Source organism: Stutzerimonas stutzeri (assembly GCF_024448895.1).
Lineage (GTDB): Bacteria > Pseudomonadota > Gammaproteobacteria > Pseudomonadales > Pseudomonadaceae > Stutzerimonas > Stutzerimonas stutzeri_Q.
This window is the reverse complement of the sequence record NZ_JAMOIC010000022.1, coordinates 1-57,671: the sequence shown is the minus strand read 5'-3', so window position 1 is coordinate 57,671 and position 57,671 is coordinate 1. Positions and strand designations below refer to the sequence as shown.

Here is a 57,671-nt window from a genome sequence, read left to right as displayed (position 1 = left end):
TTCTACGAAGCTGCGCGACTTGAGTAAACGGGCCACATTATCGGCGGACGAATCAGTCATGGCCGACCTCCTCCAGTCCCTGCTCCAGACGCAAACGCACAACGCCGGGAGTGGCCCCAAAATCGTGAATGTCGATGTTCAAGGCGGGCGGCGTCTGCTCGCGGAACATCCGCTCGAACAGGTGCCGCCAGCGTTGCTCAGCGCCGTTGACCGAGGTGACCACCTGGATCGCCAGCTTGCCGGCCTGGCCGGGTTCGAGCAGCACTTCCAGATCGCCCGAGCCGACCACGCCGACCAAGGCCTTGCCTCGGGCGGGTTGCCCGGCAGCGAATTCGAATGACAGGGTTTCCATGTTCAGTTGCTCCCAGTCGGCGCCGACGCGGCGGGCGCCAGACGGTCGAGGAATAAGGTGGCGGCGAGCAGGTCGGCAGCGCCGCCCGGCGAAGCGTTGAGGATGAGCATGTCGCGATCCAGATCGCGCAACTGGCGGCGGCCGTCAAGGCTGGCGGCGCCACCTGCGGCGAGCACAGCGCGGGCGCCGGCCTGCATGCGGGTCAGCCCTTCCAGTCCGGCGCGGTGCAGCACGCAGGTATCGGTCAGGGTGCTCATGATCGCCAGCAGTGCATCGAGCCGGGCGTTCTGCTCACCCGCCCCGCTGCGGCGGCTCACCAGCAGCTGTGGCAGGCCTTGTTCGATGACGGCGGGAAAGCCGTGCTGCGCCTGTTCCCGCGCACCGAGCACGCCATAGGTACGGCAAACCCGCGCACCGTGGCTGTCCAGGTTGTGCGGTGCGGCCGGGTCGTTCAGCCGAGCCAGGGCGGCGGCGGTCACGGCGATTTCCCCAGGCGTCGCATCTGGTCTCAGCATGGCAGCGGCACTCAGCAGCCCCAGCGCCCAGATCGCGCCACGATGGGTATTCACCCCAGCGGTGACGCGGAGCATCTCGGCCTCGCCGTCGCGGCCCAGTTGGCCAAGGGTTTCGCGCAAAGGCTGGCCGACTTCACCAATCTGCTGCGCCGCTTCGGCCATCGCCTTGAACGCCGGCCACAGCGCATGGGCCGAGGCGTGCATCAAGCCCAGATGCAGATCGTCGTGCGCGCCGTTGCCGCGCCGATCCACCAACCCCGGCTTGGGCGACAGGTCGGCCTCGTCGATCAGCGCCTGCACGGCCAGATCCGCCAGGCGCTCGGCCTGCGACGGCTGCGCCTGTCTTGCAATGAGTGCGCTCATCACCAGCTCCTGAACTTGGCAGGCGGGTTGTAGAGGCCGCCGGACCAGTCGACCAGCTCAGCGATGCTTTTGGCCGCGAGCAGCTCGCGGGTCGCGTCGTTGCGACGGATGCCGAGGTCTTCCGGCAGCGCGATCAGCCCTTCGCGGCGCATGCGCTCGGTGTCCTTCGGGTTGTGGCGCAAGCCGATGCTGGTGACGCCGGCCACCGCGGCGATCATCGCCTGACGCTCTTCCAATGAGCGCGCCTTGTACAGATAGGCGATGCCTTCTTCGGTGAGCAGGTGGGTGACGTCGTCGCCGTAGATCATGATCGGCGCCAGCGGCATGCCGCTCTTCTTCGCCACCTCCACCGCGTCGAGCTGCTCGACAAAGGTGGGTTTGCCGCCTTCCTGGAAGGTCTCGACCATCTGCACCACGAGCTTTTTCCCGCGCTCGAGCAGGGTCACTGGGGCTTCGCCGCCGGGCATGGCCATGTCCAGCCAGGCCGGAGTGGGGTGGCGACGGCCGCGCGGGTCGTGGCCCATGTTCGGCGCGCCGCCGAAGCCCGCCAGGCGACCACGGGTAACAGTAGACGAATGCCCGTCGCCATCGACTTGCAGCGTGGCGCCGATAAACAGATCCACGGCGTACTGGCCGGCCAACTGGCACATCATGCGGTTGGAGCGCATCGAGCCGTCGCGACCGGTGAAGAACACGTCCGGACGATGGGCGATGTAGTTCTCCATGCCCAGCTCGGTGCCGAAGCAATGCACGCTCTCGACCCAGCCGGTCTCGATTGCCGGGATCAGGGTCGGGTGCGGGTTGAGCGTCCAGTTGCGGCAGATCTTGCCTTTCAGGCCGAGGGATTCGCCGTAGGTCGGCAGGATCAGCTCGATGGCGGCGGTATTGAAGCCGATGCCGTGGTTGAGCGACTGGACGTTGTGCTTTTCGTAGATGCCGCGGATCGCCATCATCGCCATCAAGACGTGCACCGGCTTGATGTGGCGCGGATCGCGGGTGAACAGCGGCTCGATATAGAACGGCTTGTCGGCGACCACGACGAAATCGACCCAACTGGCCGGAATGTCCACGCGCGGCAGTTCATCGACGATCTCGTTGACCTGGAAGATGACGATGCCGTCGGAGAACGCGGTCGGCTCCACCAGCGCCGGGGTGTCTTCGGTGCTGGGGCCGGTGTAGATGTTGCCGTGACGGTCGGCCTGGAAGCCGGCGACCAGCGCGACATGGGGGATCAGGTCCACCAACAGACGCGAATAGAGTTCGATGTAGGTGTGGATGGCGCCGACTTCCAGCAGCCCGTCTTCAAGGAGCTGGCTGATGCGCAGGCTCTGCGGGCCGGCAAAGGAGAAATCGAGCTTGCGGGCGATCTGGCGTTCGAACAGATCCAGGTGCTCGGCGCGGCTGACGCTCGGCATGATCATGTGCAGGTCATGCAGCTTGCCGGGGTCGACCTGGGCGAGGGAGCGAGAGAGAAAGTCCGCCTGCTTCTGGTTGTTGCCTTCGAGCACCACGCGGTCCCCGGGGGCGATCAGCGCTTCGAGCGCGGCGACGATCTTGTCGCTCGGCAACACCACGCCATCAGCGAGGTCGCGCACCTGATCAAGGCGTCGGGCTTTTTCAGCGCGACGACGCGACCACTGCGGCGGTGGGGATATTGTTGTTGTCATGCTGACTCCACAGTTTTCCGCTATGTGGAGCGCACAGTAGGGACCTCATCAAGGGGTCATCAATCAAGCAGCGGGGCACTTTGTTACGCTGAGGTTAACGATGGCGGTCTTTTGCGTCATAACCAGCCGAGCGTGACGCTGGCAAGAATCAGATAGCGCCCGCCCTTGGCCAGGGTGACCAGCAGCAGGAAACTCCAGAGCGGCTCGCGCAGGGTTCCGGCGATCACGGTCAGCGGGTCGCCAATGATTGGCACCCAGCTCAGCAGCAGCGACCAGCGTCCGAAGCGGTGGTAACGTCGCTGGGCTCGTTCCAGCTGCTGATCGCTCACCGGGAACCAGCGCTTGTGCCGCAAGCGCTCGACCGACCGGCCCAGCAGCCAGTTGAGCAGCGATCCCAGCACGTTGCCCAGGGTCGCCACCAGCAGCAGAATCGTGGGCGAATAACCGCCGTGCAGCAGCAACCCGACCAGCACGGCTTCCGATTGCGCCGGGATCAGCGTGGCGGCTGCGAATGCCGCGATGAACAGGCCCAGGTAGGCAGACAGGTCGAGCATGTGACTCTTCAAGCGGATGGAAACGGCGGAATGAGTGCCCGGAGCGCCGCCGAGCGGGCAACGAGGCAAAGCGGACGAAACGGTAACAGAGGATTTTGATGAAAGGCAGGTTGATCTATCTCATCGGCCCCTCAGGCTCGGGCAAGGACAGCGTGCTCGATGCCGCACGGGAGCGGTTGGCCGAGCGCGGGGTGCGCATCGCACGGCGGGTTATCACCCGCTCCGCCGAAGCGGTGGGCGAGTCCGCCGAGGCCGTCAGCCATGATGAATTCGATCGTCTGGAGCGCAGCGGTGCCTTTGCCATGAGCTGGCGGGCCAACGAGCTGGCGTACGGCATTCCGAGCCAGATCGATCAGTGGCTGGCGGCCGGTGATGACGTGTTGGTCAATGGCTCAAGGGGTTATCTGCCGACGGCTCGTCAACGCTACCCAGAGCTACTGGCGGTGTTGCTCGGCGTACGTCCCGAGGTGCTGCGCCAGCGCCTGCTCAAGCGCAACCGCGAGACGCCGGAGCAGGTAGAAGCACGCCTAGCACGCAACGCGCGCTTCGAGGATTCGCTGGACGAGGTGTTCCTGCTGGACAACTCCGGTGATCTGCAGGACTCGGTCGACAAGCTGCTGCGGCTCATCGACCGCTAGGCCTCAGCGACCTGGCTGCGGATGAAACCCAGGCACAACAGTGGGACGCTCGATGCGCGCGGCCGGCATGCTGCAGTTGAGGTCCCGAAAGGGCTGGCCGTTGAGCAATTCCCAGCCATGCCCGGGCGACGTCTGGCGGCAGATCACCGTGCCATCGGCCTTGCTTTGCCACTGGTAATACGGCGCGGGGCCGGCGATGGCCAGCAGCGGCAGGGACAGACAGAACGCAAACAACAAGGTGCGCATGGATGGGCTTCGCATGGGAGATGCGCCACTTTAATCGCATCGGCTGATGACGCAAGCGCGGCCGGTCACTTGCGCGATCAAAGCCTTCTAGCGTTGGCCCAGGACCGGCGGCTCAATACCAGACCTTCTCCGCCTCACGCATGAAGATCTCCACGGTCTTCGGCCCGACGCCCTCGAACTCAGCCAGGCGTTTTTCCAACTCCTTGCGATCCCTGCTTCTCTCGCGAATGGCACCGAGCATGCCGCCGTAGTCACGGTTGAGCCTGTCGCACAGCTTGACCAGCCGTTCGGCGGTGGATTCGTCATAACGCACGTAGCGTGCTTCGCCAAGCATGCCTACAAGCGCCCGCCGGCTGCAGTTGCCGAGTTTGGCGGGTGTGTCGTGGCCATGCTTGTAGACGATGACGCGATAAGCCTCGGCGGCAATGTCACGCTGTATACGCTTGCCAAACAAAAAGCTGGCGATGAACCACTTGAACAGCTCGCCCTCGCCTTTCCCGATCTCGATACCCAACGCCTCGGCGTCGACTTCAACCGCCATGCATCACCTCATCCTGATAGCCCTTCCTTTGCGACGCTAAAGGGCAACCCAGGTTTCATGGCCGACCACGCTAGCGATAGGCAAGAATCCGCCGATGCACCGATGTGGATAGGCGTATTTCCGCGCACACGATGCAAGGCCGGGCATCGTGGCCCCGTGCCAGAGCCCTGCGGGAGGGTGGCACGCCTCGTGCTATACCCTCTATGCCCGATGCGATCAACGACAAGAAAATCCGCACAGCGCACCCCTGCTTTCCTCTGCGAAAGCCATCCGTGTGTCTCCGCCTGTTCTTGTCCCGTTTGCAGCACAATGGCTGCAACTGATCGTCTATCGTCAGTTCTGCAAAACCAATAACAACGAACGGAGTTACACCATGAGAATGACCAAACGCTTCAGCCTGCTAGCTGCCGCAGCGGCCTTTACCGCCAGCACCGCAGCAGTGGCCGCGCCGACCTTCATCAACATCCTCACGGGCGGCACCAGCGGTGTGTACTACCCGATCGGGGTCGGCATCTCCCAGCTGTACAGCAAGGGCATCGACGGGTCGAAAACCTCCGTGCAGGCCACCAAGGCTTCGGTCGAAAACCTCAACCTCCTGCAAGCCGGTCGTGGCGAGCTGGGCTTCGCCCTGGGCGATTCGGTCGCTGATGGTTGGAATGGCGTTGAAGACGCCGGCTTCAAGGCCCCGCTGAAGAAACTGCGCGCCATCGGCGGCAGCTACCCGAACTACATCCAGATCGTCGCCAGCAAGGATTCGGGCATCAAGACACTGGCTGACCTGAAGGGCAAGTCACTATCGGTGGGCGCGCCCAAGTCCGGCACCGAGCTCAACGCTCGCGCCATCCTCAAGGCAGCCGGCCTGAGCTACGAAGACATGGGCAAGGTGGAATATCTTCCGTTCGCCGAGTCGGTCGAACTGATCAAGAACCGCCAGCTCGACGCCACGCTTCAATCGGCAGGCCTGGGCATGGCTGCCATTCGTGACCTGGCGGCTACCATGCCGCTGAACTACGTTGAGATCCCTGAAGACGTGGTCGCCAAGATCAATAACGCGGCCTACCAGGCTGCGAAGATCCCGGCTGGCACCTACGACGGCCAGGAAGCGGACGTTCCCACCGTCGCCATCACCAACATCCTCGTGACCCACGAAGGTGTCTCCGATGACGTCGCCTACCAGATGACCAAGCTGCTGTTCGAAAACCTCGATCAGCTGGGCAACGCTCATTCGGCAGCCAAGGACATCAAGCTGGAAAACGCGACCAAGGCACTGCCAATCCCGCTGCATCCGGGTGCCGAGCGTTACTACAAGGAAGCCGGCGCACTCTGAGTACGCTGCGGGCAGCGTCCTAGCTGCCCTGTTCCTGAACCGTGGGCGCATCGCGTCCACGGCTCCACCGACCCGAATATAAAGAGACGCTAGTAAAACCAGCGTGTATTCCACGGCAGGTTTTGTTAGCGGCTCTACGCGACCACGCTTATCAGCTCGAGGCATTTCATGAGCGAACTACAACAAGAACAAGGCTTGGCAGGCAGCGCCGCCGATTGGCCCAAGACGCTGTTCTATGTGGCCCTGCTGTTTTCCATCTATCAGATCATCATGGCCGCCTTTCATCCGGTCTCGAGCCAGGTGCTGCGCGCCGGGCACGTGGGCTTCCTGCTGATGGTGGTCTACCTAAGCTTCCCGGCCCGCGGCAACGGCCGTCCCTGGCAGCCCCTCGCCTGGGTCCTGGCGCTGGCAGGCATGGGTACGGCGTTTTACCAATGGTACTTCGAGGGCGATCTGATTCAGCGCTCCGGCGACCTGACCACCATGGACTTCGTCGTCGGCATCGTGCTGATTGCGCTGATCTTCGAGGCTGCGCGCCGCGTCATGGGCATTGCCTTGCCGATCATCTGCGGACTGTTCCTGGCTTACGGACTGTTCGGTGAATACCTGCCAGGCGACCTGGCGCACCGAGGCTACGGCCTGGACCAACTGGTCAACCAGCTGGCCTTTGGTACCGAGGGCCTGTACGGCACGCCCACCTACGTATCGGCGACCTATATCTTCCTATTCATCCTGTTCGGCTCGTTTCTTGAGCAGGCGGGCATGATCAAGCTGTTCACCGACTTTGCCATGGGCCTGTTTGGTCACAAGCTCGGCGGCCCTGCGAAGGTGTCGGTGGTGTCCTCAGCATTGATGGGCACCATCACCGGATCGGGCGTCGCCAACGTGGTGACCACCGGCCAGTTCACCATTCCGCTGATGAAGCGCTTCGGTTACCGCCCGGCCTTTGCCGGTGGCGTCGAGGCAACGTCTTCGATGGGTAGCCAGATCATGCCGCCGGTCATGGGCGCAGTGGCGTTCATCATGGCCGAAACCATCAACGTGCCCTTCGTCGAAATCGCCAAGGCGGCGCTGATCCCGGCGCTGTTGTATTTCGGTTCGACCTTTTGGATGGTGCACCTGGAAGCCAAGCGCGCCAATCTGCGCGGCCTGCCAAAGGATCAATGCCCAAGCGCCATGGCCGCCGTGAAGGAACGCTGGTATCTGCTGATTCCGCTGGCCGTGCTGGTCTATCTGCTGTTCTCGGGGCGAACCCCGATGTTTGCCGGCACCATCGGCCTGGCACTGACCGCCATCGTGATTCTCGGCTCGGCAATCATCTTGAGGGTGTCGTCATTCGCGCTGCGGATCGCCTTCTGGATCGCCCTGGGGCTGCTATGCGCCGGGTTCTTCCAGCTGGGTATCGGGGTGATATTTGGTGTGATCGCCGCGCTGGTGGTGGCTTGCTGGTTCATCAAGGGCGGCCGCGACACCCTGGTGATCTGCCTGCATGCGCTGGTCGAGGGTGCACGTCACGCCGTACCGGTGGGCATCGCCTGTGCACTTGTGGGTGTGATCATCGGTGTGGTCTCGCTGACCGGCGTCGCCTCGACCTTTGCCGGCTACATCCTGGCCGTCGGCGAGAACAATCTGTTCCTGTCGCTGATCCTGACCATGCTGACCTGTCTGGTATTGGGCATGGGCATTCCGACCATCCCCAACTACATCATCACCAGTTCGATCGCCGCGCCGGCATTGCTGGACCTGGGCGTACCGCTGATCGTCTCGCACATGTTCGTCTTCTACTTCGGCATCATGGCCGACCTCACCCCGCCTGTCGCATTGGCCTGCTTCGCAGCCGCACCGATTGCCAAGGAAAGCGGATTGAAGATCAGCATGTGGGCCGTGCGGATTGCGGTCGCCGGCTTCGTGATGCCGTTCATGGCGGTCTACGAGCCTGCGCTGATGATGCAGGGCGACAGCTACCTCATGACGCTGTACATGCTGCTCAAGGCGGCCTTCGCCATCGGTCTGTGGGGCGCCGTGTTCACCGGGTATCTGCAGCGGCCGATGAGCTGGTGGGAGCGGATCCTGGCGTTTGCCGCCGGCGCTGCGATGATCGCCTCGATCCCGATCAGCGACGAAATCGGCTTTGGCCTGGGTGCGATCTTCCTGATCCAGCACTACTGGCGCGCCCGCCGCGCCGAGCCGGCGACTGCGTGATCGGACTCTGTCTGGGCCTGGCCGGGGTAGTGTGGGCGGAGGTGCCTACCGACGATTTCACCCTGGCCTGGAACCACACGATCGAGAAGATTCGCTGGGAAGAGGATTACCGCGTGACGCCGGACGGGCTGCTGCTCGGCGAGGCGCGGGTCAAGGGTTCAGGTGCCGGGATGGAAATCCCGGATGATGCCGAACTGCGTGACGGGGCCTGGCACTACCAGCGCCAGATGCCGCCGTTACAACCCTTGCGAGTGGGGCGAACCCCCGAAGCAGGGGACTACCAACTGTGTTTCAACCAGCGTTGCCACGCCTTGAGCGAATGGCTCGGTCCGCCAAAAGCGGAGCAGCCCGCGCTGGAACTCTGGAGCTGCGCCGCCTCGGCGGTCGGCTCCTCCTGATTCTGTGTCAGGCTTTGCGGCGGTAGGGGCGCGTACATCGCTCTGGCGGATCGGTGGAGTGTGATCCGCCCTACGTTGGCTCAGCGCCTGCGGCGGTTATCAGATCGCCTGCAATGTCGCTCTGCGCTTGCTTGCTGCCCGCTGTCTGGCGCGCAACTTGCGCCACCAGATAACCACCCCGGTAACCGACAGCACAGCAATCGCCACGCCCAGCAGCGCGATCAGGATGCGCCCCGGCATGCCGAGAATCCGCCCACCATGGATCGCAGGCTGCAACATGTGGAACTGCTCACCGAGGGTGCCCTGCCCCGGTATCTCCTGCCCGAGCAATTGCGTTCCGTCGCTGCCATGAAAGAACAGCCAGGCATTGCCCTGGTTGCTGTCGTGATCACCGAAACCTGCGCCATAGAAGTTGTATTCGAAGCTGTAGTACAGCTCGCCGATGGGTTCGCTCAAGCCCAGGTTCGCGGCGTGCTGCATGGCGTAATCGTAGGCGCGATGGAAGTCGTACTGGGTCGTGCCAAGCTCGTCCTTGGGCAGCCGGCCGCGTGCCTCGTAGACACTCGGCTCGACCGGTGAAAACAACGAAACCACCGGCTTGAACACCTGTTCCGGCAGGTTCATGGCGATGCTACTGACCGCCACCGGCGTGAGCAGCAGCCACAACCACAACCCACCGGCGCGATGCACGTCGTGGTTGAGCCGCTGGCGCTTGATCTTCCAGGCCGTCCGCCACTTGCCGAAAAACGGTCGACCACGAGGAAAGGTCAGCAGCAGCGAGACCAGGCAGTCGAGCGTCCAGAAGATCGCCACGATGCCCATCAGCCACAGCCCCCAGTTGCCCGGCAGCGTCAGGTTGTAGTGAAACTCCAGCATGAACGGCACGAAGTTCTGCCGGGAAAAACAGCATTCGCCCCAACGGCGGGTACCCACCAGATCACCGGTCACGGCGTCGAGATACTGCACCACCGGTTGTTCGTCATAAGGCTTGCTGGTGGCCGGATCGTTACGCGGCACCAACGCCATCAGCGCGGCATGCCCGGGTTCGTCCGGGAACTCCATGTACCAGACCTGCATGCGCGGGTTGGCCTGCTGGACCCGCTCGACCAGCGTGCCCGGCGGCAGTACCGCCCCCTCGCTGGTGGTGTGGTAGAACTCGGGATTGAGCCATTCATCCAGCTCGTGATGAAAGGCCAGAATGCTGCCCGTGAGGCCTGCAAGGAACAGGAACAACGCTGTGGCCAGGCCTATGTAGCGGTGCAATAGAACGAGGATTCGACGCATCGGAATCTTCCAATCTCAGAAACACGAAAGCCGCCGGCATCGAAGCCTGGCGGCTGGTCGCTGATACCGACGTATCAGAACTCGTAGCTGACGGTTGCCGTGACGTTTCGCTCCTCGCCCATGTAGCAATAGCCGAGGCTGGCACATGAGGCGACGTAGCGCTCGTCGGTCAGATTGTTCGCATTCAGGCGCACATCCACGCCCTCCAGCCCGACCTTACTCAGGTCATATCCAACCGAGGCGTCGAACAGCGTGTAGGACGGCACGCGAACGGTGTTTTCCGCATCGGCCCAGCCCTTGCCGACGTAGCGAACACCCGCTCCGCTGCTGAAACCATCCAGATTGCCGCCGAGAACGCGGTAGTCCAACCACAGCGAAGCCATGTGCTTAGCGGACTGCGGTGGGGTGTTGCCGCGGTTGTCCAGGGTCTCGAACCCGAACAGCGTGCTGTAGGTGGTCTGCGAGTACTCGATATCGGTATAGGTGTAGCTGCTCAGCAACCGCAGGCTTTCCGCCAGCTGTATGCGCGCCTCCAGCTCCAGACCTTGAGAGCGCACCGCGCCGATGGGGCGATAGAAATCTTCCTGCGGCAGTTTGGAGGCCAGGTTCTCTTGCTCGATGTGGAACAGGGACGCGGTGTACAGATCATCCGTGCCAACCGGTTGGTACTTCAGTCCCAACTCCCATTGCTTGCCTTCGGTAGGCGCAAGCGGGTAGCCGCCAGCGTCAGCGAAGGAATTGGGGTTGAAGGACTCCGAATAGCTCAGGTAGGGCGCAACGCCGTTGTCGAACAGGTAAAGCAGCCCGGCACGCCCGGTGAACTGGGTTGGATCGGCCTCGGTTTTGCCGCCATAGATTTCATCCTCGTCACTGATCTCCACCCAATCCTGACGCAGCCCCAGCGACAGGCGCCAGCGGTCGATGTCCACAAGGTCCTGCAGATAAAGGCCGGTTTGTTCGAGCCGCCGGGTTGAGCTGGACGACCATGCCGGGTTGAGCGTGACCGTACCGCCGTAGACCGGATCGAAAGCATCGAGGCTGCTCGCAGTGCCCGCGGTGTAGTCGACCTTCGCCTTGCGACGCTGATAGTCCAGCCCGGTTACGACGGTGTGCTGCGCGGCACCCGTGGAGAACTCCGCCTGCAGCATGTTATCGATGATCCAGGCATGGACGGTTTCGTCCGCGCCCGTATAGGCGCGCGCCAATTCCGATGGTCCGGCGCCCCAACCGGCGCTGTAAACCTGCTCACTCTCTACGGTCGAATCTAGATAGCGGAAGTTCTGCCGCATCGACCAGACGTCATTGAAGCGGTGCTGAAACTGGTAACCCAGCATCTGCTGCGTGCGATCGAACGTTTCGGCGCCGGGCTCTCCTTCGAAGAAGTCATCGGCAAGGTAGCGACCGTTACGTCGGAAGAGCGTGCCCTCGGCTGGCAGACCGCCGTGATAGCCGCTTTCCGGGTCTTTTTGCAGATACGCCTGCAGGGTCAGCGACGTATCGGGGCTGAGCTCGATGCTCAGTGTTGGCGCCAGTGCGTAACGCTTTTCTTCGACATGTTCGAACTGGGTGTCGGCCTGGTCGGCCAAGCCGATCAAGCGGTAGGCGACTCGGCCCTCGTCATCGAGCGGACCACTGAAGTCGAAGCCCAGGCCCCGCTGCTTGTTGTTTCCGACCGTAGCTTGAATCTGCCGATAGCGCTCCTGTGTAGGTTGCTTGCTCGTTAACGCAGCCAGCCCGCCCGGCAGGCTGCGCCCGTAGAGAACCGACGACGGCCCCTTCAGTACATCGATGCGTTCGAGGAAATACGGGTCGATCTGCATGCTGCTGTAGGTGCCGCTGTCGCCCATCATCTTCAGGCCATCGAGGAAGATGTTGTCGACCGAGCCGTCATTGAATCCGCGTATCGCCAGGTAATCGTAGCGATGGGTGGCGCCATAGGGATTGGTCATGACGCCCGGGGTGTAGCGCATGGCCTGGGAAACGGTCTGCGCGCCCTGGTCGTCCATCTGCTGGCGAGTGACCACGGAGACCGACTGGGACGTTTCCAGCAGGGGCATGCTGGTCTTGGTCGCCACGCTGCTGTGTGTCGCGTTGTAGCCTTCCATCTCACCGAGCGCATTGCCCAGGGCAAAGCCTTCAACCACCATCGGCTTCAGCTCGACGGCCTCGGCCTGATCGCCAGACGGCGAAGGCACCAGCGAATAGGCCCCGCGTGCGTCACGCACTGTCTGCAAACCGCTGCCACGCAGCAATGCGCCGAAGCCTTCCTCAACGCCGTACTGTCCCTGCAGGCCCTGTGACTGGCGGCCGCCGATGAGGCTGCCATCTACGGACAGCATCACCCCAGCCTCGCCGGCGAAGCGGCTCAATGCACTGGACAGCGGGCCGGCGGGGATTTCATAGCTGCGCGCCGCTTGCTGACTGGCCGATTGCGCGAGCGCCGCCGGCGCTACGGCAATGGCGGTCAACGGCAGACAGAACAAGGCGGCACGAACGGCTTGGGACAACGAAATGGAGCGGCGAAGCGGCAAGGCACTGGAGCGCATGACTCATCCTTTTTTGCAGGTGCAAAATCGTGATCGTTGCGGTTATGCCCGGCGACTTCGAAAAAAGGGAACTGCGGTCAGGATTATTTTTCGTTCGCGATTCAGGCGCCTGACTGCGCAGGTTCCAGACTGATCCACCAGGGCATCCGCCGGTTGACCTGCAGCGACAGGGTGCTGGCGAGTACATCGAGCACGCGCTCGGTGTCCGCCAGCGGGAAAGCGCCCACTACGCGCAGGCCCGCAATGCGCGGATCACAACCGAGATAACCCGAGCGATAACGGCTCAGCTCCGCGACGAAAGCGTCCAGTCGCAGGTTGTCCGCGAGCAATACACCCGTTGTCCACGCATGACGCCCAGGCTGAACGGGGCGATCAGCCTGAACATGATGACTGTCGAAGCCGACCTCCTGGCCCTGCGTCGCGGTTCGCGGCCGGCCAGCGGCGGGCCGGACTTCGACGGCGCCGTCGAAGACGCTCAGCTGGGTCACCCCATCGCGCTGCAACACGGAAAACCGCGCGGCGTCATGGGTCTTGAGACTGCCCTCGCCTGTTCGCAGCACCAGTGGACGCGGTTCATCCCTCGTCTCGATCAGCACTTCTCCGCGGTAGAGGGCGAGGTTGCGAACGCCCGATTCGAAAGCCACATCGACGGCGCTGTCAGTGTTCAACCACAGCAGCGAGCCATCCGGCAGACGCCTGTCGCGTACCTCTCCGACCGCAGTGCGCTGGTCTGCCGTCCAGCTGCGCCAGGGCATGGCGCCACCCGCCAGCGCCAGAACGCCGCCTCCGAGTATTACCGATAAGGTTTTCATGGCCTGGCGCCGATTCGGCTGCCGTTGCAGCAGCGCACTGGCCTGTGGACCAAAGGGGTCGCTGGCCAGCGGTTCGAAACGGCCGCTGATCTGCTCGACCCGCTGCCAGGCCCGTGCATTCGCCGGTTCGTCGAGCCAACGGCGCCAGGCCTGACGATCATATTCACTGACGCTTTCCGACTGCAGCACGGCGAACCACTGAGCCGCGGCCTGCAGAACCTGATAATCGAGCCTCACCTAGTCATCCTCGATCAGGGTCAGGCAATGCAGCATGGCTTGCGCCATGTACTTCTTGATCATTCGTTCGGACACTCCAAACTCCACCGCGATGGCCGCATAGGTCATACCGTGCAGCTGCGAAAGGAGAAAGGCGCGCCGGACCTTCTCCGGCAGCCGCGCCAGCATGGCGTCGACCTGCATCAAAGTTTCGACGACCAGCGCCTGGGCTTCTGGCGAAGGTGCAACGGCTTCGGGTTGAAGCGCAATGGCTTCCAGATAGGCCTGTTCGATCTGCCTGCGCCGCCAATGGTTGATCAACAAGCCCCTGGCAATGGTATGCAGGTACGCACGCGGCTCACGAATAGCGTCGAGCGCATGATCCTTGGTCAGCACCCGCACGAACGTATCTTGAGCGAGATCAGCAGCTCTTTGACTGCAGCCGAGTTGCCGGCGCAACCAGCCGTTCAGCCAACCCTGGTGCTCGACATAGAGCCGATGCACCAGCTGCTGTTGATGGACCATGCCCTCGGTTGCCATGAGTGTTGCCCTTCGTTTTCGAGTTGCTAATGCTAACGCTTCTCATAAACGTAAAGCTATGTTCCATTCAGCATGCTGCAACAGTCTGAAGCTGGACTAGGCTTGGGGAGTAACAGCCTCAGGAGTCCAAAGATGAACCACCTCATGCACCTCTGCACGGCGGCGTTGCTTGCAGCCGCAGCGCCGGCTTTTGCCCTGGACATGCGCCCGGGGCTATGGGAAATGAGCAGCGATGACATTCAACTGAACGGCACCGAGATGCCGGGCATGGCGGAAATGGTCGAGCAGATGAAGGCCTTGCCGCCCGAGCAGCGCAAGATGATGGAGGACATGCTCGCTGCGCAGGGCGTGGGACTCGGCACTGCCGGTGTTCGCATGTGCCTGAGCGCCGAGCAGGTCAAATCCCGCGAGTTGCCATTCCAGGACGAGCCGGGCTGTCGTCAGGAGGTCAGTGAACAAACCGACAGCCTGTGGCGATTCAGCTTTGAGTGTCCTGATGCGAAGGGGACAGGCGAAACCCGGTTGATCAGTGATCGGGAGGTCGTCAGCGTAATCGACAGCCAGTACCGGACCGGCACTCAGGAGGGCAGCAGCCGCATGCAGTCACGAGGACGTTGGCTGAGCGATGATTGCGGAACGCTCAAACCGCGAAACTAGCCTGAGGTTCCACGTGGAACCCCCGTGAGCCCTATTCTTCAGCCCACTCACCGCTGCTGGTCTGCTCACAGGCGGGTTGCAGAAACCTCGCATCCGACGCGACGCCGTAATAATGAATGTCCTGCCGATACGGCATATTCGACACCTGAGCGTTGCGGCAGACACCAAATGCGCCAGCAGGACACTGCTCGACAAACGTCACTTCGACTTCCTGGCCCGGCAGTTCCGGCTGGCAGAACCCCGAGCGGAACAACTCGGCAGGGATGGTCCGGTTCTGCTGACAGACCTTCACTTCAATACGATCATCCTGGCTGTGAATGACGCAGCCCTCGGCCCATGCGTCGGAAGCCACGACCAAAGCCAACAGAAAAAAACCTATAGCGCGCATCTCGAATCACCCTCACCTGTCCGCCGCGGACTCTAGCATGCAGGCCGTGAAATCGCTTTCCTCCGGCTGCCGGGATGCGCACCATAGCCAGATGCTTAGTCAAATACCTACTAACCTCATTGGTGGCCCCCTCGGCGCCGGCAAGACCAGCCTGATTCGCTCGTTGATGGCGCAAAAGCCCGCAGGCGAACGTTGGGCAGTGCTGATCAACGAGTTCGGCCAGATTGGTCTGGACGCCGCGCTCCTGAGCACCGATGACACCGGTGTCAGCCTGGCCGAGGTCGCCGGTGGCTGCCTGTGTTGCGTCAACGGCGTGCCTTTTCAGGTGGGCTTGAGCCGGTTGCTGCGAAAAGCGCTGCCGGATCGCCTGCTGATCGAACCCTCCGGCCTGGGCCATCCCGCAGAGCTGCTTTCGCAACTGGCCGCCCCGCCCTGGCGCGGCGTGCTCACGTTATGCCCAAGCGTGACCGTACTCGACGCAGCTGCGCTGGCGCGTGGCGAAGCGTTGCCCGCCAGCCAGCTGCAGGCGTTGCCACTCAGCGGTTTGCTGCTACTGAACAAGAGCGAGGGCCTGACAGAGACCGATCGCGTGCGGATCGCCGCCGAATTGCCATTGATACCGCTGCGCTGGACCGAGCAGGGTGAGCTGCCTATCGGCCAACTACCGGGGCTTGAATCTTCGGGCGGCCCAGAACTCATGCAATCCGCTCTGCCGCCCGTTACGAGTCCGCCGCTCGCTGGCGTCTGGCTGGACCCGGCCCAACCGTTCTGTCAGAGCCAGGGCAACGATGACGGATGGAGCATCGGCTGGCGATGGCACCCAAGCCAGCGATTCGATCTTCAGCGGCTCGCACAACGTCTTGGCGCCCTTGGTTGGCGGCGCGCCAAGTTGGTCATGCAGGGAGCCGAGGGCTGGTGTTCAGCCAATGCGCTGGCCGGCGATGCGCTCGCATTCAAACCTAGCGAATGGCGAAAGGATTCCCGTCTTGAACTGATCTTCAACGATCCGCAGGACGCCGAAATGCTCTCGGCCTCGATCCAGGTCTGCCGACTCTGACGCAGTGCCTCAGTCGTCGCGCCGACGCCAGTCATCCATCTGAATGATGCGACCTGGCTCAGGCGGCTCACGGTAAGGGTGCGCGTCCATTTCGATGGGCCCCGGGCGGCCGCCGAACATGACGATGCTGCCTTGGTGCCGCTGATCACCGGTCACGGTGAATTCGAACCCGTAAACGCGCGCAAACCGGCGCTGGCCTCGCGTGTCGCGGATCAACGCGAGCCGGCGGAACGCAACATTGCCGTCCAGCAGCTCGACATCCATCTTCTTGCAGTGCCGACGCACCGCCGTCAGGGCACGCTCGCGTATGCCGTGGGAATGCCAGAACCAGGCGGCAGCGGTCATCAGCAGCAGAAAGATGAACAGATTGCCTAGCGTCACCACCGGCTGTACCCCGCCGCCGGCCGCCATGAAAAGCGCCGACACCGGGCAGAAGCCTTAGCCGCGTATAGACAGGCGCCTCTGAGCTGGCTGCTCAACTTTCCAGCCAAACGTCGCGCGCCCAATGCCACACCGATTCCCAGCTCTCCTCGGTCATCTCGTGCTCGCTGCCGTCGAACAGCTTGACCTCCCCTTCCAGATCAACGACGTAGAAGTCCGGGCCGTCCTGGCAGATCGGCAGCAGATCGCGCTCCACGCCAGCATCCCAGGCATTGGCCGCGACCTCTGGCAGATAAGTATGCGATTGCGGATCCGCCGCGGTGACCGGCTCCAGGCGGCCGTAGACAACATCGCTGACCAGGAGCAGAAACTCGCGCAGGCCGAACGGCAGATTGATCAGCAGCTCCTCTTCCACCTCGACCAGCCGGTCATCATCCGGCAATTCCAGCGGCACGGGCACCGGCTCATTGAGTTCACGCAGTTGCTCGATCACTTCTTCCATGACAGTCCCCCCTCTCAGTCGTCAGGAAAGCGCCGTTTATACAAGCCCCTGCATTGGCTAGCCAGTGGCAGTCGCGCTAAAGTGGTTGCCGCTCGAAGATCCTGGTGCGCAATGCCTGCCAAACGCAGCGCCTGACAGCCCCGTCGGCACCAATGAGCGCGTGCAGGTCACACCGGCCGCTCGAGTTCGAAGCAGGAGATATTTTGCAATCCATCGAAGAACACGACCGGCTGGCGGCTGCGTTGGCACAGTGTGCCAACGAGCCTATTCATATTCCCGGTGGTATCCAGCCCCATGGCTTCCTGTTGGTACTGCAGGAGCCGCAGCTGACTGTCATCCAGGCCAGCGAAAACGTCGCCCAATGGTTGGGTGTCGAGGCAAACTCCCTGCTCGGACGACCGCTGACGGAACTGATCGGCACCTGCGGCTTTGCCGAAAGCCTGGCGTTGCTGGCTGACGACGATCACAACCCGTTTCACCTCAGCGACATCAAGTTCAGCCTGCCCGAAAGCAGTGAGCGCCCATCGTTCGCCCTCTTGGCCCATCGCTACAAGGGTCAGCTGATCGTCGAGTTCGAGGCGGCTAGCAGCTCTAGCAAGGCATACGACACCCTATACCCGTTGATGCGGACCTTCGTCGTGCAGTTGCAGGAGGCTCAGGAGCTGGACCTGATCTGCAAACTGGCGGTACGCGAGGTCAAGCGCATCACCGGGTTCGGCCGCGTCAAAGCCTACCGCTTCGATGCCCAGGGTAACGGTCTGGTGCTTGCCGAAGAGGCTGATGAGGGCTACCCACGATATCTCGGCTTGTGCTTTCCCGCTTCGGACATCCCGCCCCAGGCGCGCCAGCTGTACTGCAACAATCTGATTCGCGTTATTCAGGATGCCAACTACCAGCCCTCCCCGCTGGTTCCTGTGCTGAGCCCCACCACGGGTCAGCCGCTGGACCTCAGCTTCGCCTCACTGCGCAGCGTCTCGCCGATCCATCTGCAGTACATGCGCAACATGGGCACCCTCGCCTCCATGTCGATTTCCATCGTGGTGCAGGGGCAGCTTTGGGGAATGATTTCCTGCCATGACGCCGAACCCCGGCCAGTGAGCTACCAGACCCGCACAGCCTGCGAGCTGCTCGGTCGCATTCTCTCGCTGCAGATAGAAGCCAAAGAAGCAGCGGTGCTGGCCCAGCGCAAACTCGAGTTGCGTCGCCAGATCGTCGAACTGTTGTCGGCAATGGCCGATCGCGACAGCGTCATCGAAGGGTTCAAGACGCTGCCCTCCGTAGTGCTTGGCTTCGCAGGTGCCTATGGCGCTGCCATCGTTTCCGGCGACCACCATGAAGTGATCGGCGAAACGCCACCAGCCGAATTGCTGACCAGGCTGACGCAATGGCTTTCACAGCAGCCTGAACGCCTGGTGTTCAGCAGCGACTGCGTTTCCCGCGACATCCTTGCTGTGCCGGAGTTGGCCGAGCATTGCGCCGGACTGCTGGCGATCTCCATTTCACGCCTGCACCCGCATTACCTGCTGTGGTTCCGCCGCGAGCAAGTCAAGACAGTGGACTGGGCAGGCCAGACCGACAAGCGGATCGACCGCCACGGCGCGCTTTCGCCGCGCAACAGCTTCGACAGCTGGCGCGAGACGGTTCGCGGTTTCGCTCAGCCCTGGCAGGAAGTGGAACTGGACGGGGCTCTGGAACTGCGCACGGCGGTGTTGGGTATCGTCCTGCGCAAAGCCGAAGAAATGGCGCAGCTTGCCGGCGAACTGCGCGAAAGCAACAAAGAGCTGGAATCGTTCTCCTACAGCGTTTCCCACGACTTGCGCGCGCCGCTGCGGCACATCGCGGGCTACACCGAGCTGCTGGGCGAACTCGAAGGCAGCAAACTGAGCGACCGTGGGCTGCGCTTTCTCGACAACATCGGCGACGCGGCGCGCTTTGCCGGCACGCTGGTCGACAACCTGCTGAGCTTCTCCCAGATGGGTCGCGCAGCCTTGCGCCTTTCGGACGTCAATCTCCATGCGCTCGTCGAATCCATTCGTCAGGAGATGGCTCCGGATTGCGAAGGCCGGCAGATAGAATGGCGCGTCGCCCCGATGCCAGTCGTGGTGGCCGATGCTGCCTTCATCCACATGGCGCTGCGCAACCTCATATCCAACGCCATCAAGTACAGCCGCAAACGCGAACACGCGATCATCGAGATCGGCGCGGAAGAGCGGCCTGAGGAAATCATCGTCTTCATCCGGGACAACGGCGTGGGCTTCAACATGCAATACGCCAACAAGCTGTTCGGCGTATTTCAGCGCCTGCACCGGATGGAAGAATTCGAAGGCACCGGCATCGGGCTGGCCAGCGTACGCCGGATCATCGAGCGTCATGATGGACAAGTCTGGGCCAACGGCGAAATCAACCAGGGCGCGACGTTCTTCTTCTCGTTGCCCAGACTGAGCTATGCGACTCCCATTTAGTACAGGACCCTAAATGCTCAAACCCATTCTGCTGGTCGAGGATAATCCTCGAGACCTCGAACTGACCCTGGTGGCGCTCGAGCGCAGCCAGCTGGCCAACGACGTAATCGTCATGCGTGACGGTGCTGAGGCGCTGGACTACCTGCTGCGTCGCGGCGAGCATGCCCAACGCGCCGACGGCAATCCAGCCGTGCTCCTGCTGGACCTAAAATTGCCCAAGATCGACGGGCTGGAAGTGCTCAAGACGGTTCGCGAAACCACCGAATTGCGCAGTATCCCGGTCGTGATGCTGACGTCTTCGCGAGAAGAACCGGACCTGATGAAAGCCTACGAACTCGGGGTGAACGCTTATGTGGTCAAACCGGTCGAATTCCGAGATTTCGTGACGGCCATTTCCGACCTGGGTATTTTCTGGGCTGTGCTTAACGAACCGCCACCGGGCTCGTTAAAGCTGCAGCGCCAGCGCCGAGACCGCAAAGGCGAAGAACAGCCGAGCTGAAACGCCGCGGCCCCAACCCTTTCGAAAGCAGCGTCCTTTCGAGCAGTGTGATATCCGCGACAGGATGGTTATGCCGGCGACAACACCTATCAGCGTCCTGTTCATCGAAGACAGTCCCCACGACGCAGAGCTTGCGCTTCTGACACTCGAACGAAGCGGCTATGCCATCGATGTCGAAGTGGTCTATGACCAGCCGGGCGTCAGCGAGGCGCTACAGCGACGCAATTTTGACCTGATCCTTTCGGATTTCATCCTGCCCGGTTATTCCGGTAGCCAGGCACTGCAGGAAGCCGCGCAACTGGCACCTGATACGCCATTCATCTTTCTCTCCGGCGTGTTCGGCGAAGAGCACGCCGTCAACATGATGCGCTCTGGCGCCGTCGATTACGTACTCAAGCAAAACCTCGGCTTCCTGCCCAAGGCCGTCGAGCGCGCGCTGGGCGAGGTGCAGGAGCGTCGCGGCCGCTTGCGCGCCGAGACGGCTTTGCGCGAAGTCGAGGTACGCGCGCGGCTGGCGATCGATGCCGCGGGGCTGGGCATGTGGGATTACGAACCACAAAGCGGCTCGATGATCCTCGATCATCGTTGTCGCATGATGTTCGCACTGTCCGATGACGCGCCAGTGGATATCAGCGTCTTCGAATCGCTGTGCCACCCGGACGACCTGCCGCGCATCCGGGAAGAGCTGTGGGGCGCCATCAGTCATGACGGGGACAAGGATTTCACCGTCGATTACCGGATTCAGTTCGACGATGGCCGCATACGCTGGGTCGAAACCCGTGGCCAGGGCTTCTTCGAAAAAGGCGTGTGTCAGCGCTTCATCGGCGTGGTGATGGATGTCACCGAACAAAAGCTGGCCACCGAAGCGCTCAAGCGCATGAACGAAACCCTTGGCGAGCGCGTGGAAGCGCGGACCCGCGAGCGCGACCGCACCTGGGAACTGTCCCGCGACCTGCTTGCGGTGATGCATTTCGACACGCGCGTACTGGCCCTGAACCCGGTATGGGAAACCACCCTGGGCTGGCCGCGGGAAAAGCTGCTCGATCAGCCGCTCTGGGCGCTGGTCCACCCTGATGACCTCAACGCGACCTATGAAGAAACCGAGCGGATTCGACGCGGAAACGTCACCGACCGCTTCGTCAATCGAATGCAGCACAGCGACGGCAGCTATCGCTGGCTGTCCTGGACTGCCGTTCCCGAAGCCGAAATGCTGTATGCCGCCGCGCGTGATATCACCAGCGAAATCGCGGCGGTGGATCGCCTCGCAGCGGCCAACCGCGAGCTGACCGAGCAGATCAAGGAGCGCGAGCGCATCGAGGCCACGCTTCAGCAGATGCAACGGCTGGAGGCGGTCGGCCAACTCACCGCCGGTGTCGCCCACGACTTCAACAACCTGCTGACCGTCATCCTCACCAGTGCCAGCTTCCTGAAGAACGACCTGGAGCGCGGCGCGCCGGTGGAAAAGTCACTGAGCCGACTTCAGTACATTCAGGAATCGGGCGAACGGGGCGCCACGCTGACCAGTCAGTTACTGGCGTTTGCCCGCCGCCAGCAGCTGGCGCCCAAGGCCGTCGACCTCAACGATACGCTGGTCGGTCTGCTCAGCCTGTTGCACAGCACCCTGGGTGGCGCTGTCACTATCGAAACGGATACCTGTGGCGGGCTCTGGCACGCACTGGTGGATCCGACGCAGATCGAAATGATCATCCTCAATCTGGCGATCAACGCACGCGATGCTATGGGCTCGAGCGGTCGCTTGGTTCTGCGCACCGAAAATGCCGTAATCACTCAACCTGCGCTGAGAGCGGAAGAGCCGGGGCCCGGCGAGTACGTCGTGCTGTCCGTCAGCGATACCGGATCGGGCATGAGCGCTGAGGTCCTGCAGAAGGCATTCGAGCCGTTCTTCACCACCAAGGAAGTGGGCAAAGGCTCAGGGCTCGGCCTGGCACAGGTATTTGGTTTCGCCAAACAGTCCGGTGGCGGCGCCTGCATCGAGTCCGAGGTGGATGTAGGGACAACGGTGAAGGTCTATCTGCCCCGCGCGCAGGCACCGCAACGACCCGTCAAGGTGCCTGAATTCGATCCAGGCACTCCCATGGGCGATACCTCCAATACGGTACTGCTGGTCGACGACGACAACAGCGTGCGAGAGGTAACCGCACAGATGCTGGCCAATCTCGGTTATTCGGTGATTCAGGCCGACAGCGGTCGACTGGCGCTGCAGATGCTGGCTGAAGGCACTCGCGTGGACCTGCTGCTCGCCGATTTTGCGATGCCAGGCATGAACGGCGGGGAGCTGGCGCGCGCCGTCCTGTCCCGCTATCCGAAATTGCCGGTGGTGTTCATCACCGGCTATGCCGAACTGGGCGAACTGGGTATGGGCAGTTCGACGATCATCCAGAAGCCGTTCCGTGAAGAGCAGCTCGCCAGCAAGGTTCTCAGCGCCATCGCCGAAGCGAGCGCAGTCTGATGACATCCATGCGTCAATGGATTCGCGAGACGAGCGCGCCCTGGCATGAGCAAGTCGACGCCGCATACTCCCGCTTCGACCTGAGCAATCGGCATGACTATGGCGGTTTTTTGCGGGCGCACGCCGCGGCCTTGTTCGGCCTGGAAGCGGCACTCGAACAGGGCGGGATAATTCACCTGCTGCCGGATTGGCCCGCACGGCGTCGAAGTGCGGCATTACGCGAAGACCTGCGGTCGCTGCAGATCGCGCTGCCGGCACCGCTGAGCCTGAAGCCGTGTACTGACGAAGGCTGGTACTGGGGCGTTGCCTATGTGCTGGAGGGCTCGCGACTGGGCGGGCGCGTGCTGTCTCAACGTGTTCGCAACGGCGGCACGGGCTCCCCGCTGCAGTATCTCAGTCACGGCGAAGGAGTCCCGCTGTGGCCGCGGTTCCTGGAGCATTTCGAGCAGCGAGCCGAGACGACTGACCGCGATCAGTTGTTGGCCGGCGTCCAATTGGCGTTCGAACAGTTCCTGAGCGCCGCAGAACAAGAGTTGCGCGTTCTCGCAACAGCACAGCCCTGACACTACCCCGCCATTATCTGCACGGTGTCTGCCCAAGGACGGTCGCATGGTCACCGAACAGATCCGCGAAAACCATGTTCCGGCTTTGAACAGACCCCAGCGCCGCTCACTCGATAATCGCTGCCGCCGGCAAGGCGCGGACAGCTAAAAAGTCTCGCTGGAATGAACCGTCTCAACGTGAGGCTTCGCCGAGCCGATCTGCCAGTCGCCGCGCTACGCCACCGGGGTCGCGCTGATGCCAGAAGCGTAGATGTGGTAGACGACCAACTGACGAGCGCCCATTCATCCAGTTTCCTGACAGCAATAGCGCCCGGTCCTGTAGTAGGTCGATCTCTTAGAACCGTCGAGTACTGACCAATTCTTCCAATATTCGGGTAGGAACACGGAACGGCACCGACATATGGTCCTCGCCCGTTTCGATCTGGAAGTCGACACGCAACCCGTACTGCGACAGATCCTGCAGCCGCAACTGGAGCGCACGTACATCCTGGATTTCCTGGGGCATTTCCCGATCACCAGCCCACATCGTCAGGCTACGGTGAATCAGGTTCAGCTGCCCGTCATGGGCCCGTTTGGTGAAGGCGCGCTCATGTTCCAGCAGATAGCGGTCGCGCCACCAGAGGCTCGGGCTGATCGCCACAACATGCTGGAACAATGCTGGGCGGGTAAACAGTGCGTAGATTCCAAACATGCCACCAAAGGAGTGTCCTACCAGGCTGCGCTGGTCCTGGTCGACCTTGAAGCGCTCGTCCACTTTAGGCATAAGGCGTTTTTCGATGAAATCAAGGAACAGATCCTGGCCACCTTGTGGGGGATCGTTACGCTCGGCGGGTTGAGGCGGCGACAGGTCGAAGGCCCGCCGTTTGAAGTCCAGCGGCGTATCGCTCGGATAGCCGATGCCCACGATTATTGTCGACTGCATGCGCTCCTGGGCACGCTTGGCGGCATGGAAGGCCGGGAAATAGGCGTTGCCGTCGAGCAGGTAGATCACTCGATAGCCGCCGGTGTAAGGCACCTCGCCCTCCGGCAGGCTGATCATGATGCGGTAGTCGCGCCCTTCGGCACTTTTCATCATCCACTGCTCGGTACCGTCCAGCGTCACCGGCTCGGCATGAGCGATATTCAAGCCGCTCAACAGCAAGGCACTCAGGATGATTGCTGCGCTTCGCAGCCAATCCACGGCAATCACCAGCTGTAACTCAGGCTGGTGACGACGCTGCGCGCTTCGCCGCGGTAGCAATAGCCGTCCTGACAGTTGATATAGCGCTTGTCGGTCAGGTTGCGTGAGTTCAGTGCCAGTCGCACGCCGTCCAGATCGCCTTCGAAGTCGTAATGCACGCCGGCATCAAACAATGTGTAGTCCTCGTTCTTCACGGTGTTGTCACCATTGCCATAGGTACTGCCGGTGTAGCGCGTACCGGCAGAGAAGCCTAATCCGAACGGTAAACGGTAATCCAGCCACAGCGACGCCAGGTGGCGCGGTACGTTTTTTGGCGCATTGCCTTCGTAATCCGTGTCTTTGGTGACCTCGGCATCATTGAAGCTGTAGCTGGCGGTCATGCGCAGGCTGTCAGTCAGGTCGGAAATCGCTTCCAGTTCGAGGCCTCGGGAAACCTGCTCGCCAGTCTGTACGCTGTACAGCGGGTTGACCAAATCGCGCGTCAGCACGTTGGTCTGCGTCAGATGATAGAGCGAAGCGGTCAGCATGGTGCTGCTGCCCGGCGGCTGGTACTTGAGCCCGATTTCGTACTGCTCACCCTCGGTCGGCTCGAAGCGTCCGCCACTGGCATCGGAGCCCGTCTCAGGCTGGAATGAAGTTGCATAGCTGACGTAAGGCGCCAGGCCGCTGTCGAAGAGATAGAGCGCGCCGACCTGTCCTGTAGTGGCTGAATCGCTGGTTTTGGTGGGTTCGATCTCACTGCCGAACTGATAGCCGTTGGAGCGCGCATGCACCCAGTCGCGGCGCAGTCCGGCGGACAGACGCCACCGGTCGATCTCGATTTGATCCTGCAGGTACACGCCGGCGCGATGTTCCAGTCCATCTCGGTCGACCAGCACATCGCCGGGACGCGCAACGGGCTGGTGGTAATCCGGCGCGTCTCGATCAATGGATGGTGCCTCACCACTGGCGTACAGCAGCGACGTATCGAGCCACGCATAATCCACCCCGCTGACCAGGGTGTGTTGCAGGTTGCCAGTGGCGAAGCGACTCACCAGGCGCGTATCGGTGGACAGCGAGGACATGTCCTCGTAGCTCCCCGCGGTCGCGCGATTGAGAATGTGACCATCCGTGACGCCCGTGATATCCAGATACTGATTGGTAGTATCCAGCTGCCCATATCGCAGGTTCTGCTGCAGGGTGAAGGCTTCATTGAAGGTGTGTTCGAACTCGTAACCGACCGACCACTTGCGCTGCTCAAGCTTGTCGAAGTACTCATCGCCCTGCCAGAAGTCAGTGAGGCGTTCGCCGTCCTGATACAACATTGGCGAGGCCGCAGTCTGCCGCTCCTGGTATTGGGCGAGCAGGGTCAGACTGGTGTCCGGATCGATCTGCCAACTCAGCGAAGGTGCCAACAGACGTGTGTCGTTGTCCATCTGCTCGATAGAGTACTGCGCATCGCGATAGACGCCGACGGCGCGGAAGAGCACATCGCCCGCTTCATCCAACTTGCCGCCCACATCGAACTGCCCCTGACGATGGTCGTAGCTGCCGGCCTGGATCTCCACTTCGTTTCTTGCCGAAAGACTTGGCCGCTTGCTTACCCGGTTCACCATCCCGCCCGGGCTGATTTGACCGTAAAGCACCGAAGCCGGGCCTTTGAGCACTTCAATGCGCTCGAGGCTATAGGCTTCGATGGAAGGCAAAGCAAGCCAGCCGCTGCCCGCTTGGCGCAAGCCGTCAAGGAAGTCGGCAGACTGCGTGGTCTCGAAACCCCTGACGTTGATGGTATCGAAGCGCGGATCAAGGCCTGAGCCACCGACCCGAACACCCGCGGCATAGGCGACGGCATCTTCGACCTTGTTCACCTTGCGGTCGCCTATCTGCTCGGCGGTCACCACGCTCACGCTCTGGGCAGTTTCCAGGATGGGCTTATCCGTCTTACTGGCGCTGCTGGCGTTAGAGGCGAAATATCCCTGCACCGGCGCGAAGGCGCTCTGTACCGCTGTGGCTTTGATGGTAATAGGCGCGAGCTGGAGACTGGCGTCAGACTCGACCAGCATTACCACATACCCGGACGGGGTCTTCTGCGCGCGCAGGCCGCTGCCGTCCAACAATGCCGTCAAGCCATCGTCCAGCGACCCGCCGCCTTCCACGCCCGGGCTGCGCAAACCGCGGACCAGCGCTGGAGAGTACGAAAGGGTAATGCCCGCACGCTCTGCAAAAGTGCTGAGCGCTTGCTCGAGAGGCCCGGCCGGAATGCCGGGGGCAACAGTAACGGAAGCCGGCGAGGCGGCTTGCAGCGTCGTACTGGCTGTTCCGCTGATCAAAGCCAGCGCCAAGTAAATCGCTGCGGATAGAGGACGGGGCGGATGAGGAATCGAGAGGGGGCTGGCACGACGCATGACGAGATCCATTGAAGGGCTGATATTCCCTAACCGGATGAGACGAAAAAGTCCGACAGATTATTTTCTGTTTCGCCTTTAAGCTCGAAGAGTGCTCAGGCGACCGGCACGACGCGCACCCACCAACGGGTGCGCTCGACAATCTGCACAGGCAGCAGGTGGGTGATGTTGCGCAGCATCAGATCGGGTTCATCCAGACGGAACACCCCAGACAGCCGTATCTCTGCCACCGCCGGGTCGCACCCCAGCCAACCTTGACGGTAGCGCCCCGCTTCGGTGAGAAAGTCGTCCAGACGGATATCGCTGGCCACGAGCAAGCCGCGCGTCCAGGCGAAGGGATCGATGGCCCCCCTGCCAAGCGGCGTCATCCCTCTCGTCGAAACGCTCAGCGCCTCGCCCGCGTGCATCACGCGGCGCCCTGACGCGGCCGTTACGAACACTTCGCCACGTTCGACCCGGATCTCGCTGAGACCATCACGCTCGCGCACGTGCATCCGGGCTTGCCGGCCTTCGCAACGGGCGAAACGGCAGAGAAGGCGCCACTCTTCGCCGTCAACCATGACCTCACCGGCTCGCAGGATGAGCTCATCGCCGCCATGGTCCAGAGCGCTGCCCGTGTTGAGCATTACTTCGGCGCCGTCGCCCAACTCCAACCGTCGACGCTCTCCGACGGACGTGACCAGGTCAGCGCGCCACCCAGGCATCACTGTCGGAGCCAATAGCGCCGCGCTGCCCGTCGCAATGCCAAGGCCCAGCAGCTTCACTGTGCGGCGTCGACCCAGATCAGCTTCGGCGTGCTGCAACAGCGGAATGGCATGGGCAGCAGCGGGCAACTGGGTGTCGTGGAACAGACTTTCCATCTGCTGCAAGCGTTGCCAGGCCAGCTGATGGCGCGTGTCGCGTTGCAACCAGTCGTCCAGTTGCTTCAGCAGCTTGGCGCTTTGCCCGTCAATGCGCAGCTGCATCTGCCACTCGATAGCGGCGCGGATGATGGCTTCTGGTAGCCGCTCGCTATCTGGCTTCACGTCCGTGGCTCGAAATACGCCCTATAGCAATGCAGCAGTGCGCTCGCCACATGCCGCTCGACGGTACGGCTCGACACGCCCAGTTCCAGCGCCACCTCATCGTGGTTCAGCCCACCGAGCTGGTAGAGCAGAAAGGCTTCACGCACTGCAGGTTTGAGGCCATCGAGCAGCTGCGCGATCCGCTCGAGACACTGCAACGCCTCATGGCGCACTTCGGGCGAAGGATGGCTCGACTCGGGTAGCTGCGTCAGCGCATCAAGGTAAGCGCGCTCCAGCGCATCACGACGCCAGTGATCGATCACCAATCCACGTGCAATTCGCACCAGCAAGGCACGGGGTGCGCGATCGCTGACCGGCTGGCCACGCACCAGCAATCGCAGGAAAGTATCCTGGGCCAGATCCGCTGCCTGGTGCGAACAACCGACCGACCGCCTCAACCAGCGATGCAGCCAACCATGATATGTGTCGTACAACACACCCAGGGGAACAACGGAATCCGCATCAGATAACGACAATTGCATCGGCTCGGCAGACAAGCGTGAAAAACGCCATGACTCAACATGACGACCGCCAGCACCTTAATCGCGAATCATTACCATTACAACTGCAGACATTGGCGCCCTTGGGTAGGGAGCCAATGATCGGCGCACAAGCGACCGCTGGGTCAGCGAGGCGAATTCACTCCACCGTTACCGACTTGGCAAGATTGCGTGGCTGGTCGACGTCCGTGCCTCGCAGTACCGCCACGTAGTAGGACAGAAGCTGCAGCGGCAGGGTATAGAGAATCGGCGCCAGCACGTCATGAATGTGCGGCATGCTGACGATGAAGGTCCCCTCGCCGTCCTCGATGCCCGCTTCGCGATCCGCAAACACGATCAGCTCGCCACCACGGGCGCGCACTTCTTGCAGGTTGGACTTGAGCTTTTCCAGTAGCTCATTGTTCGGTGCCACCGTAACCACCGGCATGTCTGCGTCGACCAGCGCCAGCGGGCCGTGCTTGAGTTCGCCAGCCGGATAGGCCTCGGCATGGATGTAGGAGATTTCCTTGAGCTTGAGCGCACCTTCCATCGCCACCGGGTATTGCGCACCGCGACCGAGGAACAGGGTGTGGTGCTTCTCGGCGAAGTGCTCGGATATTTTTTCTACCGTCGTATCCATCGCCAGAGCCTCTCCCAGACGGGTCGGCAGTCGACGCAATTCGTCCACCAGTTCGGCCTCCAGTGCCGGAGCCAGTGTGCCGCGAACCTGGCCAAGCGATAGTGTCAGCAACAGCAAACCTACCAGCTGGGTGGTAAAGGCCTTGGTGGAGGCTACGCCGATCTCGGGACCAGCCTGAGTGAGCAGCGTCAGATCGGACTCTCGCACCAACGAGCTTATGCCAACGTTGCAGATCGCCAGGCTCGCAAGGTAGCGCCCTTCCCCTTCGGTACGGGCCTTGGCATTGCGCAACGCTGCAAGGGAATCTGCGGTTTCACCGGATTGGGAAATGGTGACGAACAGGGTATCCGGCTGCACCACTACCTTGCGGTAGCGAAATTCGCTGGCGACCTCTACCTGACAGGGAATGCCAGCCAGTTCTTCCAGCCAATAACGGGCAACCATGCCCGCATGGTAGCTGGTGCCACAGGCCACGATCTGAACATTGCGCACCTTGGCGAAGAGTTCGGCCGCCTGCGGGCCGAAGGCCTGAACCAACACCTGGTGATCGCCCAGGCGGCCCTCGAGGGTGCGCTGGACGACCTTGGGCTGTTCATGGATTTCCTTGAGCATGAAGTGGCGATATTCACCCTTGTCCGCCGCTTCAGCGCCCTCGTGGTATTGCACGCTCTCGCGCTCCACTGCGTGGCCGCCAACATCCCAGATCTGCACGCTTTCACGACGGATCTCGGCGATGTCGCCCTCTTCCAGATACATGAAACGGTCGGTGACCTGGCGCAGCGCCAGCTGGTCGGACGCAAGAAAGTTCTCGCCCATACCAAGCCCGATCACCAGTGGGCTGCCGCTGCGGGCCGCAAGCAGGCGATCCGGCTGCTTGGCGTTGACGACGGCCAAACCGTAAGCACCGTGAAGCTCCTTCACCGCGGCCTTGAGCGCAACGGTCAAGTCGCCGCTCTCGCCAAGCTTGTGGTGCAGCAGATGGACGATGACCTCGGTATCGGTATCGGACGTGAATACGTACCCCATGCCCTTGAGCTGCTGACGCAAGGCCTCATGGTTCTCGATGATGCCGTTGTGCACCACGGCAAGATCGGCACCGGAAAAATGCGGGTGGGCGTTGCGTTCGCAGGGTGCGCCATGGGTGGCCCAGCGCGTGTGAGCAATGCCCAGGCGGCCGGTCAGCTGCTCGTCCTGCTGAGCCTGATCCAGCTCAGCGACTTTGCCTGAACGCCGCAGGCGCTGAAGCTGTCCGCTGGCATCCAGAACGGCAACACCCGCACTGTCGTACCCTCGGTACTCGAGGCGCTTGAGGCCTTCGAGCAGAATTGCAGTGATGTTGCGTTCGGCGACGGCGCCAACGATGCCACACATATTCAGGTCTCCTGATGGGTTTCGACGGCCGCACAGATCAACTTGATACCGCGGGCCTGAATGCTTGAACGCGCCTCGGCGGTGAGGCGGTCGTCCGTAATAAGGGTATGGATGTCGCTCCAGGGCAACTCCAGATTAGGGATGCGCCGACCTATCTTGTCGGACTCGGCGAGCACGATGACTTCCCGCGCCACTTCGGCCATGACCCGCGACAGGCCAAGCAGTTCGTTGAAGGTGGTAGTGCCACGCTGAAGGTCGATGCCGTCAGCGCCAATGAACAGCTGATCGAAATCATAGGAACGCAGCACCTGTTCCGCCACCTGTCCCTGAAATGACTCCGAATGCGGATCCCAGGTGCCGCCGGTCATCAGCAGCGTAGGTTCGTGCTCCAACTCGCGCAACGCATTGGCCACGCCCAGGGAATTGGTCATCACCAGCAGTCCGTGCTTACGGCCAAGCTCGGGAATCATTGCGGCGGTTGTGGTACCACTGTCGATGATGATGCGGGCGTGCTCACGGATGCAGCTCACAGCCGCTCGGGCGATCGCCTGCTTCCAGAGGGATACCGGTTGTACGCCGTCGCCAATCAATTCCTGCGGCAATGGCACGGCACCACCGTAACGTCGCAGCAACAAGCCGTTCTTCTCAAGCGCGGCGAGATCCTTGCGGATGGTCACTTCAGAAGTCTCAAAACGCCGCGACAACGCGTCAACGCTCACCTCTCCCTGCTCGGTCAGCAAGGCGAGAATGGCATGGCGGCGTTGCGGAGTATTGCGTTTCGACATGTTTAAGTTTCGATTCGAAAGAAAAGCTCGCGAATCAAAACCTAAACTTCGTTCTCAGTCAACCATCGGCCGCCATCAGACGCGGAAATAACCCATCAAGCTTTGCTGATGATTAGCCAACTGGTTGAGTGATTGGCTGACCCGCGCCGACTCCTCGGCCTGACCGGAAAGCGATTCGGTCACGTCGCGAATGCCTGCAACATTACGATTGATCTCCTCGGCGACGGCGCTCTGCTCTTCCGCCGCACTGGCGATCTGCAGGTTCATGTCGGAGATCACCGCTACCGCCTCGCCGATCTTCTTCAGTGCATCAACTGCATTGCCCACCTGATCGACACTGCCTTGGGCTTGATTGCGGCTGCCCTGCATAGCGGTCACCACATCGCGGGTGCCGCTCTGCAGACGCTCGATGACCTGCCGGATCTCTTCGATGGACTCCTGTGTCCGTCGTGCCAGGCCTCTCACCTCGTCAGCCACCACGGCAAAACCGCGACCGGCCTCACCTGCCCGCGCGGCCTCTATAGCGGCGTTGAGGGCCAGAAGGTTGGTTTGTTCGGCTATTCCGCGAATCACTTCAAGAACCGAACCGATCTGCTCGCTGCTGGCTGCCAGGCTTTCAACCTGCGTCATGGCGTGATTCAGCTCGTTGGCAAGACTGCCAATGCTGCGGGTGGTCTGATCGATCACGGCCAACCCCTCAAGGGTGGCCTGATCCACGTCTCGTGCAGCCCCTGCAGCTTGAGCGGCGTTGCGAGCGACATCCTGCGCGGTGGCACTCATTTCCTGCGAGGCTGTGGCGACCTGATCGACTTCGCGGAACTGCTGCTGCATGCCCGCACTGGTCTGACTGGCGATGGCGGCCGACTGGTCGGCACTGCTGCGCGCATCCTGCACCGAGCGTTTCACGTCGGCGATGGTCGGCTGCAGCTTGTCGAGAAAGCGGTTAAACCACCCGGCCAGGGCTCCGAGCTCGTCATCGCGGGTGTATTCAAGGCGACGGGTGAGATCGCCTTCGCCACTGGCAATATCCTTGAGCATGGCGGCGACGCCTTCGATGGGCCGGGTTACGCCGCGGGCGGTCAGCCACATCAGCCCCAGGCCCGCGAGCACCGCAGCAAGCCCGATGGCCAAGGCGATCATGCTGTCCTTGTGGCTCTGGGATTGGAGTGTCTGTTCCAGGCGGAAAGCCGGCCCGAGCAATACCTTGCGTGGTACTTCCAGCAGGATCGCCCAGGGGGCGAGTTCTGGTATCGCTTGCACTGGCTGAAGCACGCGCAGCATGTCGCCATCTTCAAGCATCGCCTGTTGACCCGCGCTGACGGCGCGGCCTATCGCCTCGCTTTCCGTACCGAAGGCGGCGCTCAACGGCTTGCCAAGCAGACCGGCATCTCGGCTGTAGCCACCCAGCAGTTTCGCAGGGCTGACTACGCTCAGGTGGCCCTCGCCTTGATACAGCTCCTGATGCGCCTGCTGGCTCAGTTTCTGCAGCGAAGCCAGGCTGATATCCACGCCCACCACACCGATAACCTTGCCGTTTTCCATTAGCGGGAAAGCGACGCTGGTCATCAGCAGTGGTTTGCCTTCAACCTCGTCGAAGTATGGATCAAGAAGGCAAACCCGGGCGCCGTCCCGTGGGCAACTGTACCAGGCGTTGTAAGGCGCACCGCTGATCCCGGGTGTGGTGTCGGCGAGGTCAGCCTCGTCCATGGTTTCGGCGCTTAGCTCGCCCGGGGTGCGCTGGGACCAATACAGTGAAAACCGGCCCGTATCGTTGCCACCCATCTCCGAGTTGCCGATAAACATGCCGTCCTTGTCATCCAGTGCGTCAGTCTCGAAAACTACGTAGATACCGATCAGATCCGGATTGGCCTGCAGCGCGTTTCTTGCCTGTCGGTGCAAGTCTTCACGCAGCTCGAAGGCGTTGGACATCCGCTCTATCGCTTGCTCACGTAGCGACAGCACCTGACGAGTGAAGCCGAGGCCATACTGGTAGGCATCATTGAACTGGCGTTCGATGCGCAGCGCCTGGGCCTGACCAAGCGCCTGCAGATTATCCCGCGCCGACTCCTCGAGCATCGATCCACTGGAGCTGCTGACAAGCGCTACGGTTTGCCGCGACTGATAGAGCGACGCACCGATGAGCAGGCAGACGATCAGCAGCAGGCAGAGGCCAGCCAGCAGGGTGAGTTTCCACTGGATGGATAGACGGATAACGGCGGGCATGGTCGCGTCCTTGTTCGATATGCCCATTAGATCGGCGTGAGATAGGATCTCTTGAGTGATGCCGGGACTAGCGGCGCATATCGAACACAGGACGCTCGAATCACAACTTACTTGGGTCGCTTTTGTGGTCGCTGCCATCCCTGGATCAACGCCTGGCGAGCACGTCCCAACGCCAGAGTGCCAGCCGGTACGTCAGCGGTAATCACGGAACCGGCGCCGGTGGTTGCGCCATCGCCCAGAGATACCGGCGCCACCAGCGAGCTGTTGGAGCCGATGAACACATTCTCGCCAATGACGGTGCGAGACTTATTGCCACCGTCATAGTTGCAGGTGATGGTTCCCGCGCCGATGTTGCTAAGCGCACCTATCTCCGCATCGCCCAGATACGCCAGGTGTCCTGCCTTTGCGCCCTCGCCGAGACGGGCGTTCTTAACTTCGACGAAATTGCCCACGTGGGCCTTAGCCCCCAGCACTGCACCGGGGCGCAGGCGCGCAAACGGCCCGCAGTCTGCCCCCTCGCCAAGCTCAGCACCCTCGAGATGACTGTTCGCTTTGACCACAGCTCCACGGCGAAGGGTGCTGTTGCTGATCACGCAATTAGGACCAATTTCGACGCCGTCCTCAATCACAACCTTGCCTTCGAAAATCACATTGACGTCAATGAGCACGTCACGCCCAACGGTGAGTTCTCCCCGCAGATCGAATCGTGCTGGATCGCGCAGCGTTACGCCCTGCGCCATCAGCCGGTGCGCGGCACGCAGCTGATAGTGCCGCTCGAGTTCGGCAAGCTGGATGCGATCATTGGCGCCCTGGACTTCCATAGAGTGCTGCGGTTGCTCGGTCGCAACGACCAGGCCGTCGCCCACCGCCATGGCAATCACGTCAGTCAGGTAGTACTCGCCCTGAGCATTGCTATTGGACAGCCGCCCCAGCCAGTCGCTTAGCCGGGCACCCGGAACAGCCAGAATTCCGGTATTGCCTTCGGCTATCAACCGCTGCTCGGGCGAAGCGTCCTTGTGTTCGACAATAGCCTGGACTACGTCGTGCTCATCACGCACGATCCGGCCATAGCCGGTGGGATCGGCCAGCTTCACGGTAAGAAGCGCAAGCTGTTCAGGGCCGACTTTTTCCAGGAGTCGCTCAAGCGTCTCCTGCTCGATCAGCGGCACATCACCGTAAAGAATCAACACACGCTCAGCCGTCAGCGCTGGAATGGCCTGCGCTACAGCATGACCGGTGCCAAGTTGTTCGGCTTGCACGACGAAATTCAGATCATCCGCGGCCAGCCGTTCACGAACGAGCTCAGCACCATGGCCGATCACCACATGGATGGCTTTGGGTTTCAGCCCCCGGGCCGTGTTGATGACGTGCCCAAGCATGGACTGTCCGGCAACGGGATGGAGAACCTTGGGCAGAGCGGAACGCATGCGCGTGCCCTGGCCGGCAGCGAGTATGACGATATCGAGAGACATGACGGGTCCTGAGCGGTTTCGAAGCAAGCCTGAGCGAGACGCTGTGATCGAAATACGGAAAAAGAAAAAGGGTAGCCAAGGCTACCCTTTTACTCGTTCGCGATGAAGTCGTTAGCGGATCAACCGCGGCCGTACTTCTTGCGCATCGCCTCGATGGTCCGCAGTTGTGCTGCAGCTTCGGCCAATCGGGCAGCAGCGGAGCCGTAATCAAACTCGGCGCCTTTCTCGTGTAGTGCCTTCTCGGCTGCCGTCACGGCAGCCTGTGCAGCCGCTTCGTCCAGATCCTTGGCGCGCGTCGCGGTGTCGGCCAGTACCTTCACCATGTTCGGCTGAACTTCGATGAAGCCGCCAGAAATGTAGAAGATGTCTTCAGCACCGCCCTGTTTGATCACACGCACCGGGCCGGGCTTGAGATCAGTCAGAAGCGGGGCGTGGCCCGGCAGAATACCCAGGTCACCCAGGTGACCGTGAGCAATAACCATCTCCACCAGCCCCGAGAACAGCTCTTCTTCCGCACTGACGATGTCGCAGTGGACTGTCATAGCCATACTTATGCCTCGGTAATGAGCTCTGCCGATAGCGATTGCTGGCAGCAGAGCTTATTGGCGCCCGCAAGCGGGCGCGCCAGTTACAGTTTCTTGGCTTTCTCGATGGCTTCGTCGATCCCGCCAACCATGTAGAACGCCTGCTCTGGCAGGTGATCGTAATCACCGTTGAGAATGCCGGCAAAACCACGGATGGTTTCTTTCAGCGAAACATACTTGCCAGGCGAACCTGTGAAGACTTCAGCCACGAAGAACGGCTGGGACAGGAAGCGCTGGATCTTACGAGCACGAGATACCAGCTGCTTGTCAGATTCGGACAGCTCGTCCATGCCGAGGATCGCGATGATGTCCTTCAGTTCTTTGTAGCGCTGCAACACGTACTGAACGCCGCGAGCGGTGTCGTAGTGCTCCTGGCCGATCACGTTGGCATCCAGCTGACGCGAAGTGGAGTCGAGCGGATCAACCGCCGGGTAGATACCCAGGGATGCGATATCACGCGACAGAACCACGGTAGCATCGAGGTGGGCAAAGGTTGTGGCCGGCGACGGGTCGGTCAAGTCGTCCGCAGGAACGTAAACGGCCTGAACGGAAGTGATCGAACCGCTCTTGGTAGAGGTGATACGCTCCTGCAGAACGCCCATTTCCTCAGCCAACGTCGGCTGATAACCCACCGCAGACGGCATACGGCCCAGCAGTGCGGATACTTCGGTACCGGCCAGGGTGTAACGGTAGATGTTATCGACGAACAGCAGAACGTCCTTGCCTTCGTCACGGAACTTCTCGGCCATGGTCAGGCCAGTCAGTGCTACACGCAGGCGGTTTCCTGGAGGCTCGTTCATCTGGCCGTAGACCAGAGCAACCTTGTCCAGAACGTTGGAGTCCTTCATCTCGTGATAGAAGTCGTTACCTTCACGAGTCCGCTCACCCACACCAGCGAACACGGAATAACCACTGTGCTCCATGGCGATGTTACGGATCAGCTCCATCATGTTCACGGTCTTGCCGACACCGGCACCACCGAACAGACCGACCTTACCGCCTTTGGCGAACGGGCAGACCAGGTCGATAACCTTGATGCCGGTTTCCAGCAGCTCATTGCCACCAGCCTGCTCGGAGTAGCTCGGAGCGGCGCGGTGAATACCCCAGCGCTCTTCCTCGCCAATCGGACCGGCTTCGTCGATGGGGTTGCCCAGCACGTCCATGATCCGACCCAGCGTGGCGGTGCCCACTGGAACGGAAATGGCAGCGCCAGTGTTGCTGACGTCCAGGCCACGCTTGAGGCCTTCGGTCGAGCCCATGGCGATGGTCCGAACAATGCCGTCGCCCAGCTGCTGCTGGACTTCCAGGGTGGTTTCGGCGCCAGTGACTTTCAGCGCGTCATAGATGTTCGGTACCACATCGCGCGGAAATTCCACGTCGATAACGGCGCCGATGATTTGAACGATACGTCCGCTACTCATGTTTGGTTCCTCTGAATATTTGAACCGTTCTTAAACCGCGGCAGCGCCGCCGACGATTTCCGAAATTTCCTGGGTGATCGCAGCCTGACGGGCCTTGTTGTAGACCAGTTGCAGGTCGCTGATCAGGTCACCAGCATTGTCGGTTGCGTTCTTCATGGCGATCATCCGGGCGGCTTGTTCAGCTGCACCGTTCTCGACCACGGCCTGGTAAACCTGAGATTCGATGTAGCGAACCAGCAACGCATCCAGCAACAAGCGAGCGTCGGGTTCGTACAGGTAGTCCCATTGACCTTTCGGCGCGGTCTGATCGTCACTCGCGGCCAACGGTAGCAACTGCGCTACGGTTGGCTTCTGCGTCATGGTGTTGATGAACTTGTTCGACACCAGGTAAAGACGGTCCAGACGGCCCTGGTCGAAGGCATCCAGCATGACTTTTACGCTGCCGATCAGGTCATTGATCGACGGCTCTTCGCCAAGCCCGCTGACTGCCGCGACCACATTGCCGCCAAAGCTGCGGAAGAAACTTGCGCCCTTGTTACCGATCACGCAGAGGTCGGCCTCGACTTTGCTGTCGTGCCACTCCTTCATGCTCTTGATCAACGCCTTGAACAGGTTAGTGTTCAAGCCGCCGCACAGGCCACGATCAGATGAAACGACGATGTAGCCGACACGCTTGACCGGACGCTCAACCATGAACGGATGACGGTACTCCGGGTTGGTATTGGCCAGATGGCCGATAACCTGCTGGATCCGCTCCGCATAGGGACGGCTGGCAGCCATGCGCATCTGTGCCTTGCGCATCTTGCTGACCGCCACCTTTTCCATGGCGCTGGTGATCTTCTGCGTGCTTTTGATGCTCGCAATCTTGCTGCGAATCTCTTTTGCGCCTGCCATTTGACACCTATCGGGTTAGCAAGCGGGAGCCTTGCGGCTCCCGCTGCGGCTTACCAGGATTGGGTGGCCTTGAACGACTCGATACCGGCTTTGATGCCTGCGTCGATTTCGTCGTTGAAGTCGCCCTTTACGTTGATCTTGTCCAGCAGAGCAGCATGCTCGTGGTGGAAATAGGCAATCAACGCCTGCTCGAAGGCACCAACCTTGGCTACTTCGATGTCCTGCAGGAAGCCACGCTCGGCTGCATACAGGGACACCGCCATGTCAGCAATGGACATCGGCGCATACTGCTTCTGCTTCATCAGCTCAGTAACGCGCTGACCATGCTCGAGCTGCTTGCGGGTCGCTTCGTCCAGATCAGACGCGAACTGGGCGAATGCCGCCAATTCACGGTACTGAGCCAGCGCGGTACGAATACCGCCGGACAGCTTCTTGATGATCTTGGTCTGCGCAGCGCCACCAACACGGGATACCGAGATACCGGCGTTCACAGCCGGACGGATACCTGCGTTGAACATCGACGATTCGAGGAAGATCTGACCGTCGGTGATCGAGATCACGTTGGTCGGAACGAACGCGGATACGTCACCAGCCTGAGTTTCGATGATCGGCAGAGCGGTCAGAGAACCGGTCTTGCCAGTCACGGCGCCATTGGTGAACTTCTCGACGTACTCTTCGGAAACGCGCGATGCACGCTCCAGCAGACGGCTGTGGAGATAGAACACGTCACCCGGATAGGCTTCACGTCCTGGCGGACGACGCAGCAGCAGGGAGATCTGGCGATAGGCCACGGCCTGCTTGGACAGATCGTCATAAACGATCAGCGCATCTTCACCACGGTCGCGGAAGTACTCGCCCATGGTGCAGCCAGCGTAAGGGGCCAGGAACTGCAGCGCAGCGGATTCGGATGCCGAAGCGGCGACGATGATGGTGTTAGCCAGTGCGCCGTGCTGCTCGAGCTTGCGAACCACGTTGGCGATGGTCGATTGCTTCTGACCGATCGCGACGTAGACGCATTTGATGCCGCTGTTGCGCTGGTTAATGATGGCGTCGATGGCCAGGGCAGTCTTACCGATCTGACGGTCACCGATAATCAGCTCACGCTGACCACGACCTACCGGGATCATGGCGTCGACCGACTTGTAGCCGGTCTGCACTGGCTGGTCGACTGACTTACGCCAGATCACACCAGGGGCGACCTTTTCAACCGCGTCAGTTGCCTGCGCGTTGACCGGGCCTTTGCCGTCTACCGGGTTGCCCAGTGCATCGACTACGCGGCCTAGCAGTTCCGGACCTACCGGCACTTCAAGGACGCGACCGGTGCACTTGGCGCTCATACCTTCGGTCAGGCTCTGATAGGCGCCCAATACCACGGCACCTACGGAGTCTTGTTCCAGGTTCAGGGCCATACCGAAGACGCCGCCAGGAAACTCGATCATTTCCCCGTACATCACATCGGCCAGGCCATAGATGCGAACGATACCGTCAGAAACGCTGACGATGGTGCCTTCGTTACGCGCTTGGGCAGACACGTCGGAACTACCGATGCGCTGCTTTATGATTTCACTAATCTCGGAAGGATTCAGTTGCTGCATGCCACGACCCTCAAATCAGGATTTCAACGATTCGGCCAACTGGCTCAGTTTGCCGCGGACCGAACCATCGACAACCACATCGCCGGCGCGGATGACAACGCCGCCGATCAGCGCAGGGTTCACGACCTGCTGGGGGTTGACGGTACGATCTAGCCGCTTCGACAAGGCGGCAGCCAAAGTTTGGAGTTGCGCAGGAGTCAGCTCGAAGGCTGTCTGCACTTCAACGTCGAGTGTCTTTTCAGCTTCAGCCTTCAGTTCCTCGAACAGCTCCCGAATAGTCGGCAACACGTCCAGGCGATCGTTATCGCCCAGGGTGGTAACGAAGTTCCGGAACGCATCATCGATGTCGCTACCAAACAGCTGGACCAGCGTCTTGACCTTGCTTTCGCTGGTAAGACGCGGGTTCTTGAGCAGTTCGGCAATTTGGGGAACGTCAACGGCGACCGCAGCCAGGCTCAACATGCCCGACCAGGCATCAATCCGGCCAGCGGAACTGGCGAATTCGAAAGCGGCCTTTGCATAGGGCCGAGCAAGCGTCTGGGTATTGATCATCGCTTGCCTCGCTTAGAGTTGGGAGGCCAGTTTTTCGACCAGATCGTTGTGCGCCTTGGCGTCCACCTGGGACTCCAGGATCTTCTCCGCACCCATGACAGCCAACATGGCTACCTGATTGCGCAGTTGCTCCTTGGCACGATTCACTTCCTGCTCGATTTCGGCGCGGGCGCCAGCTACCAGTCGCTCGCCTTCGACGCGCGCCTGTTGCTTGGCATCCTCAACAATTGCGTTGGCCTGCTTGTTGGCCTGCTCTAGGATCTGGGCAGCTTGCCCCTTGGTCTCGCGGAGGGTGTTTGACACCTTTTCCTGAGCCAACTTTAGGTCTTGCTGCGCACGGCCTGCGGCGTCCAGCCCTTCGGCAATTTTCTTCTGGCGTTCTTGCATGGCCTTGGTGATTGGCGGCCATACGTACTTCATGCAGAACCAGACGAAAATAGCGAAAGCGAACGTTTGACCGAACAGCGTCAAGTTAATGTTCACAGCGATATACCTCGTGCTATCTCGTTCGACGCGGTTGTCAATTCCACGGCAACGGGGCTCGCCAGGCGAACCCCATCAGGAACCGGAAAAGTCTTAAGCAGCGACAACGAAGATGAGGTACATCGCGATACCAACACCGATCATCGGTACGGCGTCGAGCAGACCAGCCATGAGGAAGGTCTTGGTTTGCAGTTGCGGAGCCAGCTCGGGTTGACGAGCAGTGGATTCCAGCAACTTGCCGCCCAGCAGGGCGAAGCCGATGCCAGTGCCCAGGGCACCCAGACCGATCATGATGGAGGCGGCGATGTAGACGAGTTCCATGTAAAGCTCCTGAAGCTAAGGGTTAAGGTTTTCTTGGTTGAAGCGAAACAGATAAAACCGGTTCAGCGGTTACGGCGTGAGTTCGGCATGACCGTGATCTTCATGCGCTGAGCTCAAGTACACCACGGTCAGAACCATGAAAATGAACGCCTGCAGTGGGATCACCAGAATATGGAAGATCGCCCAGGGTACATTCAGGGTCCACTGCACGTAGAACGGCAGCAGCGCGATAAGGATGAACACCACCTCACCGGCATACATGTTGCCGAACAGACGCAGAGCGAGGCTCAGCGGCTTGGTCAGCAGACCGAGGATCTCGAGGAACAGGTTGAACGGGACGAGCGACCAATGATTGAACGGCGTGAATGCCAGTTCCTTGGTGAAACCGCCCACGCCCTTGACCTTGAAGCTGTAGAACAGAATCAGAATAAACACGCCGAGCGACAGACCGAAGGTACCGTTCGGGTCGGCTGTCGGGACGATCTTGAAGTACGGCAGACCCAGCAGACTTGCCAGACCCGGGATGTAGTCCACCGGAATCCACTTCAGACTGTTCATAAGGAAGACCCAGACGAAAATCGTCAGGGCGAGCGGCGCGATCAAGGCATTGCGGCCATGGAAGGTATCCTTAACAACACCTTCAACGAACTCGACACACATCTCGACGAAATTCTGCAGACGGCCCGGGATTCCCGCAGTGGCACCTTTCGCAGCCATGCGGAAGATCAGGATAAAGATCAGACCCATGAACAGCGACCAACCCAGCGTATCGAGGTGGACCGCCATGAAACCCATGTCACGGGCTTCCAGACCGGACTGAGCGATGGTCCAGGTAGCCTGATCGACTACCGAGCCATCTGCACGAACGTAGCCTTCCGGCAGTTTTCCGTAAGTCAGATTCTGCAGGTGATGCTGGATATATTCCGCCGGGGTACTCGCCATAAACGCCTCAGTGCTCAATGCTTCGGATTATTTTTCATTAGCAGGAGGGCGCTCGCTCCGGCGCCCAGAACCAACAGATAACCGACAAAAAGTGCTGCCGGTTGCAGCGGTTTCACTCCCACGAACACCAGCGCAAACAACGCTGCTGCCAGAATCTGTTTACCCATCTCGCCAGCCCAAAGGGACTGAACGATCGCCTTGGCTGATCGCGCACCAAAATAGCGAAACGCCTTGAAGGCAAAATACAGGTTAGCCAATAAAGCGATCAGGCCACCTAGCAAAGCCGAATAGCCCGCAACCATACCAAAAATCAAACCACATGAAACGCTGGCACTCACTGCGACCAATGCCTGTACGAGCAAAACCCGAATGACGGGTAGCCGATGCAAGGGTGTCTTGTTACGTATATTCACCGTGCATCCATCGCCGAATCGCGGTCTGCATCTACATTGATTGCAGTCAAAAAAGCGCCGCGAGTATAGGAGCAGGCCAAACCGCATTCAACCTTCAGGTAGCAGTTTCTGACCGGCACTACATAAAGTTTGTATCAACGAATGTGCGCAAGCACACCTTGTAGCTCATCCAGCGAATTGTAACGAATCACCAGCTGCCCTTTGCCCTTTTCGCCGTGCTTGATCTGCACCGGTGAGCCCAGCCGCTCAGCCAGTCGCTGCTCCAGGCGGACAATATCCGGATCGCTTTTTGGTTGTTCCTTGCTTCGATCGGAGCTGTTCAACCATTGCCGCACCAACGCTTCGGTCTGGCGTACGGTAAGCCCCCGCGCGACAACATGTCGCGCCCCTTCGACCTGCTGATCAGCAGGAAGCCCCAATAATGCTCGGGCATGACCCATTTCCAGATCACCGTGGGACAAGAGAGTCTTTATCTCATCCGGCAGCGCTATCAGGCGCAGAAGGTTACTGATGGTTACGCGTGACTTACCCACAGCATCAGCTACCTGTTGCTGCGTCAGCTGAAACTCTTGCTGGAGGCGTTGCAACGCCACTGCTTCCTCAATGGGATTCAGGTCTTCACGTTGGATATTTTCTATCAGCGCCATAGCAATGGCGGCTTCGTCCGACACGTCACGCACCAATGCCGGGATCTTTTCCAAACCCGCCTGTTGGCTGGCACGCCAGCGTCGTTCTCCGGCAATGATTTCGTAGCGGCCCGAGCCGATCGAACGCACCACGATTGGTTGCATCACGCCCTGGCTACGGATCGAATTGGCAAGCTCTTCGAGTGTCACCGGGTCGATATCACGACGAGGCTGATATTTGCCTCGTTGAATGACATCAAGCGGGAGCTGTTGCAGTTCTCGCTCATCAGTCTGAGGTGCACTTTCCTGCGTTGTCGCCACGTTGGCGCCACCGAGCAGGGCATCCAGTCCGCGTCCTAGGCCTCGTTTTTTGGTCGCCATGAAGATTCCTTATGCGTTTACGCTACGGGCAGCTCGACGCTGGCGGCGCGACAACTCACCCGCCAACGCCAGATAGGCCAAGGCGCCCTTGGATTGCTTGTCATAGACCAATGCCGGCATGCCGTGACTGGGTGCTTCGGCAAGCCGCACATTGCGGGGGATCACGGTGTCGTAGAGCTTGTCGCCAAAATGAGTCTTGAGCTGTTCGGTCACATCGTTGGTCAGGCTGCTGCGTGGGTCGTACATGGTGCGCAGCAAGCCCTCGATCTTCAGCGACGGGTTCAAGGCCTGACCGATGCGCTGAATCGAGTTGACCAGATCAGTCAGCCCTTCCAGTGCGTAGTACTCACACTGCATCGGAATAATCACACCGTCGGCGGCGGTCAGTGCATTGATCGTCAGCATAGATAGCGAAGGGGGGCAATCGATCAGGATGTAGTCGTAGTTTTCGCGCACCGGTGCAAGCGCCTCGCGTAGCCGGTGTTCCTTGGTCGGCAGCTTTAATAGCGCTACTTCGGCCGCCGTCAGGTCACGGTTGGCGGGCAATAGCTGGTATCCACCATGCTCGGAAAACTGCATGGCATCGACCAAACTGCATTCTCCGATCAGAACATCGTAGATCGAATACTCGAGACTCAACTTATCCACACCGCTACCGGTGGTCGCGTTCCCTTGGGGATCGAGGTCGATAAGCAGGACCCGACGTCGCGTGGCGACCAGCGAAGCGGCCAGGTTAATGCAGGTCGTGGTCTTGGCGACACCGCCCTTCTGGTTGGCGATGGCAAATACTTTAGCCATGGTCAGTGTCTGTCCGGGTCATGAAGTGCGGCGCAGTATCAACAGGTGGCGTTGCCCTTGGCAACCGGGAACCTTGAGAACAAGACAGCGCTCCAGCTCGAAATCCGAAGGCAATGCCTGCAATTCATCGTCTGGTTGCACCCCTTTCATCGCCAGCCAGCGTGCATCGCGATCGCCTAGGTGACGTGTCCAGTTGGTGAAATCCTCAAGGGAGCTGAACGCCCGGGAGGTGATCCCTGTGAATGGCTGCGCCGGAGCGAACTGCTCGACGCGGCTGTGGACAACTTCAAGATTGGTGAGTTTCAGCTCAAGTTTGACCTGAGTAAGAAAGCGCGTCTTTTTCCCATTGGAATCAAGCAGCGTGAAATGCCGTTCAGGAAACAGGATTGCCAACGGGATCCCCGGCATACCGCCGCCGCTGCCTACATCAAGCCAACGAGTGCCGCCGAGTTGAACATAGGGAGCGACGCTCAAGCTATCGAGCAAATGGCGAGAAACCATTTCCGCCGTATTGCGGACAGCTGTCAGGTTGTAGGCCTTGTTCCATTTGCTGAGCAGTGCGAGATAGGCGAGCAGCTGGTCGCGTTGGCCTTCGCTGATTTGCACACCCAGTTGCCTGGCGCCGTCGTCAAGCTCTTCGGCGTAACCTTGGTACTCGAGATCCATCAGGCGCTTTGCTCCAGCTTCTGCCCTGCGCTACGTTTTTTCAGATGAATCATCAGAAGTGAAACGGCCGCCGGCGTGACACCAGGAATTCTTGAGGCTTGCCCGAGCGTTTCTGGACGAGCAAGGGTGAGCTTGTGCTGGATTTCCTTCGACAGGCCGGATATCGAGGAGTAATCCAACTCAATCGGTAAGGAGATGTTCTCGCTGGCACGAAGACGGACTATTTCTTCCTGCTGCCGATCAATATAACCGGCGTACTTGGTCTTGATTTCGACCTGCTCGGCAACTTGTGGGTCTTCGACACCTTCACCGGTGAGTTCAACCAAGGTGCGGTAGTCGATTTCCGGTCTCGCCAGCAAATTAAGCAAGTTGTATTCGTGAGTCAGCGGGGTACCAAACCGCTCGGCGATCGCGTCACCCTGCACTGTGGCAGGGCGAACCCATGTGCTCTTCAGCCGCTGCTCTTCCTGAGCGATACGTTCGCGCTTGAGTTCGAATGCAGACCAGCGAACGTCATCCACCAAGCCTAATTCTCGCCCCTTCTCGGTAAGCCTGAGATCAGCATTGTCCTCTCTGAGGATCAACCGATACTCGGCCCGGGAGGTGAACATCCGGTACGGTTCCTGGGTTCCGAGCGTAATCAGGTCGTCGACCAACACACCCAGATAGGCCTCGTCCCGTCGAGGACACCAACTGTCCTTCCCCTGCGCACGCAGTGCCGCATTGGTTCCGGCCAGCAGTCCTTGAGCCCCTGCTTCTTCATAGCCGGTGGTTCCGTTGATCTGGCCCGCGAAAAACAGGCCCCCGATAACCTTGGTTTCCAGGCTGTATTTCAGGTCGCGCGGGTCGAAATAATCGTACTCGATGGCGTAGCCAGGACGCACGATGTGTGCCTGCTCCATGCCACGAATGCTTTGCACGATCTGCAGCTGGACGTCGAACGGCAATGACGTGGAGATGCCGTTGGGATAGAGCTCGTGAGTAGTCAGACCTTCAGGCTCAATGAAAACCTGATGGCTGTCCTTGTCGGCAAAACGATGAATCTTGTCCTCGATGGATGGGCAATAGCGGGGCCCAACTCCCTCGATCACGCCGGAGTACATCGGCGACCGGTCAAGGTTTGCCGCAATGATTTCGTGAGTCCGTGCGTTGGTATGGGTGATCCAGCAACTGACCTGCCGTGGATGCTGAGCCGCGTGTCCCAGAAAGGACATTGGCGGAATCGGTGTATCACCGGGTTGCTCAGTCATCACGGAGAAATCGACACTGCGCCCATCAATCCTCGGCGGTGTGCCTGTTTTGAGACGACCCACTCGCAGCGGCAATTCGCGCAAGCGCTTCGCCAGAGCGATCGACGGGGGATCTCCAGCGCGGCCACCTGAATAGTTTTGCAGACCAATGTGGATAAGTCCGCCCAGGAAGGTGCCCGTTGTGAGAACGACGGTTACAGCCAGAAATCGCAGGCCCATCTGCGTGACCACACCGCGGACCTCATCGGCTTCGACGATCAGATCATCCGCGGCCTGTTGAAATACCCACAGGTTAGGCTGGTTTTCCAGCGTCTCACGCACGGCTGCCTTGTATAGAACACGATCAGCCTGTGCTCGTGTTGCACGAACCGCAGGGCCTTTGCGGCTGTTGAGCACACGAAACTGAATGCCGCTCTGGTCGGTGGCGCTGGCCATCACGCCACCAAGCGCGTCGATTTCCTTGACCAGATGGCTCTTGCCAATACCGCCCATCGCAGGGTTACAGCTCATCTGTCCAAGCGTTTCAACGTTATGAGTCAGCAGCAATGTTTTCACGCCGATTCGTGCAGCTGCCAATGCAGCCTCGGTACCGGCATGGCCACCGCCGATAACGATGACATCAAAACGGGAAGGGAAATCCACCACGCACCTCGTGCCTGTTCAGATGAGTTTGGGGAAACGCGCAAGTATAGGCGGAGCAAGCACCTGAAAGAAGGCCCGTGGACAAAAAATGACCAACTCGGGAGGCAGACACTGATCAATAGATAAATAGAGAGTAATTCTTTAAAGCTTATTCTTATGTTTATAAATGGGGTCGTGTATTTCTGTGGATAGTTCTTTCCAGCCCTCTCCAGGCGGGCCTTAGGGAGAAACGAAAAGATGTGCGATTCCTGGGCCGCGCCGGTGTGATACCGGTTCATAGGCTGTGGACTAAATGTCGGCTTATACACAGGGCAAATTTGTACCTCAGTTACCAACTGCTTTCGAACCGGGCTTAGAGTCGGTTTTACACAGGGTTTCCCTCCAGGTTTTTGAAAGGTTTCACCCACGGCGCCCCCCTCGGTTCAGGTGGTGATGCCAATAATGCTCAATCAGCTAGAAAAACGACTCCGGCCACTGCGCTGATTCAGTCGTAATGCGCACTGCGGTGGAGTGAGGAAGGGAGTCAGAAGAAGTTCGAGCGGCGCTATTTGCCGATGCAAAAGCTGGAAAATATACGACCGAGCAAATCATCAGAACTGAAGGCCCCTGTTATTTCGCCAAGCGACTGCTGTGCGTGACGCAGATCCTCCGCCAAGAGCTCACCGGCGCCGGCCACGGTTAATTGGTCGTAACCGTGCTGTAGATGTAAGGCCGTCTGACGAAGCGCATCTAGATGCCTGCGGCGGGCGCTGAAGCCTGTCTCAGCAGTTTGCTGATAACCCATACAGCCTTTCAGATGATTACGAAGAAGCTCAACTCCATCACCGGACCGAGCAGACAGACTAAGGGTGGTGAACCCGTCTGCATCAATGGAGAGTTCGACGATCTCTCCCGTTAGGTCGGCCTTGTTCCGCACCAGTGTGGTCTTCGCGCGGTCAGGCTTGGTTGAGATGAACTCAGGCCAATCACCGTCACCCGCATTGTTCGCAGACGTATTGGCATCCACGACGAGCAGTATCCGATCGGCGTCTTCAATGGCCTTGATCGCACGTTCTACGCCGATGCGCTCCACCTGGTCGTCAGTGTCACGCAAACCCGCGGTGTCGATGATATGCAGGGGCATACCGTCGATATGGATGTGTTCACGCAGAACATCACGCGTAGTACCAGCGATTTCGGTGACGATTGCGGCTTCCCTGCCTGCGAGCGCATTGAGCAGGCTGGACTTCCCGGCGTTAGGACGTCCTGCGATAACCACGTTCATGCCTTCACGTAGCAGAGCGCCCTGGCCCGCTTCGCGGATTACCTCGTTAAGCTCCTGTCGTACAGCATCCAGCAATGCCAAGACTCGGCCATCGGCGAGAAAGTCTATTTCTTCTTCCGGAAAGTCGATTGCGGCCTCTACATAGATACGCAGCTGTATCAACTTCTCCGTCAGAGCGTGCACTCGACGTGAAAACTCGCCTTGCAGCGAGCGCACGGCATTTCGCGCCGCCTGTGCGGAACTCGCTTCGATGAGATCGGCGATTGCCTCGGCCTGAGCAAGGTCCAATTTGTCGTTGATAAATGCTCGTTCACTGAACTCGCCAGGACGCGCAAGACGAATGCCGAGTTCGACGCAACGGTGCAACAGCATGTCCATGACGACGGGACCGCCGTGGCCCTGCAATTCCAGCACGTCCTCCCCGGTGAATGAGTGGGGGCCAGGAAAAAACAGCATCAGCCCCTCATCGATGACCTCGCCGTCGTCGGAGTGAAAAGGGCCGTAGTGGGCATGACGCGCAATGGGCTCCCTCCCGCTTAGGGTAATGGCCACCGCTTTCGCGCGTGGTCCGGATACCCTTACGACGCCTATTCCGCCGCGACCGGGCGCGGTAGCAACGGCTGCGATGGTTTCGCGATCTTGGCTCATGCGTATGTCTCCAGTGAGTCAGAAATGCAAAACGCCCCAATCAAGGGGCGTTCTGTTCACTCAGCTGATCAGGCTGCGGTCTGTCTCTCGATCTTGCGGGTAATGTACCACTGCTGCGCAATCGACAAGACGTTGTTGACAACCCAGTACAGCACCAGGCCGGCAGGGAACCACAGGAAGAAGAAAGTGAAGATGATTGGCAACAACTTCATGACCTTCGCCTGCATCGGATCTGGCGGCGTGGGGTTCAATTGCTGCTGAATGAACATGGTCAGGCCCATGATGATCGGCAGGATGAAGAAAGGATCTTTGATCGAGAGGTCAGTGATCCAGAACATCCAGGGCGCCTGACGCATTTCAACACTTTCCAGCAACACCCAGTAGAGCGCGAGGAACACCGGCATCTGGACCAGAATCGGCAGACATCCGCCCAGTGGATTGATCTTTTCCTTCTTGTACAGCTCCATCATCGCCTGGGACATCTTTTGGCGGTCGTCGCCAAACTGTTCCTTCAGCGCCGCCATTTTTGGCGAAACGGCCCGCATACGCGCCATCGACCGATAACTGGCAGCCGACAGCGGGAAGAACGCCAGTTTGATGACGATGGTCAGCGCTATGATCGACCAGCCCCAATTGCCCAGCAGTGCATGGATATTCTGTAGCAACCAGAAGATTGGTTGGGCGATAAACCAGAGAATGCCGTAATCGACGGTCAGGCGCAGGCCCGGCGACAGTTCTTCCAGCTCGTCCTGGCTTTTAGGGCCAGCATAAAGCGTGGCGTAGGTTTCGCCCTGGCTACCCGGCGCTACCGTTACGCCTGGGCCCGTGAAACCGATGATGTAGTTCCCTTGGCTGTCCTTGCGGGTCTGAACCTGATTGGTTTGATCCGGAGCAGGTATCCATGCGGTCACGAAGTAATGCTGCAACCAGGCAATCCATCCTCCTTCTACCGTTTTTTTCAGGCTGCCATCATCCATGTCGCCCATGGATACCTTGGTGTAGGGCTCATCTTTCGTCCAAAGCGCCGCTCCAAGATAGGTCGCAGTACCAGTGGCAGTGCTTGAAGACGGATCGCCGCTGTCATCGCGCTTGAGCTGGCCGAACATGTAGCCTGTCCATGACGCTTCGCTCTGGTTATCGATGAGATAGCTGACGCGGAGGTCATAATTGCTTCGATCAAAGGTGAAGCGCTTGGTGTAATTGACGCCGTTATCGCTGTGCTTCAGGTCGACGATCAGCTGATCCTGACCTTCAGCCAACTGATACTGCTGTTGCCCGCTGGTGTATAGCGGGCGACCACTGGATTTGTCCGGGCCGTCGCCAATCAGGCCACTTTGTGCCTCATAGGTCCGCTCTCCGCTTCGCTCAAAAAGCTGGAAAGGAATATCTGGACGATCCTGCCGGCGAGGAAACTCTGGCAAGCGCAGATCGACGATGTCACCGCCCCGAGGGTCAATCGCCACGTCAAGCACGTCGGTCCTGACACGTATCAACTGGGTGGTGGCCTCGGCATCGGGGAGCGTGTTTGTCGGTTGCTCTCCACCTACGGCCGGTATATCGCTCTGCACGCCATCGGCAGTCTGCGTTGTCGGTGTTTCCGGTAGTTGGGCGTTAGCGGTTTGTTCCTGACTTGTCTCGGCAGGCAAGGCCGCCTGTCCGTAGTCCTGATTCCACTGAAGAACCATCAGGTAGGCAACGACTGCCAGGGCGACAAGCAGAATCGAGCGTTTGATATCCATGGTTACTCGGTCATCGAAGATGAATTGGAGGTGTTTTTGGAAGGCACCGGATCATAACCGCCGGGGTTCCATGGATGGCAACGGCCGAGCCTGCGCAGGCTCAGCCAGCCACCGCGCAGCAGGCCATGAATTTCGATGGCCTCTTGTGCGTAGCAGGAGCAGCTGGGGTAGAAACGACAATGGCTGGCCATCATGGGACTGATGGCGTACCGGTAAAACCGGATAGGCAGCACGGCCAGTTTACGCATGGGCAGACTTGGCCTGTTCCGGTTTTCCGTCGGTCTTGGTAGGGGTGCGAGACAACCGTCGCCAGAGCTTGGCGAACTGCTTAGCCAGTTCGGCATTGTCCAGATCTGCCAGGCCTTTGCGCGCGATGACCACGATGTCCCACCCCGTCAGGTCCACCTGGTGGAGACGAAAGGTTTCACGCAGTTGCCGCTTGATGCGATTGCGCTCTACCGAGAGCTTGACGCTCTTCTTGCCAATCACCAAACCAATTCGGGGGTGGGGCAATCCGTTTTCGCGCACCAGTAACAGGACGTTCCTGCCCGGTAACTTGCCGGAGGGAGAGTCGAAGACAGCTTTGAATTGAATCGGGGTAAGCAGCCGCTTTTCCCGACCGAAGTCTCGACTCACTACCTTTTCCGACGTGTTCAGACTGCCAGGCGCTTGCGACCTTTGGCGCGACGACGCGACAGAACTGCACGACCGTTCTTGGTAGCCATGCGAGCACGGAAACCGTGAGTACGAGCGCGCTTCAGGGTGCTGGGTTGGAAAGTGCGTTTCATGATGCGGTACCTGGTAATCGGTTGCGGACCGGAATGGCCCCCTTTTAAGAGACCGGCGATTGTAGAGAAGCTGCAGAGTCAGGTCAATTTCCAACCAGCACCATTGGTAGAGAAATTAATAAAAAGAAAAGAATTAGAGCCTTTCTTAAATCAGTGTCTATAGATGGTGGAGCCACATTCTGTGGATAGACCTCTCCAGCCCATATCCTGCGGAGCCTCCAGCCTAGCAAAACGTTCTGTGAAACCCGTGTGCCCGCGGTGCAGATCCGTTGCGCATCCTGTGGACTAAACCCTGTGTTATCAACAGGCCAGGTTATGCTGTCGATATACACAGCCTTTTCCCTAGGCTTTAGGCCATGTTATCAACAGGGCTTAGGGTCGACGTCTGTTCTTTGAGGTCTGATCGATCAGTTCTTTTAAGCTGTGAAGCCTGATCGACTGTGGATAACTGTGTGCTGCAGCGCTACAATGACCGTCGTTTTTGAAGCTCAAAAGCTAGGAGATTCCGTGTCGGTTGAACTTTGGCAGCAGTGCGTTGACCTGTTGAGAGATGAACTGCCTGCCCAGCAATTCAACACCTGGATTCGCCCGCTCCAGGTTGAAGCCGATGGGGATGAGTTACGCGTCTACGCCCCTAACCGGTTCGTCATGGATTGGGTCAATGAAAAATATCTTTCCCGGCTGATTGAGCTTGTTTCAGAGCGTGCTGCTGGCGTGGCCCCGTCTTTATCGCTATTGATAGGTAGCAGACGCAGTCCGGGGCAGCAGATGACGGCAGCGGTTGCCCGTCCTCAAGCCCATACCGGTTTGCCTGCTTCTGCTGCCCCCCCTGCAGCATCAGATTCTGCGTCCCACACGCCGGTTGCTTCGGCGCCTGCCGCTTCGCCCGCGCCCCCCCGTCAGCAGGAACGCACCGTTCAGGTCGAAGGGGGGCTCAAGCATACGAGCTACCTCAACCGTACCTTTACGTTCGAGAATTTTGTCGAAGGCAAGTCGAACCAGTTAGCCCGTGCAGCTGCCTGGCAGGTTGCTGACAATCCAAAGCATGGCTACAACCCTCTGTTCTTGTATGGCGGTGTGGGTCTAGGGAAGACGCACCTGATGCATGCTGTTGGCAATCATCTGTTGAAGAAAAATCCGAATGCCAAAGTCGTCTATCTTCATTCCGAGCGTTTCGTGGCTGATATGGTCAAGGCGTTACAGCTCAATGCCATCAATGAGTTCAAGCGCTTCTACCGTTCCGTGGATGCGTTGCTGATCGACGACATTCAATTTTTCGCAAAGAAGGAGCGCTCGCAAGAAGAGTTTTTCCACACCTTCAACGCGCTTCTCGAAGGTGGACAGCAGGTGATCCTCACCAGTGATAGGTATCCCAAAGAGATCGATGGGTTGGAGGAGCGGCTCAAGTCGCGCTTCGGTTGGGGGTTGACTGTTGCGGTTGAGCCACCAGAGCTTGAAACGCGTGTGGCGATCCTGATGAAGAAAGCTGACCAAGCCAACGTTGACCTGCCCCACGACGCCGCTTTTTTTATCGCTCAGCGTATTCGTTCTAACGTGCGTGAGTTGGAAGGCGCTTTGAAGCGCGTTATCGCTCATGCCCATTTCATGGGCAGGGACATCACGATCGAACTCATTCGTGAATCATTGAAAGATCTGCTCGCGCTGCAGGACAAGCTGGTGAGCGTTGACAACATCCAGCGTACTGCCGCCGAATACTACAAGATCAAGATTTCCGACCTATTGTCCAAACGTAGGTCGCGCTCGGTCGCGCGTCCGCGTCAGGTTGCGATGGCCTTGTCGAAGGAACTGACTAACCATAGCCTCCCGGAGATCGGCGATGCCTTTGGTGGACGTGATCACACGACGGTGCTGCACGCCTGTCGTAAGATTGCCGAACTTCGCGAATTGGACGCCGATATCCGCGAAGATTACAAGAATCTGCTGCGTACTTTGACAACCTGAACAGACTGCGGCCATTTAATAGGCAAGGGACCAGACCATGCATTTCACGATTCAGCGCGAAGCCTTGTTGAAACCTCTGCAGTTGGTGGCGGGCGTCGTCGAGCGCCGCCAGACATTGCCGGTGTTGTCGAATGTTCTACTGGTAGTCCAAGACGATCAGTTGTCGCTTACCGGAACGGATCTGGAAGTCGAACTGGTTGGACGTGTCACATTGGAAGATGCATCCGAGCCGGGCGAAATTACGGTGCCGGCGCGTAAGTTGATGGATATCTGCAAAAGCTTGCAGCCAGACGCGCTTATTGACATTCGCCTGGATGACCAGAAAGTAATCATCAAGTCCGGTCGCAGCCGCTTTTCTCTCTCCACGCTCCCAGCGAACGATTTCCCTACGGTTGAGGAAGGCCCTGGCTCGCTGAACTTCAGCGTCAACCAGGGGAAGATGCGGCGCATGATCGAGCGCAGCAGTTTTGCCATGGCCCAGCAAGACGTGCGCTACTACCTGAACGGAATGCTGATCGAAGTTTCTAGCGGCATGCTACGCGCGGTTGCGACCGACGGGCATCGCCTGGCAATGTGTTCGATGCAGGCTGGCATTGAGCAGCCGGATCGCCACCAGGTGATCGTGCCCCGAAAAGGTATTATTGAACTGGCTCGATTGCTCACTGACCAGGACGGCGAAGTCAGCATCGTGCTAGGGCAGCATCACATCCGCGCGACGACAGGCGAGTTCACATTCACCTCAAAGCTGGTCGACGGGAAGTTTCCTGACTATGAACGTGTCCTGCCTCGTGGCGGCGACAAGCTGGTCGTCGGTGAGCGCCAGACTTTGCGTGAGGCATTCAGCCGCACGGCAATTCTATCGAATGAAAAGTACCGGGGCATCCGCCTACAGCTTGAAAGCGGGCTCTTGAAAATCCAGGCGAACAACCCGGAGCAGGAAGAAGCAGAAGAAGAGGTTGCGGTCGATTACACCGGTGGATCCTTGGAAATCGGTTTTAACGTCAGCTATCTGCTCGATGTGCTTGGCGTCATGACCACCGATCAGGTGCGGCTCATCCTTTCGGATGCCAATAGCAGCGCGCTGGTTCAGGAATTCGACAATGACGACTCGGCGTATGTGGTCATGCCGATGCGCCTGTAATAGCTGTTGAATGTCGCTTAGCCGCCTTTCCGTCACCGGTGTTCGCAATCTGCAGCCGGTGACGCTTCATCCCTCCCCTAGAATCAATATCCTCCACGGCGACAACGGCAGCGGAAAAACCAGCCTGCTTGAAGCTATTCACATTCTCGGCATGGCTCGGTCGTTTCGTAATGCCCGGTTGAATCCGATCATCACTCATGAGCAAACAAGTTGTACGGTGTTTGGCCAGGTTGAGTTAGGCGAGGATCAGTCAAGCGCATTGGGTATTTCGCGAGAGCGCAGCGGCGAAGTCCGAATCCGTATTAACGGCGAAAGCGTCCGCAGTACTGCTGAACTGGCTGATGCGTTGCCATTGCAGCTGATCAATCCTGATAGCTTCCGGCTCTTAGAGGGCGCCCCGAAATTGCGTCGTCAGTTCCTAGACTGGGGCGTGTTCCACGTGGAACCACGGTTTTTGCCCTCTTGGCAGCGCCTGCAGCAGGCCCTTAGGCAACGGAACTCGTGGCTTCGCCATGGTACACTTGACGCCGCTTTGCAAGCGGCCTGGAGCCGCGAACTTAGCACTGCCAGTGATGAAATAGATGGCTTCCGGCGAGCCTATATCCACGCTTTGAAGCCTGTATTTGAACGCACCTTGGCCTCTTTGTTGGACCTCGAAGGTTTTCATCTGAGCTATTACCGCGGCTGGGATAAAGACCGTTCTCTTGATGAGGTGCTCACCGCATCGATCGACCGTGATCGACTAATGGGTCACACCCAGGCTGGCCCTCAACGAGCCGATCTGCGTTTGAGGATTGCGGGCCATAATGCGGCTGAAACGCTGTCGCGAGGTCAGCAGAAGTTGGTGGTATGTGCGTTGCGAATCGCTCAGGGCCATCTGGTGAGCGAGTCCAAGCGTGGCCAATGTATTTATCTGGTGGATGACTTGCCGTCCGAACTGGACGATCAGCACCGGCTGGCTTTATGCCGTTTGTTGGAACAACTGGATTGCCAGGTATTCATCACCTGTGTCGATTCGAAAGTATTGCGAGAGGGCTGGCGAAACGATACGCCGGTCTCAATGTTTCACGTGGAACATGGAGCGATAGCCCAGGACCACGGCCCCTCGGGAGTGAAGGCATGAGCGAAAACCACATTTACGATTCGTCCAGTATTAAGGTCCTTAAAGGCCTTGATGCGGTACGCAAACGTCCCGGCATGTATATCGGCGACACAGATGATGGCACCGGTTTGCACCACATGGTCTTCGAAGTGGTCGATAACTCAATCGATGAGGCGCTCGCCGGCCACTGCAGCGATATCTGCATCACCATCCATGTCGATGAATCAATCAGTGTTCGGGACAACGGCCGCGGTATCCCGGTCGACATTCACGAAGAAGGCGTCTCGGCAGCGGAAGTCATCATGACGGTGCTTCACGCTGGCGGAAAGTTCGATGACAACTCCTACAAGGTCTCGGGCGGATTGCACGGGGTAGGTGTATCGGTAGTGAATGCCCTGTCCGAAGAGCTGATCTTGACGATTAGACGTGAAGGACGGGTATGGGAGCAGACGTATCGTCACGGTGTTCCACAGGCCCCACTCGTAGCAATGGGTGAAACGGCTGACTCTGGTACCGAGATCCATTTCAAGCCTTCAGCTGAGACTTTCCAGAACATTCACTTCGTCTGGGACATTCTGGCTAAACGTCTTCGCGAACTGTCCTTCCTGAACTCGGGCGTAGGTATCGTGCTGCGCGACGAGCGCAATGCAAAAGAAGAGCTGTTCAAGTACGAGGGCGGCTTAAGCGCATTCGTGGCTTATCTGAACACCAACAAGACACCCGTTAACGAAGTCTTTCACTTCAACGTTCAACGTGATGATGGCGTCGGTGTAGAGGTGGCGTTGCAGTGGAATGACAGCTTTAACGAAAACCTGCTCTGCTTTACCAACAATATCCCTCAGCGAGATGGCGGTACGCACCTAGCTGGATTTCGCTCTGCACTTACCCGAAATCTGAATAACTATATCGAGCAAGAAGGTCTGGCGAAAAAGCACAAGGTTTCAACCACCGGCGATGATGCCCGTGAAGGCTTGACTGCAATCATCTCGGTTAAAGTACCGGACCCGAAGTTCAGCTCACAGACCAAAGACAAGCTCGTTTCGTCCGAAGTGAAAACAGCGGTCGAACAAGAAATGGGCAAGCATTTTGCCGATTTTCTGCTCGAACATCCCAATGAGGCCAAGGCCGTTGTTGGCAAGATGATTGATGCAGCTCGCGCGCGTGAAGCGGCCCGTAAGGCTCGTGAGATGACACGGCGTAAGGGCGCGCTAGACATTGCTGGCTTGCCGGGCAAGCTTGCTGACTGTCAGGAGAAGGATCCTGCCCTCTCCGAACTGTACATAGTGGAGGGTGACTCCGCGGGAGGTTCTGCAAAGCAGGGGCGTAACCGCAGGACCCAGGCCATCCTTCCTCTTAAAGGCAAGATTCTGAACGTCGAGAAAGCACGTTTCGACAAGATGATCTCTTCGCAGGAAGTCGGCACCCTTATTACCGCACTGGGTTGTGGTATTGGTCGCGATGAATACAACATCGACAAGTTGCGCTATCACAACATCATCATCATGACGGACGCCGACGTTGACGGTTCGCACATCCGTACGTTGTTGTTGACCTTCTTCTTCCGCCAGCTACCGGAACTGATCGAGCGCGGTTACGTGTACATTGCTCAGCCGCCGCTTTACAAGGTAAAGCGTGGCAAGCAGGAGCAGTACATCAAGGACGACGAGGCGATGGACGAGTACCTGACTCAGTCGGCGCTCGAAGACGCCAGTCTGCATGTCAATGAGCATGCGCCTGGTCTATCGGGTGAGGCGCTCGAGCGTTTGGTCAATGACTACCGAACCGTGATGAAAACGCTGCAGCGCTTGTCCCGTCTGTACCCTCAGGAACTCACCGAGCATTTCATCTATCTGCCTCGCGTAAGCGTTGAGCAGCTGGGTGACCGCGCCGCAATGGAGACCTGGCTCGAGCCTTATGCGGCGTTATTGAAAGGCGTAGAGCGCTCTGGGTTGGCTTACAAAGCGAGCCTCCGGGAAGATAAGGAACGTAATCTCTGGCTTCCTGAAGTCGAGATCATTTCCCACGGACTGGCCAGCTATATCACCTTCAATCGTGATTTCTTCGGAAGTAATGATTACAAGACCGTGACGGTCCTCGGTGAAAAGCTGAACAGCCTCCTCGAAGAAGGCGCGTATGTTCAGCGCGGCGAGCGCAAAAAGCCGGTTACCACGTTCAAGCAAGCTTTGGATTGGCTGATGACTGAAGGCACGCGCCGCCATAGTGTTCAGCGCTATAAGGGTCTTGGAGAAATGAATCCGGATCAGCTGTGGGAAACCACCATGGACCCGGCGGTGCGGCGGATGTTGAAGGTTACGATCGACGATGCGATTGGCGCTGATCAGATCTTCAATACGTTGATGGGAGATGCAGTCGAGCCTCGGCGTGACTTCATCGAATCCAATGCTTTGGCAGTTTCTAACTTGGACTTCTAGTCGACAAAGTCCCTTTTGGAATCCTTTCCGCCTTGGCGGAAGAAACCCGGCGAAAGCCGGGTTTTTTGTTCCACGTGGAACACGATAGCAATATTGCATGGCCGAACTTGGTTTAATCAATTTTAAGGATGGCGTTTGATCCCATATGCTCCCCACATCAAAAGCTTTCAACCTTTAGCTCCGTAAGAAACTCTTCATCTCTGGGGATACACATATGCTCGATAGCAATCTCAAAGCGCAACTGAAAAT

Annotated in this window: 54 protein-coding genes (1 of these 54 running past the window's edge); 14 read left to right on the top strand and 40 right to left on the bottom strand. The window is 59.5% G+C overall.

Annotated features, from left to right (window positions below):
- The 5 genes from NA619_RS20620 to NA619_RS20600 form a co-directional block, all read right to left on the bottom strand.
- Positions 1-60 carry the beginning of a biotin-independent malonate decarboxylase subunit beta gene (locus NA619_RS20620; RefSeq protein WP_255963684.1) on the bottom strand. The gene continues 807 nt to the left of window position 1, outside the view, so the window shows 60 of its 867 coding nt (coding positions 1-60); the start codon lies at positions 58-60; its stop codon lies off the left edge, out of view.
- Entirely contained in the window at positions 53-352 is a 300-nt protein-coding gene (locus tag NA619_RS20615) for a malonate decarboxylase subunit delta (RefSeq protein ID WP_025243750.1), read from the bottom strand. Before NA619_RS20615 ends, NA619_RS20620 begins: the two co-directional genes overlap by 8 nt.
- A gap of 2 nt (positions 353-354) precedes the next feature.
- Complete coding sequence (locus NA619_RS20610) at positions 355-1,230, bottom strand: triphosphoribosyl-dephospho-CoA synthase (protein ID WP_255963683.1); 876 nt, start codon at positions 1,228-1,230, stop codon at positions 355-357.
- On the bottom strand, positions 1,230-2,897 hold the full coding sequence (gene mdcA / locus NA619_RS20605; RefSeq protein WP_255963681.1) for a malonate decarboxylase subunit alpha: 1,668 nt from the start codon (positions 2,895-2,897) through the stop codon (positions 1,230-1,232). Before mdcA ends, NA619_RS20610 begins: the two co-directional genes overlap by 1 nt.
- Positions 2,898-3,013: 116 nt before the next feature.
- Complete coding sequence (locus NA619_RS20600; protein ID WP_255963680.1) at positions 3,014-3,451, bottom strand: YqaA family protein; 438 nt, start codon at positions 3,449-3,451, stop codon at positions 3,014-3,016.
- 98 nt (positions 3,452-3,549) lie between these two features.
- Between NA619_RS20600 and phnN the strand changes: the two genes are divergently transcribed.
- A complete protein-coding gene (phnN, locus tag NA619_RS20595; protein ID WP_255963679.1) occupies positions 3,550-4,089 on the top strand; it encodes a phosphonate metabolism protein/1,5-bisphosphokinase (PRPP-forming) PhnN in 540 nt (179 codons plus the stop codon).
- Between the two features lie 3 nt (positions 4,090-4,092).
- Here the strand turns inward: phnN and NA619_RS20590 are convergent, their stop codons facing one another.
- Both NA619_RS20590 and NA619_RS20585 read right to left on the bottom strand, forming a co-directional pair.
- Positions 4,093-4,335 carry a hypothetical protein gene (locus tag NA619_RS20590; RefSeq protein WP_255963706.1) on the bottom strand — a complete coding sequence of 81 codons (243 nt, stop codon included), beginning with the start codon at positions 4,333-4,335 and terminating at the stop codon, positions 4,093-4,095.
- Positions 4,336-4,447: 112 nt separating this feature from the next.
- The gene (locus NA619_RS20585; RefSeq protein ID WP_255963678.1) at positions 4,448-4,876 is read right to left on the bottom strand and encodes a DNA methylase; all 429 of its coding nucleotides are present in this window, start codon (positions 4,874-4,876) and stop codon (positions 4,448-4,450) included.
- A gap of 373 nt (positions 4,877-5,249) precedes the next feature.
- Here NA619_RS20585 and NA619_RS20580 point away from each other — a divergent pair, with 373 nt between their 5' ends.
- From NA619_RS20580 to NA619_RS20570, 3 genes are all read left to right on the top strand, one after another.
- The gene (locus tag NA619_RS20580; protein ID WP_255963677.1) at positions 5,250-6,203 is read left to right on the top strand and encodes a TAXI family TRAP transporter solute-binding subunit; all 954 of its coding nucleotides are present in this window, start codon (positions 5,250-5,252) and stop codon (positions 6,201-6,203) included.
- A 168-nt stretch (positions 6,204-6,371) separates the two neighbouring features.
- Positions 6,372-8,405, top strand: a complete 2,034-nt coding sequence (locus tag NA619_RS20575; protein WP_255963676.1) for a TRAP transporter permease — start codon at positions 6,372-6,374, stop codon at positions 8,403-8,405.
- Entirely contained in the window at positions 8,402-8,803 is a 402-nt protein-coding gene (locus tag NA619_RS20570; protein ID WP_222910147.1) for a DUF1850 domain-containing protein, read from the top strand. The genes NA619_RS20575 and NA619_RS20570 overlap by 4 nt, the downstream gene beginning before the upstream one ends.
- Before the next feature lie 99 nt (positions 8,804-8,902).
- Here the strand turns inward: NA619_RS20570 and NA619_RS20565 are convergent, their stop codons facing one another.
- From NA619_RS20565 to NA619_RS20550, 4 genes are all read right to left on the bottom strand, one after another.
- Positions 8,903-10,087, bottom strand: a complete 1,185-nt coding sequence (locus tag NA619_RS20565) for a PepSY-associated TM helix domain-containing protein (RefSeq protein WP_255963675.1) — start codon at positions 10,085-10,087, stop codon at positions 8,903-8,905.
- Positions 10,088-10,161: 74 nt separating this feature from the next.
- Positions 10,162-12,633, bottom strand: coding sequence for a TonB-dependent siderophore receptor (locus NA619_RS20560; RefSeq protein WP_255963674.1), 2,472 nt, complete (start codon positions 12,631-12,633; stop codon positions 10,162-10,164).
- 101 nt (positions 12,634-12,734) lie between these two features.
- Positions 12,735-13,682: a FecR domain-containing protein gene (locus NA619_RS20555; protein ID WP_255963673.1), complete on the bottom strand. Its 948-nt coding sequence runs from the start codon at positions 13,680-13,682 to the stop codon at positions 12,735-12,737.
- Positions 13,683-14,201: a sigma-70 family RNA polymerase sigma factor gene (locus NA619_RS20550; RefSeq protein WP_255963672.1), complete on the bottom strand. Its 519-nt coding sequence runs from the start codon at positions 14,199-14,201 to the stop codon at positions 13,683-13,685.
- A 132-nt stretch (positions 14,202-14,333) separates the two neighbouring features.
- Between NA619_RS20550 and NA619_RS20545 the strand changes: the two genes are divergently transcribed.
- Complete coding sequence (locus tag NA619_RS20545) at positions 14,334-14,858, top strand: DUF3617 domain-containing protein (protein WP_255963671.1); 525 nt, start codon at positions 14,334-14,336, stop codon at positions 14,856-14,858.
- A gap of 31 nt (positions 14,859-14,889) precedes the next feature.
- Here the strand turns inward: NA619_RS20545 and NA619_RS20540 are convergent, their stop codons facing one another.
- Positions 14,890-15,246, bottom strand: a complete 357-nt coding sequence (locus NA619_RS20540) for an NADH:ubiquinone oxidoreductase (RefSeq protein ID WP_255963669.1) — start codon at positions 15,244-15,246, stop codon at positions 14,890-14,892.
- A 91-nt stretch (positions 15,247-15,337) separates the two neighbouring features.
- Between NA619_RS20540 and NA619_RS20535 the strand changes: the two genes are divergently transcribed.
- Positions 15,338-16,303: a CobW family GTP-binding protein gene (locus tag NA619_RS20535; RefSeq protein ID WP_255963705.1), complete on the top strand. Its 966-nt coding sequence runs from the start codon at positions 15,338-15,340 to the stop codon at positions 16,301-16,303.
- Positions 16,304-16,312: 9 nt separating this feature from the next.
- On the opposite strand, the gene NA619_RS20530 is transcribed toward NA619_RS20535, so the two are convergent.
- Both NA619_RS20530 and NA619_RS20525 read right to left on the bottom strand, forming a co-directional pair.
- Positions 16,313-16,687: a DUF3301 domain-containing protein gene (locus NA619_RS20530; protein WP_255963704.1), complete on the bottom strand. Its 375-nt coding sequence runs from the start codon at positions 16,685-16,687 to the stop codon at positions 16,313-16,315.
- 91 nt (positions 16,688-16,778) lie between these two features.
- Complete coding sequence (locus tag NA619_RS20525) at positions 16,779-17,186, bottom strand: SMI1/KNR4 family protein (RefSeq protein ID WP_255963668.1); 408 nt, start codon at positions 17,184-17,186, stop codon at positions 16,779-16,781.
- Between the two features lie 203 nt (positions 17,187-17,389).
- Here NA619_RS20525 and NA619_RS20520 point away from each other — a divergent pair, with 203 nt between their 5' ends.
- From NA619_RS20520 to NA619_RS20505, 4 genes are all read left to right on the top strand, one after another.
- A complete protein-coding gene (locus NA619_RS20520; RefSeq protein ID WP_272891851.1) occupies positions 17,390-19,648 on the top strand; it encodes an ATP-binding protein in 2,259 nt (752 codons plus the stop codon).
- 13 nt (positions 19,649-19,661) lie between these two features.
- The gene (locus tag NA619_RS20515) at positions 19,662-20,147 is read left to right on the top strand and encodes a response regulator (RefSeq protein WP_255963667.1); all 486 of its coding nucleotides are present in this window, start codon (positions 19,662-19,664) and stop codon (positions 20,145-20,147) included.
- Positions 20,148-20,217: 70 nt separating this feature from the next.
- Entirely contained in the window at positions 20,218-22,617 is a 2,400-nt protein-coding gene (locus NA619_RS20510) for a response regulator (protein WP_255963666.1), read from the top strand.
- Entirely contained in the window at positions 22,617-23,180 is a 564-nt protein-coding gene (locus NA619_RS20505) for a biliverdin-producing heme oxygenase (protein WP_255963665.1), read from the top strand. The genes NA619_RS20510 and NA619_RS20505 overlap by 1 nt, the downstream gene beginning before the upstream one ends.
- Positions 23,181-23,514: 334 nt before the next feature.
- Here NA619_RS20505 and NA619_RS20500 read toward each other — a convergent pair whose 3' ends face one another.
- The 26 genes from NA619_RS20500 to rpmH all read right to left on the bottom strand — a co-directional run bounded on the left by NA619_RS20500 (position 23,515) and on the right by rpmH (position 50,785).
- Positions 23,515-24,360, bottom strand: a complete 846-nt coding sequence (locus NA619_RS20500; protein ID WP_255963663.1) for an alpha/beta hydrolase — start codon at positions 24,358-24,360, stop codon at positions 23,515-23,517.
- A 5-nt stretch (positions 24,361-24,365) separates the two neighbouring features.
- Positions 24,366-26,744: a TonB-dependent siderophore receptor gene (locus tag NA619_RS20495; protein ID WP_255963662.1), complete on the bottom strand. Its 2,379-nt coding sequence runs from the start codon at positions 26,742-26,744 to the stop codon at positions 24,366-24,368.
- Between the two features lie 95 nt (positions 26,745-26,839).
- On the bottom strand, positions 26,840-27,769 hold the full coding sequence (locus NA619_RS20490) for a DUF4880 domain-containing protein (protein ID WP_255963661.1): 930 nt from the start codon (positions 27,767-27,769) through the stop codon (positions 26,840-26,842).
- Positions 27,766-28,290, bottom strand: a complete 525-nt coding sequence (locus NA619_RS20485) for a sigma-70 family RNA polymerase sigma factor (protein ID WP_255963660.1) — start codon at positions 28,288-28,290, stop codon at positions 27,766-27,768. Before NA619_RS20485 ends, NA619_RS20490 begins: the two co-directional genes overlap by 4 nt.
- 157 nt (positions 28,291-28,447) lie before the next feature.
- On the bottom strand, positions 28,448-30,298 hold the full coding sequence (gene glmS, locus NA619_RS20480) for a glutamine--fructose-6-phosphate transaminase (isomerizing) (protein WP_255963659.1): 1,851 nt from the start codon (positions 30,296-30,298) through the stop codon (positions 28,448-28,450).
- 2 nt (positions 30,299-30,300) lie between these two features.
- The gene (locus NA619_RS20475) at positions 30,301-31,083 is read right to left on the bottom strand and encodes a DeoR/GlpR family DNA-binding transcription regulator (RefSeq protein ID WP_255963658.1); all 783 of its coding nucleotides are present in this window, start codon (positions 31,081-31,083) and stop codon (positions 30,301-30,303) included.
- Between the two features lie 75 nt (positions 31,084-31,158).
- A complete protein-coding gene (locus tag NA619_RS20470) occupies positions 31,159-33,306 on the bottom strand; it encodes a methyl-accepting chemotaxis protein (RefSeq protein ID WP_255963657.1) in 2,148 nt (715 codons plus the stop codon).
- Between the two features lie 107 nt (positions 33,307-33,413).
- On the bottom strand, positions 33,414-34,778 hold the full coding sequence (gene glmU, locus NA619_RS20465; RefSeq protein WP_255963656.1) for a bifunctional UDP-N-acetylglucosamine diphosphorylase/glucosamine-1-phosphate N-acetyltransferase GlmU: 1,365 nt from the start codon (positions 34,776-34,778) through the stop codon (positions 33,414-33,416).
- Positions 34,779-34,897: 119 nt separating this feature from the next.
- Positions 34,898-35,326, bottom strand: coding sequence for a F0F1 ATP synthase subunit epsilon (locus tag NA619_RS20460; RefSeq protein WP_255963655.1), 429 nt, complete (start codon positions 35,324-35,326; stop codon positions 34,898-34,900).
- 80 nt (positions 35,327-35,406) lie between these two features.
- A complete protein-coding gene (atpD, locus tag NA619_RS20455) occupies positions 35,407-36,783 on the bottom strand; it encodes a F0F1 ATP synthase subunit beta (protein ID WP_255963654.1) in 1,377 nt (458 codons plus the stop codon).
- 30 nt (positions 36,784-36,813) lie between these two features.
- Positions 36,814-37,677: a F0F1 ATP synthase subunit gamma gene (gene atpG / locus NA619_RS20450; protein WP_255963653.1), complete on the bottom strand. Its 864-nt coding sequence runs from the start codon at positions 37,675-37,677 to the stop codon at positions 36,814-36,816.
- A 50-nt stretch (positions 37,678-37,727) separates the two neighbouring features.
- Entirely contained in the window at positions 37,728-39,272 is a 1,545-nt protein-coding gene (gene atpA, locus NA619_RS20445; RefSeq protein ID WP_019340924.1) for a F0F1 ATP synthase subunit alpha, read from the bottom strand.
- Between the two features lie 15 nt (positions 39,273-39,287).
- Positions 39,288-39,824, bottom strand: coding sequence for a F0F1 ATP synthase subunit delta (locus NA619_RS20440; protein WP_255963652.1), 537 nt, complete (start codon positions 39,822-39,824; stop codon positions 39,288-39,290).
- Positions 39,825-39,836: 12 nt separating this feature from the next.
- A complete protein-coding gene (locus NA619_RS20435) occupies positions 39,837-40,307 on the bottom strand; it encodes a F0F1 ATP synthase subunit B (protein ID WP_255963651.1) in 471 nt (156 codons plus the stop codon).
- Between the two features lie 93 nt (positions 40,308-40,400).
- The gene (atpE, locus tag NA619_RS20430; RefSeq protein WP_019340921.1) at positions 40,401-40,628 is read right to left on the bottom strand and encodes a F0F1 ATP synthase subunit C; all 228 of its coding nucleotides are present in this window, start codon (positions 40,626-40,628) and stop codon (positions 40,401-40,403) included.
- A 69-nt stretch (positions 40,629-40,697) separates the two neighbouring features.
- The gene (atpB, locus tag NA619_RS20425) at positions 40,698-41,570 is read right to left on the bottom strand and encodes a F0F1 ATP synthase subunit A (protein ID WP_255963650.1); all 873 of its coding nucleotides are present in this window, start codon (positions 41,568-41,570) and stop codon (positions 40,698-40,700) included.
- A 14-nt stretch (positions 41,571-41,584) separates the two neighbouring features.
- Positions 41,585-41,983 carry a F0F1 ATP synthase subunit I gene (locus NA619_RS20420; protein WP_255963649.1) on the bottom strand — a complete coding sequence of 133 codons (399 nt, stop codon included), beginning with the start codon at positions 41,981-41,983 and terminating at the stop codon, positions 41,585-41,587.
- Positions 41,984-42,117: 134 nt separating this feature from the next.
- Positions 42,118-42,990, bottom strand: a complete 873-nt coding sequence (locus NA619_RS20415; RefSeq protein WP_255963648.1) for a ParB/RepB/Spo0J family partition protein — start codon at positions 42,988-42,990, stop codon at positions 42,118-42,120.
- Between the two features lie 9 nt (positions 42,991-42,999).
- Complete coding sequence (locus NA619_RS20410; protein WP_255963647.1) at positions 43,000-43,788, bottom strand: ParA family protein; 789 nt, start codon at positions 43,786-43,788, stop codon at positions 43,000-43,002.
- A gap of 18 nt (positions 43,789-43,806) precedes the next feature.
- Complete coding sequence (rsmG, locus tag NA619_RS20405; RefSeq protein ID WP_255963646.1) at positions 43,807-44,454, bottom strand: 16S rRNA (guanine(527)-N(7))-methyltransferase RsmG; 648 nt, start codon at positions 44,452-44,454, stop codon at positions 43,807-43,809.
- Positions 44,454-46,346: a tRNA uridine-5-carboxymethylaminomethyl(34) synthesis enzyme MnmG gene (gene mnmG / locus NA619_RS20400; protein WP_255963645.1), complete on the bottom strand. Its 1,893-nt coding sequence runs from the start codon at positions 46,344-46,346 to the stop codon at positions 44,454-44,456. The genes rsmG and mnmG overlap by 1 nt, the downstream gene beginning before the upstream one ends.
- Positions 46,347-46,890: 544 nt before the next feature.
- Positions 46,891-48,258: a tRNA uridine-5-carboxymethylaminomethyl(34) synthesis GTPase MnmE gene (gene mnmE, locus NA619_RS20395; protein ID WP_255963644.1), complete on the bottom strand. Its 1,368-nt coding sequence runs from the start codon at positions 48,256-48,258 to the stop codon at positions 46,891-46,893.
- 68 nt (positions 48,259-48,326) lie between these two features.
- Positions 48,327-49,997 carry a membrane protein insertase YidC gene (yidC, locus tag NA619_RS20390; protein WP_255963643.1) on the bottom strand — a complete coding sequence of 557 codons (1,671 nt, stop codon included), beginning with the start codon at positions 49,995-49,997 and terminating at the stop codon, positions 48,327-48,329.
- A 2-nt stretch (positions 49,998-49,999) separates the two neighbouring features.
- A complete protein-coding gene (gene yidD, locus NA619_RS20385; protein ID WP_255963642.1) occupies positions 50,000-50,245 on the bottom strand; it encodes a membrane protein insertion efficiency factor YidD in 246 nt (81 codons plus the stop codon).
- Positions 50,238-50,633 carry a ribonuclease P protein component gene (gene rnpA, locus NA619_RS20380; protein ID WP_255963641.1) on the bottom strand — a complete coding sequence of 132 codons (396 nt, stop codon included), beginning with the start codon at positions 50,631-50,633 and terminating at the stop codon, positions 50,238-50,240. Before rnpA ends, yidD begins: the two co-directional genes overlap by 8 nt.
- A 17-nt stretch (positions 50,634-50,650) precedes the next feature.
- Positions 50,651-50,785, bottom strand: a complete 135-nt coding sequence (gene rpmH, locus NA619_RS20375; RefSeq protein WP_019340723.1) for a 50S ribosomal protein L34 — start codon at positions 50,783-50,785, stop codon at positions 50,651-50,653.
- A gap of 507 nt (positions 50,786-51,292) precedes the next feature.
- Between rpmH and dnaA the strand changes: the two genes are divergently transcribed.
- From dnaA to gyrB, 4 genes are read left to right on the top strand one after another with little or no spacing between them, the layout of a single operon-like run.
- Positions 51,293-52,747 carry a chromosomal replication initiator protein DnaA gene (dnaA, locus tag NA619_RS20370; protein WP_255963702.1) on the top strand — a complete coding sequence of 485 codons (1,455 nt, stop codon included), beginning with the start codon at positions 51,293-51,295 and terminating at the stop codon, positions 52,745-52,747.
- Between the two features lie 37 nt (positions 52,748-52,784).
- The gene (dnaN, locus tag NA619_RS20365; RefSeq protein ID WP_255963640.1) at positions 52,785-53,888 is read left to right on the top strand and encodes a DNA polymerase III subunit beta; all 1,104 of its coding nucleotides are present in this window, start codon (positions 52,785-52,787) and stop codon (positions 53,886-53,888) included.
- A 10-nt stretch (positions 53,889-53,898) separates the two neighbouring features.
- Entirely contained in the window at positions 53,899-55,011 is a 1,113-nt protein-coding gene (gene recF, locus NA619_RS20360) for a DNA replication/repair protein RecF (protein ID WP_255963639.1), read from the top strand.
- Positions 55,008-57,422, top strand: a complete 2,415-nt coding sequence (gyrB, locus tag NA619_RS20355) for a DNA topoisomerase (ATP-hydrolyzing) subunit B (RefSeq protein WP_255963638.1) — start codon at positions 55,008-55,010, stop codon at positions 57,420-57,422. The genes recF and gyrB overlap by 4 nt, the downstream gene beginning before the upstream one ends.
- Positions 57,423-57,671: the final 249 nt, after the last annotated feature.

Excerpts from the sequence above, each read along its gene's own strand:
- NA619_RS20615 (WP_025243750.1), bottom strand. The coding sequence starts at position 352 with ATGGAAACCCTGTCATTCGAATTCGCTGCCGGGCAACCCGCCCGAGGC.
- NA619_RS20610 (WP_255963683.1), bottom strand. The coding sequence starts at position 1,230 with ATGAGCGCACTCATTGCAAGACAGGCGCAGCCGTCGCAGGCCGAGCGC.
- mdcA (WP_255963681.1), bottom strand. The coding sequence starts at position 2,897 with ATGACAACAACAATATCCCCACCGCCGCAGTGGTCGCGTCGTCGCGCT.
- NA619_RS20600 (WP_255963680.1), bottom strand. The coding sequence starts at position 3,451 with ATGCTCGACCTGTCTGCCTACCTGGGCCTGTTCATCGCGGCATTCGCA.
- phnN (WP_255963679.1), top strand. The coding sequence starts at position 3,550 with ATGAAAGGCAGGTTGATCTATCTCATCGGCCCCTCAGGCTCGGGCAAG.
- NA619_RS20590 (WP_255963706.1), bottom strand. The coding sequence starts at position 4,335 with ATGCGCACCTTGTTGTTTGCGTTCTGTCTGTCCCTGCCGCTGCTGGCC.
- NA619_RS20585 (WP_255963678.1), bottom strand. The coding sequence starts at position 4,876 with ATGGCGGTTGAAGTCGACGCCGAGGCGTTGGGTATCGAGATCGGGAAA.
- NA619_RS20580 (WP_255963677.1), top strand. The coding sequence starts at position 5,250 with ATGAGAATGACCAAACGCTTCAGCCTGCTAGCTGCCGCAGCGGCCTTT.
- NA619_RS20575 (WP_255963676.1), top strand. The coding sequence starts at position 6,372 with ATGAGCGAACTACAACAAGAACAAGGCTTGGCAGGCAGCGCCGCCGAT.
- NA619_RS20565 (WP_255963675.1), bottom strand. The coding sequence starts at position 10,087 with ATGCGTCGAATCCTCGTTCTATTGCACCGCTACATAGGCCTGGCCACA.
- NA619_RS20560 (WP_255963674.1), bottom strand. The coding sequence starts at position 12,633 with ATGCGCTCCAGTGCCTTGCCGCTTCGCCGCTCCATTTCGTTGTCCCAA.
- NA619_RS20550 (WP_255963672.1), bottom strand. The coding sequence starts at position 14,201 with ATGGCAACCGAGGGCATGGTCCATCAACAGCAGCTGGTGCATCGGCTC.
- NA619_RS20545 (WP_255963671.1), top strand. The coding sequence starts at position 14,334 with ATGAACCACCTCATGCACCTCTGCACGGCGGCGTTGCTTGCAGCCGCA.
- NA619_RS20540 (WP_255963669.1), bottom strand. The coding sequence starts at position 15,246 with ATGCGCGCTATAGGTTTTTTTCTGTTGGCTTTGGTCGTGGCTTCCGAC.
- NA619_RS20535 (WP_255963705.1), top strand. The coding sequence starts at position 15,338 with ATGCTTAGTCAAATACCTACTAACCTCATTGGTGGCCCCCTCGGCGCC.
- NA619_RS20525 (WP_255963668.1), bottom strand. The coding sequence starts at position 17,186 with ATGGAAGAAGTGATCGAGCAACTGCGTGAACTCAATGAGCCGGTGCCC.
- NA619_RS20515 (WP_255963667.1), top strand. The coding sequence starts at position 19,662 with ATGCTCAAACCCATTCTGCTGGTCGAGGATAATCCTCGAGACCTCGAA.
- NA619_RS20510 (WP_255963666.1), top strand. The coding sequence starts at position 20,218 with ATGCCGGCGACAACACCTATCAGCGTCCTGTTCATCGAAGACAGTCCC.
- NA619_RS20505 (WP_255963665.1), top strand. The coding sequence starts at position 22,617 with ATGACATCCATGCGTCAATGGATTCGCGAGACGAGCGCGCCCTGGCAT.
- NA619_RS20495 (WP_255963662.1), bottom strand. The coding sequence starts at position 26,744 with ATGCGTCGTGCCAGCCCCCTCTCGATTCCTCATCCGCCCCGTCCTCTA.
- NA619_RS20485 (WP_255963660.1), bottom strand. The coding sequence starts at position 28,290 with ATGCAATTGTCGTTATCTGATGCGGATTCCGTTGTTCCCCTGGGTGTG.
- glmS (WP_255963659.1), bottom strand. The coding sequence starts at position 30,298 with ATGTGTGGCATCGTTGGCGCCGTCGCCGAACGCAACATCACTGCAATT.
- NA619_RS20475 (WP_255963658.1), bottom strand. The coding sequence starts at position 31,083 with ATGTCGAAACGCAATACTCCGCAACGCCGCCATGCCATTCTCGCCTTG.
- NA619_RS20470 (WP_255963657.1), bottom strand. The coding sequence starts at position 33,306 with ATGCCCGCCGTTATCCGTCTATCCATCCAGTGGAAACTCACCCTGCTG.
- glmU (WP_255963656.1), bottom strand. The coding sequence starts at position 34,778 with ATGTCTCTCGATATCGTCATACTCGCTGCCGGCCAGGGCACGCGCATG.
- NA619_RS20460 (WP_255963655.1), bottom strand. The coding sequence starts at position 35,326 with ATGGCTATGACAGTCCACTGCGACATCGTCAGTGCGGAAGAAGAGCTG.
- atpD (WP_255963654.1), bottom strand. The coding sequence starts at position 36,783 with ATGAGTAGCGGACGTATCGTTCAAATCATCGGCGCCGTTATCGACGTG.
- atpG (WP_255963653.1), bottom strand. The coding sequence starts at position 37,677 with ATGGCAGGCGCAAAAGAGATTCGCAGCAAGATTGCGAGCATCAAAAGC.
- atpA (WP_019340924.1), bottom strand. The coding sequence starts at position 39,272 with ATGCAGCAACTGAATCCTTCCGAGATTAGTGAAATCATAAAGCAGCGC.
- NA619_RS20440 (WP_255963652.1), bottom strand. The coding sequence starts at position 39,824 with ATGATCAATACCCAGACGCTTGCTCGGCCCTATGCAAAGGCCGCTTTC.
- atpE (WP_019340921.1), bottom strand. The coding sequence starts at position 40,628 with ATGGAACTCGTCTACATCGCCGCCTCCATCATGATCGGTCTGGGTGCC.
- atpB (WP_255963650.1), bottom strand. The coding sequence starts at position 41,570 with ATGGCGAGTACCCCGGCGGAATATATCCAGCATCACCTGCAGAATCTG.
- NA619_RS20415 (WP_255963648.1), bottom strand. The coding sequence starts at position 42,990 with ATGGCGACCAAAAAACGAGGCCTAGGACGCGGACTGGATGCCCTGCTC.
- NA619_RS20410 (WP_255963647.1), bottom strand. The coding sequence starts at position 43,788 with ATGGCTAAAGTATTTGCCATCGCCAACCAGAAGGGCGGTGTCGCCAAG.
- rsmG (WP_255963646.1), bottom strand. The coding sequence starts at position 44,454 with ATGGATCTCGAGTACCAAGGTTACGCCGAAGAGCTTGACGACGGCGCC.
- mnmE (WP_255963644.1), bottom strand. The coding sequence starts at position 48,258 with ATGAGCCAAGATCGCGAAACCATCGCAGCCGTTGCTACCGCGCCCGGT.
- yidC (WP_255963643.1), bottom strand. The coding sequence starts at position 49,997 with ATGGATATCAAACGCTCGATTCTGCTTGTCGCCCTGGCAGTCGTTGCC.
- yidD (WP_255963642.1), bottom strand. The coding sequence starts at position 50,245 with ATGCGTAAACTGGCCGTGCTGCCTATCCGGTTTTACCGGTACGCCATC.
- rpmH (WP_019340723.1), bottom strand. The coding sequence starts at position 50,785 with ATGAAACGCACTTTCCAACCCAGCACCCTGAAGCGCGCTCGTACTCAC.
- dnaN (WP_255963640.1), top strand. The coding sequence starts at position 52,785 with ATGCATTTCACGATTCAGCGCGAAGCCTTGTTGAAACCTCTGCAGTTG.
- recF (WP_255963639.1), top strand. The coding sequence starts at position 53,899 with ATGTCGCTTAGCCGCCTTTCCGTCACCGGTGTTCGCAATCTGCAGCCG.
- gyrB (WP_255963638.1), top strand. The coding sequence starts at position 55,008 with ATGAGCGAAAACCACATTTACGATTCGTCCAGTATTAAGGTCCTTAAA.